The sequence below is a fragment of the Pseudomonas sp. REST10 genome (assembly GCF_029542605.1).
Taxonomy (GTDB): Bacteria; Pseudomonadota; Gammaproteobacteria; order Pseudomonadales; family Pseudomonadaceae; genus Aquipseudomonas; species Aquipseudomonas khazarica.
This window is the reverse complement of record NZ_CP035677.1, coordinates 1412339-1469328: the sequence shown is the minus strand read 5'-3', so window position 1 is coordinate 1469328 and position 56990 is coordinate 1412339. Positions and strand designations below refer to the sequence as shown.

Sequence of the window (56990 nt, the reverse complement as noted above, 5' to 3'; positions counted from 1 at the left end):
AGAAGGCGTCGTCGCTGGCCACGATCAGGTCACAGACCCAGGCCAGCATCAGCCCACCGGCGACGCAGGCGCCCTGGACCATGGCGATGGTCGGCTTGGGCAGCTCCCGCCAGCGCCGGCACATGCCCAGGTAGACCTCCTGCTCGCGCACGTAGAGGAACTCGCCACCGGGCTTGTTGCTGTGGTCCCAGAGCAGCTGGGTGCGCTCGAACACCTTGTTGATGTCGCGCCCCGGCGTGCCGATATCGTGCCCGGCGGAGAAGTGCTTGCCCTCGCCGCGCAGGACGATGACCTTGACCGCGTCGTCATTGACCGCGCGCTTGAAGGCCTCGTCCAGGGCGTAGGTCATCTGCGAGTTCTGCGCATTGCCGAAGGTGCTGCGGTTCATGCTCACGCTGGCGATACCATCGGCCACGGCATAGCTCACCGGGCTGTCGGTCTCGTAGACGCTGCCATCCACCCGCTCGATAAATTCACTCATCTGCTGCTCCCGATCGGGCCTGGCGAATGCCCGGCGGATTGCCCTTGAGCTGCTTGCTGCGCAAGTCGTGCGGGTCGAGGCGACGGATCAGCGCCAGCTGCTCTTCCGTCGGGTGCGGGGTCTCGCCCATGTTCGGCGCCTCGCGCAACGGGAAGCCGGTGTTTTCCTGGACCTGCTCGAAGCTCACGCCCGGATGCAGGCTCAAGACCTGCGCGGCGTTGTCCGGGCCGTTGAAATCCATCACGCACAGGTCGCTGAGGACGATACCGAGCGCCATCAGCGTGCGATTCATGCCCGGCTGCCAGCGCGCGGGGTCGAGGCCGACGCCGGAGACCATGTCCACCTCGTGCACCAGGGCACGCAGCGAGTGGCTGGGCAGGAAGAAGGAGTTGCGGTGGTTGATGCTGTTGCCCGGCAGGCCGCGCACACCGAGCATGGCGATCTTCGGCTGGTGATAGTCGGGGCCGACGACGGACAGGTTGCTCTGGCCGAAGCGGTCGACCTGGGTCGGGCCGATCATGGCGTGACGCCGCCCACCCCAGACACACTCGAAGACCCGCTCGAAGCCCATGTAACCGGAGTACTTCGGCACATGGTCGCCACGCGGGCCGAGCGGAATCGGCTCTTCGACCAGAAAGCACTCGCTGTCCGTCATCAGCAATTCCGGGCTGTGGGTCAGCTTGGCCAGACTGGCGCCCAGGCGCGGCAGCACGCCCAGCCCCGAGGCCAGCACCTCGCCATTGCCGCGCCAAGCTTCGCTGGCCGCGACGATCAGCAGTTCAGCGAGAGAAAACTCCTTGGCAACACTCATGGCGCTCTCCTCAGAACTGCGGTTGGGCAAGGCTGGACAGGCGCTCGGCGCCACCGTTCCTGGCCTGGTAATCGGCCTCGCTGACGTGCACGAACTCGTCCATGTAGGCGGCCCAGCCGTTGTCGCCCTCGGCCGACTCGGCGTAGCGCTTCATGTGCACCAGGTCCCAGCCGTAGTCCGGGGCGCAGGTGGTCGGGTGCGCACCGAAGGGGGCATGCACCACACCAGTGACCAGGTAGCGCTCGAACAGGTTGAAGCGCGCCTGCTCGGCGGTCAGCTCTAAGCGATCGCGGAGGCGCTCGCAGGACACCACGCAGTGCGCCGAGGCACGGGCCATCAGGTGGTCGAAGTAGGCGTCGTTGCCAGTGGTCAGGGTGTTGCCCAGGCGATCGGCTTCGTTGACATGCAGGAAGCTGATGTCCAGGTTCAGCGCCGGCATCGCCAGCAGCACCTCGCCGTCGGCGTAGGGCGAGGTGATGGTCCTGATCTCCGGGTTCAAGCGGGTGACATCGGTGGCCAGCCCGCAACGGGTCGGCAGGAACGGCAGGCGCATGCCGGCAGCACGCAAGCCCCACTGGAACATGCCCTCGTCCAGTTCCATCAGTTCCCTGAGCTGACCGCTCTGGCGGCATTTGCGAAACCAGGGTTCGAGCGGAATGGCATCCAGGGTGGCGAAGCCGAAGACCAGCTTTCTCACCTTGCCGGCGGCGCACAGCATGCCCATCTCCGGGCCGCCGTAGCCGACCACGGTGAGGTCCTTGACGTCAGAGCGCAGGATCTCGCGGACGATGCTCATTGGCTTGCGCCGCGGCCCCCAGCCACCAAAACCGACCGTCATGCCATCGCGCAGCAGCGCCACGGCCTGCCGGGTTGTCAGCTGTTTGTTCATGTCGATTCCTTACTGCTGGCGCCCGACCGAGAAGTCGTGCCCCCAGATGCTGACGCGGGTGAACTCGAGGACGCTGTGCGCCGTCCAGTCCAGTTGCAGGCCACCGAAGCCGTACTCCAGATCGAAGCCGGACGGGGTCTGCATGTAGAAACTGGTCATGCGATCGTTGAGGTGCTGGCCCAGCGTCGCCGACAGCGGGGTGCCCTGAGCCAGCATGCGGTCATGGGCACGACCGACCTCGGTCATCGAGTCCACTTCGACCATCGCGTGCACGCAACCGCTGGCCACCGGGTACTCGGCGAACGCCAGGCTGTGATGGCGCGCATTGGCGCAATGCAGGAAGTGGATGCGCACCGCCGGGGCATCGGGGGACGGACGGAAGTTGAAGATGTCGGAGAGCCGGAAGCCCAGCACATCGCGGGCGAACGCCAGGGTTTCGTCGAAGTTCGGCGCGGGCAACACGGTGTGGCCCAGGCCCATGTCGCCGGTGACGAAGCGCGGCACCCCCTGCGGCGAAACGAACGGCTGGCAGTCGGAGCGATGTCCCCAGCACAGCTCATGGCGATTGCCGGACGGGTCGATGACCACGGCCAGTGCCTGCACACCGCGCTGCTCGATCTCCTCTGCACTGCCCAGCACATAGGTCACCGCGCGCGCCTCCAGCACCTGCAGGGCATGGCCGAAGGCAGCGGCGCTGGCCAGCTCCCATCCCGAGGCCAGGTAGCGGCGCTCGTCGCCCTCGACGATGAGCATGCGAAACGGACGCTCGTCCATCTTCACATACAGGCCACCTTGCGGCGCTGAGCTCACCGGCATGCCGAGCACATCCTCGGCGTAGCGCCGCCAGTCGCTCAAGTTGCCGACCTGAGCCACGAAGTAACTCAGCCCGAGGATCTCGATCATGTCCCTGCTCCTGAAGTGGTCGTTGCATGACAGGGGCCATTGTGCGAAGCGCCCCGCGCCACTTCATCGTCCGTTGAGACTAAGGCCGATGCCTTGCCTGCTAGTCCTTTTTGGGGATTCGCCGGCGCGGACGCCCGGGCAGACTCATGAGCGATAGAGGTCGACTCCAGGAGCCTGCAATGGACTTCGCGTTCAGCGACGAGCAATTGATGATTCAGCAAAGCGCCGCCAGCTTTCTCGCCAAGGCGTCCGCCTCAGCAGCCGTGCGCCAGGCCATGCTCAGCGCGGAGGGCTTCTGCCCCCTGGTCTGGCGCCAGATCGCCCAGGAGCTGTACTGGCCAGCGCTGATCGTCCCGGAGCAGTACGGCGGCCTGGGTCTGGGCTTTGTCGAACAGGCCATTCTGCTCGAACAGATGGGCCGTCACCTGCTCTGCGCGCCGTTCCTCTCCAGCGCCTGCCTGGCCACTCCGGCCCTGTTGCTGGGCAGCAACGAAGCGCTGCGCGAACAGCTGTTGCCGGAGCTGGCAGCGGGCAGCCTGCGCGCCTCCCTCGCCTACCAGCACGCACGCGGCGACTGGCGCCAGGCCCGGCAACCGCAGGCACGCGCGCAAAACGACGGCTGGCGGCTCAGCGGCCAGTACGACGCCGTGCTGGATGGCGCGCAGGCCGATCTGCTGCTGATCGCCTGCCAGCTGGACGATGAGCGCCTCAGCCTGTTCGCCGTTGCTGCCGACCAGGCCGGCATCAGCCGTGAGACGCTGCCGACGATGGACCAGACCCGCCGCCTGGCGCGCATCCAGCTCGACGACGTGCCGCTCAGGGCCGAGCAGTGCCTGAGCCCGGTGGGCCACGCCGCCGAACTGCTGGACAAGGTGCTGCAGATCGGCGCCATCGCCCTGGCCTGCGAGCAGGTCGGTGGCGCCCAGCAGAGCCTGGACCTGACCCTCGCCTACATCGCCGAGCGCAAGCAGTTCAACCGTTCCATCGCCAGTTTCCAGGCCATCAAGCATCGCTGTGCCGATCTCATGCTGGCCATCGAGAACGCCCGTTCAGCGGCCTACTACGCCGCCTGCGTGGCCCATGAGGCGCTGGCGGCGGAAGGCGACGCCGGGCTCGCCGGCGAGCTCGGCGAAGCGGCGGCCATCGCCAAGAGCGAAGCCAGCGAGGCCTTCATGCGCAGCGCCGGCGAGTCGATCCAGCTGCACGGCGGGGTCGGCTTCACCTGGGAGTATGACCCTCACCTGTATTTCAAACGCGCCCGCGCCAGCGAGCAGATGCTGGGCAACCCCAGCTGGCACCGCGAGCGCCTGGCCACCCTGATCCTGGAGTCACAGCCATGAAAATCGGATTCAGCCCCGAGGATGAAGCCTTCCGCGCGGAGGTTGCCAGCTGGCTCGACGAGCATCTGCAAGGCCCCTTTGCCATCCTGCGCTTCCGCGGTGGCCCGGGGGACGAGCACGCGTATCCCAAAGAGCGCAAGGCCTGGGAGCGGGAAATGGCCAAGGGCGGCTGGATCGGCCTGGGCTGGCCCAGGGCCCTGGGCGGACGCGAACTGTCGATCAGCCAGCAAGTGATCTTCCATGAGGAGTATGCCCGCGCCGGAGGCCCCGGCCGCATGGGCCACATCGGCGAAGGCCTGATCGGCCCGACGCTGATCGCCATGGGTAGCCCCGCGCAACAGCAGCGCTTCCTGCCCGGCATTCTCAAGGGCGAGGAATTCTGGTGCCAGGGCTACTCGGAGCCGAGCGCAGGCTCCGACCTGGCGAGCGTCAAGACCCGCGCCCAGCTCGACGCCGAGGGTCGCAACTGGCTGATCAACGGGCAGAAGGTGTGGACCTCGCTGGCCCATGAGTCGCAATGGTGCTTCGTGCTGGCGCGCACCGAACCCGGCAGCGTCGGCCACCACGGCCTGAGCTTCCTGCTGGTGCCGATGGATCAACCGGGCATCGAGGTCCAGCCGATCCAGCAACTCACCGGCACCAGCGAGTTCAACGAAGTGTTCTTCGCCGATGCCGTCAGCGCAGCGGAACACATCATCGGCCAGCCCGGCGACGGCTGGAAAGTGGCCATGGCCCTGCTCGGCTTCGAACGGGGCGTTTCCACCCTCGGCCAGCAGATGCTGTTCCGGAACGAACTGGACGAGGTGATCCGCCTGGCCAAGGCCAACGGCGCCGCCCGGGACGCGCTGATTCGTCAGCGCCTGGCCCAGGCCTGGGCAGGCCTCAAGGTGCTGCGCTACAACTCGCTACGCATGCTCTCCGGCCCCCGGGATGGCAGCCTGCGCCGCGAGGCGATGATCTACAAGCTGGCCTGGTCGACCTGGCACCTGGAACTGGGCAAGCTGGCCATGGACGTGCTCGGCGACCAGGCCGAACTGCTCGAGACGGCGCCTTACGGCCTGTCACGCCTGCAGTCGCTGTTTCTGTTCACCCGCTCCGACACGATCTATGGCGGCAGCAACGAGATCCAGCGCAACATCATCGCCGAGCGCGCCCTGGGCATGCCACGCGAGCCCCGCGTGCAGGCCTGAACCAAGCCCACCTTGGCGGTAATGCTGTTCACATGAGAAGTGGTCGGACGCGATCAGTCCCCTCGCCCCCTTGAAGGGGGACACCGGCAGTTTTGCGGCCTTTTCAGCCCTCTCCCCCAGCCCCTCTCCCATGAATGGGAGAGGGGAGCCAAACGGCTGCAACCTTGAATGGACAGCTCTACGCCTCGGCGGGCTCGACGGCGCGGCCTTGAGCAGCTCGGCGACCACTTCGTCGGGGATGCTGGCCAACATCGGGGGGGTTCTCCTGCCCGTTTCTGAGTTAAAGACACGGGCAGCGAAAGGCGCGACCCGCTGGCCTGCATGCTCGAATGGCCACACGCCGGTGGCATCGTCCGACGGGACTAAAGCGCTCGCGACTCAGGCGTTGGCGGCAGCCAGGAACGCAGGGCGCTCACCGCCGCCATGCAACAGCAGGTTGCAGCCACTGGCATAGCTGGCCAGCGGCGAGGCGATATAGACACAGGCCGCACCGATGTCCTCGGGGTTGGCCAGGCGCCCGGCCGGAATGGTGGCGCTGACGGCGGCGATGCCTGCCTCGTCGCCATAGTGCTGGTGCGACTGCTCGGTGCGTACCAGGCCCGGACTGACCGTGACCACGCGGACCTTCGGCGCCCACTCCACGGCCAGGGAACTCGCCAGCGACAGGATGCCGGCCTTGGCCGCACCGTAGACGGCAGTCAGCGGCGACGGGCGCAACGCACTGATGCTGCCGATGAACAGGATCACGCCGCCCTCGGCCTGCTCCTGCATGATCGCGTTGGCCTGCTGCGCCACATTCAGCGGGGCGATCAGGTTCAGGCGGATGATGCTTTCGCTGAAGCGTGGCGAAACGCTGGCCGCCTCGGCAGGCGGGCTGCCACCGGCATTGTTGACGACCACGTCGAGGCGCCCGAAGTCGCCAAGCACCTGGGCGAACAGACGCTGCAGCGACGCCACCTCGCGCACATCAGCGACCACGAAGTGAGCACTGCGGCCCTCGACCTGCGGCAGCTGCTCCGGCGCACTGCGGCCACACACCACCACCTGCGCACCGGCGGCGAGAAAGCTGCGACTGATGCCCGCACCGACCCCCTTGGCCCCGCCCGTGATCAGCACCACCTTGCCGTGATAATTCAGGCCCGTCCGGATATCCATGAGCAGCTCCCCTTGCGATCAGGCCTGACTCTAGGCGTTCGCCGGCACGGCTTCGTCGTCTGAACGGACGATGATCACCCCATCGCCACGGCGGCGCGCAGCCGGTTCTTGTCCACCTTGTTCGATGGATTGAGCGGTAGCGCGTCGAGAAAATGCACGAAGCGCGGCACCTTGTAGTTGGCCATGCGCTCGCGGCTCCAGGCGATCAGTTCCGCTTCGTCCAGCTGCGCCCCGACGCGCCGCACGACGCAGGCGCAGCCGACCTCGCCCATCCGGGAGTCCGGCACACCGATCACCGCCACCTGGGCGATCGCCGGGTGTTCCAGCAAGCCGGCCTCGATCTCCGCCGGGTAGCAGTTGAACCCACCCACGATGAACATGTCCTTGAGCCGATCGGTGATGCGCAGGTTGCCGGCTTCGTCCAGGCTGCCGACGTCGCCGGTATGCAGCCAGCCCTCGTCATCGATCGCTTCGCGGGTCGCCTCGGGGTTCTGGAAGTAGCCCGGCATGACATGGAAGCCACGCAGGCAGATCTCCCCACTGGCACCGGCCGCGACGGCACGGTTGCCGGCATCGCGAATGCTCACCTCGGTGCCGGCAATCGGCTGGCCGCTGGTGCCGGCGATGACCCGCGCATCGGCTTGCGGATCACAGATGGTGGCCAGGCCACCGCACTCGGTCAGGCCATAGGCGGTGGTCACCACGCGAAAGCCCAGCTCCTCGCGCATGCGCTGGATCAGCACCTCCGGGATGGCCGAGGCACCGGTCACCGCCACCCGCAGCGATGACAGGTCCGTCTGCGTCAGCTGCGGATGCGCCAGCATCGACAGGTACAGGGTCGGCGGGCCGGGTAGCACGCTGATGCGCTCCTCGGCGATGCGCCGGAACACCGCCTCGGCATCGAACACCGGGTGGGGCAGGATGGTCGCGCCGGCCAGCAGGCAGGTCATCCAGCCGGCCTTGTAGCCAAAGGCGTGGAAGAACGGATTGACGATCAGATAACGGTCGCCCGGCACCAGCCCCAGCACCTTGCCGAACTCGCGAAAGGCCCGGGTGACCTGGCCGTGGGCACTCATCACGCCCTTGGGCTTGCCGGTGGTGCCGGAGGTGAACAACAGGTCGCTGAGGTGCTCGGGAGTCAGCAATTCAGCCCGTTGCCGGGCGATGCTTTCCTCGACGTGGCGCCCGCTGGCGAGAAACGCGCTCCAGCTCAGCGTGTCAGGCAGCGCCTGGGGCTGGCCGCCGAAGACCACCTGGCACGCCAGCCCCAGCGGGCGACAGGGCGCCAGCAGCGCCGGGTAGTCGACACCGAGGAACTCCCCCTGAACGAACAGGATGCGCGCGCCGCTGCGTTCAAGCACATCGGCCGCCTCCGGGCCCTTCATGCGGGTGTTGACCGGCACCAGCACCGCCCCCGCGCACTGGATGCCCAACGCGGTGATGATCCACTGACGACCGTTCGGCGCCCACACGGCGACCCTGTCACCTGGCTCGATAGCGCAGGCGATCAGGGCCCGCGATACCTCCAGCACCTGGCCCGGCAGATCGGCGTAGTCGATGACCCCGCCCTCGTCCTCGATGGCGGGACGGCCGGCATGCACACGTGCAGCCTCGAACAGCATGGCCGGAATCGAGCTGGCAGACGCCACCTCAGGCGCCGGCATCGTGACGGTCTGGGTCATTGCAACAGGCTCGGCTGGCGAATCATTCAGGAAAGCGGATATGCAGCACATCGCTGGTCGGCACCGCCTGGCAGCAGAGGATCCAGCCCTCGGCCAGCTCGGTGGCGTCCAGCACATCGTTGACCAGCAACTGTGCACTGCCCTGTTCCAGGGTGCACATGCACGAGGCGCAGCCGCCGACACGACAGGAACTGGGCGGCTTGAGACCGGCACGCTCCATGGCCTGCAGCAGGGTTTCGCCGCGCTGGCAGTCCAGCTCGTGGTGCGCGCCGTCGAGCGCCACGCGCACCTGCGCGGCGACCACCGTGTCGATGCGGGCCAAGGGCTGGCTCTCTCCCTCGCCGGGCAAGGATACGAAGCGCTCGATGTGGATACGTCCCCTGGGCACGCGCAACCGCTGCAAGGCATGGCTGGCGGCGTCCATGAACGGCCCGGGGCCGCAGATGAACGCCTCGGCATGGGCCAGCGGACGGGCCAGTTCGGCGAGTTGCTCGACCTGCGGGATACCCTGCAGCGAGTCCAGCCAGTGCACCACCTGCAGACGCGACGGATAAGCGCTGGCCAGCGCCTTGAGCACATCCCGGAAGATCACCGAATCCTGATCGCGGTTGGCGTAGATCAGCAGAATGCGCCCCTGGCCGACCAGCAGCGCCGAGCGCAGGATCGACAGCAGGGGCGTGACGCCGCTGCCGCCGCCGAACAGCAGCAGATCGCCATTCAGGTCACGGGGCACGAAGACCCCACCCGGGGCCATCACCTGCAATTCGTCGCCGGCCTCGACCGCATCGCACAGCCAGTTCGAGGCCCGCCCGTCGACCACACGCTTGATGGTCACCCGTAACGGCTCGTCGGCCAGCGGCGTGCTCGAGAGCGAGTAGCAGCGCGGCAGCCAGCCCTCGTCATGCGGCACGCGCAGGGTCAGAAACTGTCCGGGCTGATAACGGAATTGCTCAGCCAGCTCGGCCGGCACATCGAATACCAGGGAACGGGCATCGGCCGTTTCCTCGACCACCTGCTTCACGCGCAGCACCCTGTAATTACTCATTCGATGCTCACTCATCTCGTGCCTTCGCTCAGACCCGCAGCCGCCACCCCCTGCCCCTGCTGCGCGGCCAGGTGGCGGGCGGCGATGTAGGCGAAGGTCATGGCCGGGCCCAGTGTGCCGCCAGCCCCCGGATAGGTGGTGCCCATCACCGATGCCGAGGCGTTGCCGATGGCATACAGACCGGCAATCGGCTGACCGCTTTCATGCAGCACCTGGGCATGCTCGTTGGTGAGCAGCCCGCCCTTGGTCCCGATGTCGCCGGCATCGATGCGCATGGCATAGAACGGCGCCTTGCGCAGCGGCGCCAGGCAGGGGTTGGGCTTGACGTTGACATCACCGTAATAGCGATCGAAGACATTGCCGCCACGGCCGAAGTCGCGGTCGTGGCCGTCCTGGGCGAAACCGTTGAGCCGCTCGACGCTGGCCTGCAGGACGCCCGCATCCATGCCGAGCCGGGCGGCCAGCTGCTCCAGCGTATCGGCCTTGTAGTAGAGGTTGTCGAGCCACTGCGCCGGGAGGCGGCTGTCCGGCATGATCTGCGCGGGCATCAACGGGCCCATGGCGTAGTGGAAGCGAAAATGTGCGTCGAAGATCACCCAGGCCGACAGCTGCTCGGGGCCCTTGCCTCGGTTGTTGCGGTACATGGCATCGACGAATTCCAGATAGGGCGCCGCCTCGTTGACGAAGCGCCGGCCCTGCTGGTTGACCACGATAGCGCCAGGAAACGCGCGCTCGACGAACAGCGGCCGCGCCTTCTCTTCGCCCGGCACGGAGATCGTCGGCGTCCACCAGCACCAGTCCATCAGGTCGGTCGCGGCCCCCTGCGCCTGCGCCGCCCGCAATGCGGAGCCGGTGTTGTTGCCCGGCGGCGTGGCGCTCCACTCGCGGCGGCTCGGCTTCGGCAGATAGCGATCACGCAGTGCCTGGTTCTGTTCGAAGCCGCCGCTGGCGAGGATCACCCCGAGACGGGCGCCGATCAACTGCTCCTGGCCGTCACGCATGAGCTTGACGCCGACGACGCGGCCGTCCTCGACGTGCAGGTCCTGAACGTCGCAGCCGAGCCACAGCGGCACGTCGCGATCCATCAGCGAGCGTCGCAGCGAGGCCACCAGCGAGCCGCCCAGCGCCGTACGCCGGTCCAGCTCGCTCTTGCGTCGCCACTTGAAGTCGAGCCTGTAGCGCAGCAGCAACCCCAGCACCATCAGGCGCCAGCCGAAGCTGCGCGACATGGCCCTGTGCGCTTGACGCGCGGTCCATGAGACCTTGCCCATCAGCAGGGTGGTGATCGAAGCCGGCCGCATGTCGTGGAATTCCTCTTCGAGCACGCTGGCATCGAAGATCTCCGGGTCCAGCGAGCGACCGCCGGGCAGCGAACCGGGTAGATGTGGGTAGTAATCGGGGTACTTCTCGGCCACGGCATAGCGCACGTGACTGCAGGCCTCCAGTTCACGCAGCATCTTCGGCGCCTGCTCCAGGTAGGTACGCAGACGCTTATCGGCGACGCGCTCGCCTACTGCGGCCTTGAGGTAGGTCCAGGCCTTGTCCGGGCTGTCGTTACCGCCCTTGGCAGTGAAATGATGGTTGTTGGGAATCCAGATGCCGCCACCGGAAATGGCCGAGGTGCCGCCGAACTGCTGGCTCTTCTCCAGGACCAGCACGGAGAGCCCCTGATCGGCGGCGAACACCGCTGCCGTCATGGCCCCCGCCCCGGAACCCACGATGATGACGTCATAGCTGGTCTGTGGCTGTTCGTGAATGGTCATTGTTGTGATGCCTTGGCCGAAGGGAAACACCGGCAACCACGGCTGCCGTCTTGCAGCGGGCCTGGCGATCCAGGCCCGCTGCTCACACGAAGGGGTCCGGATTGGGCAGCCCCAGCTGCACCGCACCGTAGCTACGGCCATAGGCCATGTAGTTGTTGGCGATATGCCCGCGCGCCTGGTGCAGGTCGCGGAAGATGCGCGCCACCGGATTGCTGTCGTAGAGCCCGGAGGCGGCCATGTTGCGCAGCAGCTCGCTGACCTTCTCGGCACAGATGTTGGTGACGTAGGAGGACTGATAGCGGTACTGCAGACGCATCTCGACATCCGGGTACTCGCCCGCCTCGGCCAGCGCCAGCAGTTGCGCGTAGTTGCGCATCAGCACCAGCTTGAGGCTGTCCACGGTGTTCAGCGCGTCGGCCACGGCGATCTGCGCCATCGGGTCCTCGGCGGTCCTGGCGCCATGCTTGCCGACATGCTGCGCGGCACTGGCGCAGTACTCGTTGATCGCCCCCTGCAACGCACCGATGGCCGCCGTGGACACCGCACGGGCGAAGACCTGGGCGAAGGGGATGGCGTAGATCGGGCTGGTGTTGAGGCGTCGCCCCGGCGTGGCCTCCAGGGTCGAGTTGTTGGTGCGCTGGACACGATGCGCCGGGACGAACACGTCCTCGACCACGATGTCATGGCTGCCCGTGCCACGCAGGCCCAGCACCTCCCAGTTGTGCTCGATGCGGTAGTCGCTTCTGGGCAGCAGGAACGTACCGTGCTCGGCCGGCATGTCAGCGTCCGCCGGCAGGATGCCCCCCAGAAAGCACCAGCTGCAGTGCTCGCTGCCACTGGAGAAGCCCCAGCGCCCGCTGATGCGATAGCCGCCCTCGACCGGCGTCACCTTCGCCACCGGCATGTAGGTCGAGGAAATCAGCGTGTCGCAACCCTGTTCCCACACGTCACGCTGCGCCTCCACCGGATAGCGGGCCAGCTGCCAGGGGTGCACGCCGATCACACCATAGATCCAGGCAGTGGACATGCAGCCTTCGGCAAGCGTCATCTGGATCTCGAAGAAGGTGCGCGGATCGACCTCGTGACCACCGAAGGCCTTCGGCTGCAGCACACGAAAGAGACCCAGCGCCTGCATCTCCATCACGGTCTCGACCGGCACCTTGAAGTCACGCTCGGCCTTGGCCGCACGCGCCTTGAGCCTGGGCACCAGGCTGCGTGCACGATCGATCAGTTCGAGTTCCACAGGCGTCTTGTCTCGCATGCCAGTCATCCGTCGGCTCTCTCTTGGTAGGGCGCAGTTGCGCGGGCCTGGACAGATGATCGGCCGCCGCCGGACGTTGCTCATCGTCAAAGTGGACTACGTCAGGCGTCGACTCGGGTCTTGGCGAAACTGCCACTAGTCCATTGAGACGATGTTGATCCCGCCAGCGCTCTCGATACTGCAATCATGAAACCCTGCTCAACGAGCCCGACATGACCGCACATCGATGCTTCGACCCCCAGGCCTTCCGCACGGCCCTGGGCACGTTCACGACCGGCGTGACCATCATCACCAGCTGTAGCGAAGAGGGAGAGGTGGTCGGCATCACCGCCAACAGCTTCAACTCGGTGTCCCTCAATCCACCGATGGTGCTGTGGAGCCTGGCCAAGAGCGCGCGCAGCCTGCAGACCTTCAGCAAGGCCAGGCACTGGAACGTGCATGTGCTTTCCACCGAGCAGGAGGAGCTGTCCGGACGCTTCGCCCGCCAGGGTGAAGACAAGTTCGCCGGTGTCCGCCTGGATAACGGCCTCAGCAACGCCCCCCTGCTGCAGGACTGCACCGCGCGCTTCCAGTGCCGCACCGCCTTCCAGTACGAAGGCGGCGACCATGTGATCTTCGTCGGCGAGGTGCTCGCCTTCGATCACAGCGAGCGTGCCCCGCTGGCCTTCCAGCGCGGCCAGTACGCCCTGACCACGCGCAAGCCACCTGAAGAGCTGCGCCTGGGCTGCGAGCCACCACCGGAGTGCAGCTACACCGAGGACCTGCTCGGCTACCTGCTCGGCCGCTCGCACTATCAGTTGCTGCACGCGCTGCGCCGTCAGCTGCCGTCACGACAGCTCGACGAGCATGCCTTCTTCGTGCTGTCGGTACTGTGCATCCGCGACGGCCTGAGCCTGGATGAGCTCAACGCCTTCGTCTCCTACACCGGCAAGCCTGTGCAGACCACGACGCTGCTGTTTCTCGAGCGCCAGGGGCTCATCGCGAGCGAACGCAAGGGCGCTGAGACGCTGTACGTGCTGACGGCCAAGGGCCGGGAGTGCTCGCTGGAGGAAATAGCCCTGGCCAAGGCGGTCGAGGAGGAGGTCTCCTCGCGCCTGGGCAGCAGCGATGTCGAGGCGCTGAAGGTACTGCTCAAGCGCCTGATCGCCAACACCGACTGTGGCGTACCCGATCTCTGGGGGCCTCGCTGAGGCCAGGGGCTTCACCGCCCATCGCGCATGCACCGCGCATCGAACCATCCGCTCGCCGATACAGACTTCCCCCGGAAAACCCGGATAATGGCGGCCATTTCGTTTCGCTTGCTGGTGCCGCCCCATGGAAATCAAGGTCAACTTTCTCGACAACCTTCGCCTCGAAGCCAAGTTCGATGACTTCACGGTGATCGCCGATCAGCCGATCCGCTACAAGGGCGACGGCTCGGCGCCGGGACCGTTCGACTACTTCCTCGCCTCCTCGGCGTTGTGCGCGGCCTATTTCGTCAAGCTGTACTGCCAGACGCGGGACATCCCCACCGAGCACATTCGCCTGTCGCAGAACAACATCGTCGACCCGGAGAACCGCTACGCGCAGATCTTCAAGATCCAGGTCGAGCTGCCGGCCGACATTTCCGAGAAGGACCGCCAGGGCATCCTGCGCTCCATCGACCGCTGCACGGTGAAGAAGGTGGTGCAGCAGGGCCCCGAGTTCATCATCGAGGAAGTCGACAACCTCGACGCGGACGCCCAGGCGCTGCTGATGCCGGTGTCCGACAGCACGACCTACATTCCGGGCAAGGACCTACCACTGGAACAGACCATCGCCAACATGTCGGGCATCCTCGCCGACCTGGGGATGAAGATCGAGATCGCCTCCTGGCGCAACATCGTGCCCAACGTCTGGTCGCTGCATATCCGTGATGCGCAGTCGAACCTGTGCTTCACCAACGGCAAGGGTGCGAGCAAGGAAAGCGCCCTGGCGTCGGCGCTGGGCGAGTTCATCGAACGGCTCAACTGCAACTTCTTCTACAACGACCAGTTCTGGGGCGAGGACATCGCCAATGCCGCGTTCGTCCACTACCCCGACGAGCGCTGGTTCAAGCCGGGGCCGAAGGATGCACTGCCGGCCGAGATCCTCGACGAGCACTGCCTGGCCATCTACAACCCGGATGGCGAGCTGCGCGGCTCGCACCTGTTCGACACCAACTCGGGCAACAGCGCACGCGGCATCTGCTCGCTGCCCTTCGTGCGCCAGAGCGACGGTGAGACGGTGTACTTCCCGTCCAACCTGATCGAGAACCTGTACCTGTCCAACGGCATGAGCGCCGGCAACACCCTGGCCGAAGCGCAGGTGCAGTGCCTGTCGGAAATCTTCGAGCGCGCGGTCAAGCGCGAGATCCTGGAGAACGAACTGGCCCTGCCGGACGTGCCGCAGGAGGTGCTGGCCAAGTACCCGGGCATCGTCGCCGGCATCCAGGGTCTGGAAGAACAAGGCTTCCCGGTGCTGGTCAAGGACGCCTCCCTGGGCGGCGAGTTCCCGGTGATGTGCGTGACCCTGATGAACCCGCGCACCGGTGGCGTGTTCGCCTCCTTCGGCGCCCACCCGAGCCTGGAAGTGGCGCTGGAGCGCAGCCTCACCGAGCTGCTGCAGGGGCGCAGCTTCGAGGGGCTGAACGACCTGCCGCAGCCGACCTTCGACAGCCTGGCACTGACCGAACCGAACAACTTCGTCGAGCACTTCATCGACTCCAGCGGCGTGGTGTCCTGGCGCTTCTTCAGCGCCAGGAGCGACTTCGAGTTCGTCGAGTGGGACTTCTCCGGCGAAGGCGCGGAGTCCAACGAACAGGAAGCCGCCACCCTGTTCGGCATCCTCGAAGACCTGGGCAAGGAGGTCTACATGGCCACCTACGACGACCTCGGCGCCAACGCCTGTCGCATCCTGGTGCCGGGCTATTCGGAAATCTACCCAGTGGAAGACCTGATCTGGGACAACACCAACAAGGCGCTGCTGTTCCGCAAGGACATCCTCAACCTGCATGCCCTGAGCGACCGTGAACTCAAGTCGCTGCTGCGCAACCTCAACAACAGCGAGGTCGACGACTACACCGACATCAGCACGCTGATCGGCATCGAGTTCGACGACAACACGGTCTGGGGCCAGCTGACCATTCTCGAACTGAAGCTGCTGATCAACCTGGCGCTGAACAAGTACGACGATGCCAAGGAACTGGTGGAGATGTTCCTGCAATACAACGACAACACCGTCGAACGCGGGTTGTTCTACCAGGCCGTCAATGCCGTGCTGGAGATCCAGCTGGACGACGAACTGGAGCTGGCCGACTACGAGCACAACCTGCGCCGCATGTTCGGCAGCGAACGCATGGATGCGGTGATCGGCTCGGTGCAGGGCAGCGTGCGTTTCCATGGCCTGACACCGACCAGCATGCAGCTCGAAGGGCTGGACAAGCACCTGCGCCTGATCGACAGCTACAAGAAGCTGCACGCCGCCCGCGCCAGGGCGGCCGGGCTGGCCGGCTGAGCATGCGCGCCGAACGCGTCGCGGCGCTGATGCTGGCGGCCGGTTACAGCCGCCGCTTCGGCAGCGACAAGCGTCGCCAGCTGCTCGCCGACGGCCGCTCGCTGCTCGCCGCCAGCCTCGCCCTGCCCTGCGCCCGGCTGGACGAGGTCTGGCTGGTGCTGCGCCCGGACGAAGCCGTGGTGCAGCTGGGCCTGTCCGACCGCGTCAGGCTGGTGCAGCACCCGAGCACGACCCAAGGCATGGGCCACAGCCTGGCGGCCGGCATCGCGCGACTGCAGGCCGAATCGTCCGCGCAGGCCGTGGCGATCTTTCTCGCCGACATGCCGCTGATCCGACGGGACAGCCTGGATGCCCTGCTGGCGCAGGCCAGCGCGAGCAGCATCGTGCAACCCAGCCATCGCGGCAGCCGCGGCCACCCGGTACTGATCGGCCGCGACTTCTGGCCACAGCTTGCCGCGCTGAGCGGCGATGCCGGCGCACGCAGGGTGCTGCAGCGCAACGCCGAGGCCGTGCAGATCGTCGAACTGGACGACCCCGGCGTGCTGCAGGACGTCGATACCCCAGCGGACCTCCCTCAGCTCTAGCGCCGGCTCACGCCCCGCTCTGACGCAGCAGCACCTCGCTCAACGCCTGCGCCGCGCTGGACAGCTGATGCCCGGCCAGGTGCAGCAGACCCACGCGGCGCGAGACCTGCGGCTCGCTGAGCGGCAGGCAGCGGGCGCCCAGGTCCTCCATCTGCTGGCGACACAGCTGCGGCACCGCGCTGACGCCCAGGCCTTCGGCGACCATGCGTCCGACCGTCACCAGCTGGTGGCTCTCGAACGCCACCGGCAGCTTGCCATGCCGGGCGATCACGCTGTCTTCCAGCAGCAGGCGGACTGCCGAGGGCCGCTGCAGGGTGATGAAGGGCTGCTCCAGCAACTGCGCCCAGGTCAGCGCGGACTGCCCGGCCAGTTCGCTGCCGGCCGGCACCACGGCGACGAAACGGTCGTCGTACAGCGCGGTGAACTGCAGGCCGTCGAGGGTCGCCGGCTCGAAGGCGATACCCAGTTCGACACGGCCATCGCGCACCATCTCCATCACCTGCTCGTTGATCACGTCATGCACCGCCACGTTGACCCGCGGATAGGCATCGCGGAACGCGCGCAACGCAGCCGGCAGGCGGTTGCCGGCGAACGACGGCATGGCCGCCACCGCCACCTTGCCCATCTGCAGGGTGAAGTGCTGGCGCAGCAGATCCTCGGCGTTGTCCCAGTCGGCCAGCAGGCGCACGGCGATCGGCAGCAAGGTCTCACCTTCGGGGGTCAGCGCCACGCTGCGGGTGGTGCGTACCAGCAACTGGCCGCCCAGGGACTGCTCCAGGTTCTTGATCGCCAGGCTCAGCGCCGGCTGCGACAGGTGCAGGCGCTCGCAGGCCTGGGCGAAGCTCAGGCTCTGCGCCACGGCGAGAAAGGCGCGTAGCTGCTTGACGGTCATTGATTTATTTACCTGATCAATCAAGAGGAAAAACAAACTTAACAAATAAGCCCGCAGCGATGAAGCTTGGACACAGCCTGGCAGTGCTCCTGCCCCACAACAACAAGAGGCAGCCTCGAATGAGCGGACTCGATAAACGCGTCGGCAGCTATGAAGAAGCCCTGCACGGCCTGCAGGACGGCATGACCGTACTGGCCGGCGGCTTCGGCCTGTGCGGCATCCCCGAGAACCTGATCGCGGAGATCCGTCGCCGTGGTGTGCGCGACCTCACCGTGGTCTCCAACAACTGCGGTGTCGACGGCTTCGGTCTCGGCGTGCTGCTGGAAGACCGGCAGATCCGCAAGATGATCGCCTCCTACGTCGGCGAGAACGCCCTGTTCGAACAGCAGCTGCTCAGCGGCGAGCTGGAAGTCGAACTCACCCCGCAAGGCACCCTGGCCGAGAAGCTGCGCGCCGGTGGCGCCGGCATTCCTGCCTTCTTCACCGCCACGGGTTACGGCACGCCGGTCGCCGAGGGCAAGGAAGCGCGCGAGATCGACGGCCGTCACTACATCCTCGAACCGGCCATCACCGGCGACTTCGCCATCGTCAAGGGCTGGAAGGCCGACCATTTCGGCAACGTGGTCTACCGCCACACCGCGCAGAACTTCAACCCGGTGGTCGCCAGTGCCGGACGCATCACAGTGGTCGAGGTGGAAGAGATCGTGGAACCCGGCGAACTCGACCCGACGCAGATTCACACCCCCGGCATCTACGTCGACCGGCTGATCTGCGGCACCTTCGAGAAACGTATCGAAAAACGCACCCTGCGCAGCTAGCAGGTTGCTGAACGACGTCAGCGAGGCAGTCGATACAAGCTAGGAACAGGCGGACAAGCGCAGTTCACGCGCAGTGAATCAGCACCTTGAGCCCGTTTTCAACGCCGTCGGCCACGCAGGCAGTTCTTCAGCAGCCGCCAAGAGGATAAGAGCATGGCACTAACCCGTGAACAAATGGCCCAGCGCGTCGCCCGCGAGCTGCAGGATGGTTTCTACGTCAACCTGGGCATCGGCATTCCCACCCTGGTGGCCAACTACGTGCCCGAGGGCATGCAAGTGATGCTGCAATCGGAAAACGGTCTGCTCGGCATGGGCGCCTTTCCGAGCGAGGACGAAGTCGACGCCGACATGATCAATGCCGGCAAGCAGACGGTCACCGCCGTCAAGGGCGCGGCGATCTTCGACTCGGCGCAATCCTTCGCCATGATCCGTGGCGGCCATGTCGACCTCACCGTGCTCGGTGCCTTCGAGGTGGACGTGCGCGGCAACATCGCCTCGTGGATGATCCCCGGCAAGCTGGTCAAGGGCATGGGCGGCGCCATGGACCTGGTGGCCGGTGCCGACAACATCATCGTCACCATGACCCACGCCTCCAAGGACGGCGAGTCCAAGCTGCTGGAACACTGCAGCCTGCCGCTGACCGGTTGCGGCTGTATCCGCAAGGTGCTGACCGACCTGGCCTACCTGGAGATCGAGGACAACGCGTTCGTCCTGCGCGAGCGAGCCCCTGGGGTCAGCGTCGAGGAAATCGTCGCCAAGACCGCCGGCAAGCTGATCGTCCCCGAACACGTGCCGGAAATGAGCTTCTAAGTTGTCTACCGTTCCGTAGGCGCCACCACGCACGGCGTCTACGGAACGTTTTTCTACATGGCGGGAGGCACTTCAGCGGCGAGCCTGTCTCGTCGCGGCTCAGCCCCTCCCACGCTACGCGGCCCATCAGCCGAGAGGAGTCATCCCATGCAAGACGTCGTCATCGTCGCCGCCACCCGTACCGCCATCGGCAGTTTCCAGGGCAGCCTGGCCGAGGTCCCCGCCCCCGAGCTCGGCGCCATCGTCATCAGGCGCCTGCTGGAGCAGACCGGCCTCGACGCCGCCCAGGTCGATGAGGTGATCCTCGGCCAGGTGCTCACCGCAGGTTCCGGGCAGAACCCCGCACGCCAGGCCGCCATCCGCGCCGGCCTGCCGCACGCCGTGCCGGCGATGACCCTGAACAAGGTCTGCGGCTCGGGCCTGAAAGCCCTGCACCTGGCGACCCAGGCCATCCGCTGCGGCGACGCCGAGGTGGTGATCGCCGGCGGCATGGAGAACATGAGCCTGTCGCCCTACGTATTGCCCAAGGCCCGTACCGGCCTGCGCATGGGCCATGCGCAGATGCTCGACAGCATGATCGTCGACGGCCTGTGGGACGCCTTCAACGACTACCACATGGGCATCACTGCCGAGAACCTGGTGGAAAAGTACGCTATCAGCCGTGAAGCCCAGGATGTCTTCGCCGCCGCCTCGCAACAGAAAGCCGTGGCCGCCATCGAAGCCGGTCGTTTCGATGCCGAGATCACCCCGGTGCTGATCCCGCAGCGCAAGGGCGACCCGCTCGCCTTCGCCCGTGACGAGCAGCCACGCGCCGGGACCACCGCCGACAGCCTGGCCAAGCTCAAGCCCGCCTTCAAGAAGGACGGCAGCGTCACCGCCGGCAATGCCTCCAGCCTCAACGACGGTGCCGCTGCAGTGCTGCTGATGAGCGCCGCCAAGGCGCAGACACTGGGGCTGCCGGTGCTGGCGAAGATCGCCGGCTACGCCAACGCTGGCGTCGATCCGGCGATCATGGGTATCGCCCCGGTGTCCGCCACTCGCCGCTGCCTGGACAAGGCCGGCTGGAGCCTGGCCGACCTGGACCTGATCGAAGCCAACGAAGCGTTCGCTGCACAGGCGCTGGCGGTGGGCCAGGAGCTGGGCTGGGATGCCGACAAGGTCAACGTCAATGGCGGCGCCATCGCCCTTGGCCACCCCATCGGTGCTTCGGGTTGCCGCGTGCTGGTCAGCCTGCTGCACGAGATGATCCGCCGCGACGCCAGGAAAGGCCTGGCCACCCTGTGCATCGGTGGCGGTCAGGGCGTGGCGCTGGCCATCGAGCGCTGACCCGCAGGGTGGATCACACCCTGCAGACTGCAACAGCGTGGCCCGGATACGATCCGGGGAGGACCTCCCGGCCTGCATCCGGGCTACGTCAAACAGCTCGGCCTCGTGCCGGGCTTTGTCATATCCACTGCAACGCCCAGGCGAAGCCAACCCCAGAGTGCCTGGTCAAAGCCCCAGAACATGTTCGAAGCCTCGCGAGCGGGAGGCATGCAAGGCAAAACAGGCGCAGAAGCGGAGTTTACGAGCAGTAGATGAGCATTCTGAGCAGGTTCTAACCCCGCAGGCCCGACGCGCAGCAGGTTTTCAACAGGCTCTTACACAACCATAAGAAAGAGGCGTCCCCCCATGTTCAACACCCTCACTCGCATGAGCGTGAGCCTGGTACAGAAGTACCTGCCCTCACCTTTCGTGTTCTCCGCATTGCTCACCCTGGGCGTGCTGCTGGCCGGCATCTTCTCTACCGGCCAGTCGCTGCCGGCCATGGTGCAACACTGGAGCGGCGGCTTCTGGACCCTGCTCGGCTTCGCCATGCAGATGGCCCTGATCTTCGTCACCGGCCACGCCCTGGCCAGCGCCCCGATCATCAACCGCCAGCTCGACCGCCTGGCTGGCGTCGCCCGCACACCAGGACAGGCAATCGTCATGGTCACCCTGGTGGCGCTGCTCGGCTGCTGGGTCAACTGGGGCTTCGGCCTGGTGATAGGCGCCGTGTTCGCCCGCGCCCTGGCGCGCAAAGTGGATGGCGTCGACTACCCGCTGCTGGTGGCCTCGGCCTACTCGGGCTTCCTGGTCTGGCACGGCGGTCTGGCCGGTTCGATCCCGCTGTCGATGGCCACGGGCGGACCGGACCTGGCGCGGATCACCGCCGGCATCCTGACCGAGCCGGTGAGCATCGCCGAGACCCTGTTCAGCCCGCTGAACCTGACCATCGTCGCCCTGCTGGTGATCGGCCTGCCGCTGCTCAACCGCGCCATGCACCCGCGCCAGGGGGCCAAGGTGGCCGACCCGGCCAAGCTGGTGGAATCCCGTGCCGAACTGCCGGCGCGTGAAACCCCGGCACAGCGCCTGGACGACAGCCGCATTCTCGGCCTGGCCCTGGTGGCCATGGCAGGCATCTACCTGTTCAACCACTTCGCCAACAAGGGCTTCGTCCTCGGCCTGGACGTGGTGATCGCGATCTTCCTGTTCTGCGGCCTGCTGATGCACGGCACCCCGGAGCGCTACATGCGCGCCGTGGATGAGAGCGTGCGCGGCATCGGCGGCATCGTCCTGCTGTTCCCCTTCTACGCCGGGATCATGGGCATGATGATGGGCGCCAATGCCGACGGTATCTCCCTTGGCCGGCAGATCACCGAGACCTTCATCTCCTGGTCGTCGGCCGACACCTTCCCGCTGCTGGCCTTCCTCAGCGCGGGCGTGGTCAACGTGTTCGTGCCGTCCGGCGGTGGCCAGTGGGCCGTGCAGGGACCGATCATGCTGCCGGCCGCCCAGGCCCTGGGCGTATCCCCGACCGTGACCGCCATGGCGATCGCCTGGGGTGATGCCTGGACCAACATGATCCAGCCGTTCTGGGCCCTGCCGCTGCTCGGCATCGTCGGCCTCGGCGCCCGCGACATCATGGGCTACTGCCTGATCATGCTGCTGTACTCCGGCGTGGTGATCTGCGGCGCCTTCTACTTCATCGGCTGAGCCTTCAGCCTGGTTCCGGCTCGCGATCGGCGCTCCCCGACGCCTCGCGAGCTGGAGCATTGCGAGCCTGCTTCTAGCGCAGCAGGCTGTGCCGAACTCAATCGCCCATCAGCCCCTGCGCCTTGGCCATCGCCACGGCCTGCGTGCGTCGTTGCACGCCGAGCTTGACGTTGATCCGCCGAGCATGGGTCTTGACCGTGTGCAGCGAGATGAACAGGCGATCGGCGATCTCCTGGTTCGACAGTCCCTGGGCGATCAGCTGCAGCACCGCCAGCTCGCGCGAGCTGAGCAGCGCGGTTCCGGCACTGGCCGGCTCATCGACCGCAGGTGCCGGCTCGAACAGGCGCTGGTACAGGCTGCTGCCCGCCTCCCCCGGCAACACCCGCTCGAGCCACTGCGCCTGACGCTGCTGCAGTTCCTGCAACGGCCGTAGCAGACGCAGCTGCCGCGCCTCATCGATCGCGACCCGCAGCAGGGCCTCAGCCGCACTCTCCTGCTGCTGGTGCAGCAGGCACTCCACCAGGGCGATCCGGCACTCGCAGGCCAGGCTGCGGTGGCCGGACAGCTGGCATTCGTCGAGCAACAGGCGCAGCGCATGCTCGGCGGCGGCCCGATGGCCGAGCAACAGGTCGCTGACCGCCAGGTGTAGACGCAGGCGCGGCAGCAGATCGTAGAAACCCGAGGGCGCCAGCTGCTGGCGTTGCTGCAGCAGCTGCAAGGTCTGGGTGAACACCTCGCGCGCCCTGCCGACCTGGTCCTGGCGCAACAGCAGGCGGCCACTCTGTAACTGCAGCACGCCGCGATAGCGCACCTCGGGCACATGCGACCACTGCATGGCCCGCTCGGCCTTCTGTAACCACTGGTAGGCCTCTTCCAGGTCGCCGCGCGACTCGGCCAGTTCCAGCAAGCCCAGATAACCGGAAATGGTGTAGGCGTCCCCGCAATACTCGGCCTCCTGCAGCCCGTGGCGGTAGGCGAGCTGCGCGGCCTCCTCGAGGCCCTGGCGCGCCAGCAGGCTGGCCCGCAACAGCAGCAGACGCCCGACCACCGGGCTGTGACTGAAGCGGTCACGCAGCAGCGCCAGCGACTGCTCGGCCAGTTCGGCGGCGCGCCCGGCCTCGCCCTGCATTTCCAGCAGCAGGCAGTGATCGGTGTTGAGCAGGGCCTCGTAGATCAGGCTGCCATGCAGCCGCGCCAGGCGCAGCCCTTCGTCCAGCGCCTGCTGCGCCTGGGCCAGGGCATTCTCCGCGAGATACTGCTGGGCCAGCGCCTGGTAGCACAGGATGCGCTGCGACCAACCGCTCTCGTCCAGCGCCTGCAACGCCTCCAGGCAGTGCTGGCGGGCGTCGCGGCGGCCGCACTGGCGCGCCAGCACGCCACTGAGGGCCTGCCACTGGGCCAGCAGCTTGCGCTGGCGCCGGGCATCGGGCTGCGGCAGGAAATGCGCCAGCGCCTGGGTGCACTCAGCGGCCTCGTCGAAGCGTGCGCAGATGATCAACGCCCAGGCCTGCAGCACGATCAGCCGCGGCGAACTGGCGAACAACCAGGCAGGCAGCTCCTCGCGCCACTGCAGGAACTGCGCGACCGAGTGCCCCTGCAGCAGTTGCTCCTGGCTGAAGCGCTGCAGGTAATTGACCGCCACTTCGATCTGCCCGGCCTGCAGCGCGTGCTCGACCGCCTCGCGAATGTCGTCGTGCTGGGCGAACCACTGGCAGGCCCGCACGTGTACCGAGGCCGACGGCGGAGCGCCCGGCAACTGCCGCAGTACCTGCGCCAGCGGGTGCCAGAGGCGAAACCAGCTGCCGCTGCTGTCCAGGCTGCGCAGGAACAGCTGACGCCGCTGCAACCCGTGCAGCATGTCGCTGCCGCGCCCCTCCAGCAGGTGTTCGCAGAGCGAGGCGGAGAAGCGCGGCAACAGTGCCAGGGCGTGCAGATCACCGAGCAGCTCCTCGTCCAGCTCGGCGAGCACCTCGCGCTGCACGTAGTCGCGCAACAGCGGACACCCCGACTGCAGGCGCTGGCGGAGCGCCGCTTCATCGGCATCGAGCAGCAGCAGGCGAATCGCCGCCAGCCAGCCTTCGCTGAACTGCAGCAGGGCCTGGCGCAGGTCGTCGGGCAGTGGCAACTGCAGGGTCGCCAGCAGCTCGTCCAGGGCTTCGCCATCCAGCGCCAGATCCTCGCCCTGCAGCTCGAGCAGGTCACCCTGCAACAGCAGGCGCGGCAGGTTCCAGCCCGGGGTGCGGCGGCACGCAACCCACCAAGTCACCTGCGCGGGCGCGGCGGCGAACAGCCGGTCGAGGCAGGCGTCGAGTTCGCCATCCTCGGCGCGCGGGTAATCGTCGATGAATATCCACAGGCGGCCGCTGCGCTGGTGCAACAGCTCGAGCAACGCGGCTTCGCTGTGCTCGTCGGCCGCCAACGGCTGCTGCAGGGCCGCAGCCAGGCGCTTGCACAGTTGCGCGGCGCTCAGCGCACGGCCACCCAGGTCGAGCCAGAGCGGTTCGATCGTGGCGGGTGTCATGCGCGCGCACTGGCCGAGCAGCACGCTCTTGCCCGCACCAGCCGGGGCGCGCAACAGGCGCAGGCGCGATTCACTGGCCAGCAGGCGTTGCACCAGGGCGGGACGAGGCACCACGCAAGGTGGCAGCCGGGGCAGGTCGACAGGTCGCGCCTGCAACGCACCCTGACGGGCGATGGCGAGGGTAGGCATGGCAGCGGTTCTCTCTGTTGTCATTGTTGAACCACTCGCAGATGGTACCCCGCCCATCTGCCATGGCCACCCCATGACGCTTATGGGGCGAGATTCACGCAACCGCGGCCCGATGCAAAAAAGCCGGTGTCACGGGCAGTGACACCGGCTCGTTCAAGGCAGGCCCGCTCAGCGCACGCCGGCGTTACGCAGGGCCGCAGGTGTGAAGTCCTTGGCCGAGGCCTGGGTGCCGTACTGCACCGAGGTCTTCTCCTCGTTGGCCATGCCGATGGCGATGTAGCGTCCGGCGATGATGTCGTACAGCGCTTCGAACGCGTAGACCGGAACCTTCTGCGCATAGTGCTGCATGAGCATGGCCTCGCCGACGCGCCACAGCTGGCCACGCCCGTCGTAGTGCTCGGACAGGGCGATCTGCCAGGAGTCCTCGTCCACATAGAAGCGCCGCTTGGCGTAGATGTTGCGCTCGCCCGCCTTGAGCGTCGCCTCCACTTCCCAGACCCGGTGCAGCTCGTAGCGGATCAGGTCCTGATTGACGTGACCGGCCTTGAGGATGTCCTCGTACTTCACCTGGGGTATGGCCACGCGGTAGTTGTTGTAGGGGATCAGCATTTCGCGCTTGCCCACCAGTTTCCAGTCGTAACGATCCGGAGCACCGTTGAACATGTCGAAGTTGTCCGAGGTGCGCAGGCCGTCAGCGGCAGTACCCGGACCGTCGTACGCCACCTGCGGCGCCCGGCGCACGCGGCGCTGTCCGGCGTTGTACAGCCAGGCCATGCGTGGTTCCTTCACCTGATCCAGCGAGTCGTGCACCAGCAGCACGTTACCGGCCAGACGCGACGGCGCGGTGACCCGCTGCTTGAAGAACAGCAGCGCGTTCTCCGCCTTGTCCGGGTCGATGTCCGGGATGTTCTCGGGGAAGGCCACCTCGTCCTCGAAATGCACCAGGGTGTAGGCCCCGTTGGTCTGCGGCGACGCCTGCACGATGCTGCGCTTGAGGTTGCCGCCGCGGTAGCGGGTGATGTGGTTCCACACCACTTCCAGGCCGTTCTGCGGGATCGGGAAGGCGTAGTAGCGGCTGTCGGTGAAGTCGGTCAGGCCGTTGCCGCCATCGCGCAGGCCGGTCTTCAGCGCGCTGGTCCTGGCAGCGGCGTAGATGCTGTCGGGCAGCGCCGAGCTGCGATGGGTCGGATACACCGCCATGCGGTAGCTTTCCGGGTAGCGCTTGAACATCGCCAGTTGCCCGGCAGACAGCTGCTCGCGGTACTGCTCCAGGTTCTGCGCGGTGATGGTGAACAGCGGCTGCTCGCTGGCGTAGGGGTCACTGAGAAAACCACGCGCGTCGACCTGCCCGGCATCGCTGGCCAGGCCACCGCTCCAGGCGGGGATGCTGCCGGCGGCGTTGCCGGCCATCTCCGCGCCCAACGGCGTCAGGCTGCTGCCGAGCTTGGCCGCCTCGTCCGCGCTGACCGCCGCCAGCACGCTGCTGGCCAACAGGCTCAGGGAAAGTACGCCGAGCATCTTCAGGGTTGTATTCATCTGCATTCCTCAACTGATCCTGATGGCCTAGAAGCTCACGCCGAAGCTGAGCGCCAGGAAGTCGCGGTCCACCGCGACGTTGTAATCCCCGCCGAAGAAGTCGGTGTACGACAGGCTGGCGGTGTAGGTATTGCGGTAGTCGGCGTCGATACCGATGCTCACCGCCTTGGCACCCTCGTTGAACAGGCCGTTGGGGCCGTAGCCGTCGACGTCGTGCGACCAGGAGATGTTCGGCTTGAGGTTCACCCCGGCGATGGCGTTGCTGTATTCCCAGATGCCGCGCACGCGGTAGCCCCAGGAGGTACGGGTGACGAAGCCATGGGTGTCGCCACGGAAACCGTAGGCGCCGAACAGCGAGTCACGCCCGTAGCGCAGGTCTTCGCGGCTCTCCAGGCCACCGACGTGGGCCATGCCGACCTCGCCCACCAGGGTGAAGCGTCCGGCGCCCATCACCTGATCGAAGAAGTGGGTGAAGGTGGTCTGTAGCTGGGTGACCTCCTTGCGCCGGTAACCGATGTTGTCCTGCCCTGCCCCGGCCGAGACCGGCGCGGTGCCGGGCGCGATTGGGTTGAGCAGGCTCAGGGTCATGTCGGTGGTGTTGATCTGCAGCGGCATGTTCGGCCGGTAGCTGACCTCGCCGCTCCAGGCGGTGCCGGTCGGCAGGGTGGTGGCGAAGCTCAGGCCGTAGAGGCGAATGTCTTCCGGGTACTCCAGGAAGTACTTGCCGTTGCCCAGCATCACGCTCTGCGCGAGACCAGTCCCCGAACCGGGAGAGATGCCATTGGCGGTGGCGATGATGTTGGGCAGCGCGGCCAGCGTCGCCAGGCTGGCATTCTGCGTGCCGACGATGGGTGTGCGGCTGTGATAGTTCATGAAGTACGCGCCGTACTCGGTCTCGTCACCCAGCCAGCGCAGGGCCACGCCCCACTGACCGCTGTCACGCGCATCGCGATCCCCCGCACGCGGCAGGATCACCCCTTCGGAATCCACCTGGAAACCCTGGCCGAAGGCCGCTGCCACCGGTTGCAGCGGCGCGATGGCCGGCGAACCGATGTGATAACCGCTGTCGCAACCGTCGGCGGCGACGTCGGCGGTGGAGAAGAAGGTGCCGCAGTTGTCGATCACCGTCTGGTCCCACTCCAGCTGGTAGAACGCCTCCATGCTCAGCTGATCGCTCAGGCTCTGCGACAGGTAGAACATGTTGACCGGGATCAGGCCTTCCTTGAGCTCGGCCCCTGGCCGGCGGAAGGCGGCCACGTCGATGGGGTTGATCGAGTTGATGCTGTTGCCGATGAAGGTGCTCTCACCCCAGCTCACCACCTGCTTGCCGAGCCGCACGGTGCCTGGCAGGTCACCGATCGTGTAGTTGTGGTAGACGAAGGCGTCGAGAATCTCGGCGCCGGCGGACTTGGCGCCTTCCTTGCGATTGTGCTCGTCGATGTCCTTGAACAGACGGCTCTCGTCCTTGAGTTCGAAGTCGTACCAGTACTTGCCACGCACGAAGACGCCGGTGTCGCGATAGCGCAGCTCCAGGTCATGGGTGCCCTTGAAGATCTTCGAGAACGTCTCGCCCTTCTTGAAGTTCAGGCGACCGTCGTCGCCGGTCTGCGCCTGCCCCTGACCGCCGTTGTTCGGCCCGATCAGGTCGCGGTCCGGGCTGCGCATCGACCAGCTGGCGCCGATCGACAGCGAGCTGTCGAACTGCCCTTCGATCTCGCCGATGTTGAAGGTGACGGCCTGCGCCTGCGCGGCGAAACCGACGGCGACGGCCAAAGCCAAGGTGTGCGGCTGGAATAGTCCGGGCCCTGTTGTTCTTGTCATGCGGGTCTCCTGAAGTGGGGTACAGCTGCTAGGAACCCTACGCAGCGGCCGCGACCCGGTTAAGCGCACCAAGGAGGGATTTCATCTGTCGCTCGAAAGGATGAATGGCGCCCTGCAACGGGCCTGTGCGCGGTGACCCAAGCGCGATGAATGACGGACCATCAAAGGGACGGGGAACTTTCCCCCGGGCGACCGAGCAGGCATGCTGCGCACCTACGCATCACGGGAGCGACACGATTCATGGAGATACTGCTGAAACTCTGCGCCTCGCTGGCCCTCGCCATGGGCGCGATCTTCGCCTTCCTGCCCGGCGCGTTCGGCCTGCTCAACTTTCGCAACGAACAGCGCCAGGCCTGGCTCAAGCACCTGGCGACGCTGAGCTGGTGGCTGCTGCTGCTCGCCCATCCGCTCGCGCTCTACCAGCTGTGGCAGGCCGATACTCCCTATCGCTGGCTGTTGCTGCCGATGGGCCTGCACCTGCTGTTCTTCGGTGTGTTCGGGCGCAACGTCAGCACGCGCTGAAGTGCTTCAGCGCCAGCGGTCCAGCAGGTTCACCGCCAGCCGATCCAGCCAGCCCCACAGGCGTTGCTGGGCGCGACGCCACCAGGGCCGCTGCTGCCAGTCGTCGAGGGTGATCTCGCGGCTGACGGCGAAATCCTCGATGAAGCACGCCGCCACCGCCTGGGTGAAGCCCGGATCGAGTGCCTCGACGTTGGCGTCGAGGTTGAAGCGCAGGTTCCAGTGATCGAAATTGCACGATCCGACACTGACCCAGTCGTCCACCAGGACCATCTTCAGGTGCAGGAAACGGGGCTGGTATTCGAAGATGCGCACGCCTGACTTGAGCAGCTTGGGGTAGTAGCGCTGGCCGGCGAAGCGCACCGGCGGGTGATCGGTGTGGCGGCCGGCCAGCAGCAGGCGCACCTCGACACCGCGCGCCGCCGCCCGACGCAGCGCTCGGCGAATCTTCCAGGTGGGCAGGAAGTACGGTGTGGCCAACCAGACGCGCTGGCGGGCCCCTCGCAGCGCCCGTAGCAGGGACAGCAGGATGTCACGGTGCTGGGCGGCATCGGCGTAGGCCACGCGGCCCAGGCCAAGCCCTGCCGGCGGGCAGTCCGGCAGGCTCAGCGCCAGCGGCTGGTGCTGCGGACGCCAGGCGAAGCGCGCCCGCCACTGGTGCTCGAACAACTGCTGCCAGTCGCCCACCAGCGGCCCTTCGATCTCCACCATGACTTCGTGCCAGGGGCTGCGCGACTCGCTGGGCAACCAGAACTCGTCGGTGGCGCCCGTGCCGCCGACATAGGCCAGGCGGCCATCCACCAGCACCAGCTTGCGATGATCCCGATGAAAGTTGCGCACGCCACGACGCCAGCGCAGCGGGTTGTACCAGCGCAGTTCCACCCCAGCCGCCAGCAGGCGCTCACGCGCCGGCGCTGCCAGCCCCGCCGCACCGTAGGCATCGAACAGGCCGCGCACCCGCACGCCACGGGCAGCGGCCCGGCACAGCGCGTCGACCAGGCGCTCGCTGCACTGGCCATCCTCGATCAGGTACAGCTCCACCTCCACCTGCTGCGCGGCTGCGGCGATCGCGGCCAGCATGCGCGGGAAGAACACCGCACCATCGAGCAGCAGCTCGAAACGGTTGCCCGCCCGCCAGGGATAGATGGTGCCGCGCAACGCCACGCTCAGCGCCCCCGGCCGCAGGACAGGATGCTTGGCCCCTGTGGCAAGAGGAACGCCCGCAGCGCCCCGTTACAGGCGGTGACGACAGACAATGACGGGAACGGCGAATGGCGCATGAGGGCTCGGAAAACGGCATGACCGGTCGGCCACGATAGCCGCCATGGGCCGCCTTGCAAAGCCCGCGCGCCCGCGCCTCGCCGCCCGCTGGCGCAGTCCCTGGAGCGCGCCGTCAGGCCGCGTCAGGCGTCACTCGTTCGGCAGCAGCTGGCAGCCCTGGCGCGCGCCCAGCCACGCGGCGCTGTGGGTACGCCCCAGGCCGCTGGCGGTCACGCGCCTGGCGTCTTCGTCGTCGAGCAGGCTGCTGATCGGCACGTACTGCTGCACGTAGCCTTCGCAATAGGCCGCCGGGTTGCCGCTGACGTAACGGCAGGAGCAATACTCCTTGGCCGTGTAGGCGCCGATGATGTCGGGGAAGGCCGCCAGGTGCTGGCGATTCGCCCAGGCCCAGGCCAGCAGCACGAGGAGCAGCAGGACCAGCACGCTGAGCAGCGGATGACGACGGATCATGGCTGTACCTCCGCGGCGAAGGCCGCCTGCACGCGCTTGAGCAATTCGTTGTGCTGGAAGCTGCCGTCGCGGTCATCGGCATAGCGCACCACCACCAGGTTCTCCTTCGGCATCACGTACAGGCCCTGCCCCCAGTGCCCCAGCGCGGCGACCGTATCGCTCGGCGCGTCCGGCCACGGTCGCGGCCGGCCCGGCAGCTCGGGGTTGAGCCACCACTGACCGCCGGGTACGGCATCACCCGGAGCGACCCCCTGCGCCATGTAGGCGGCGAAGGGCGTGGAAACGAAATCGACCCAGGCCGACGGCAGCAGCTGCCGTTCGCCCCAGCGCCCGCCGCGCTGCATGAGCAGGCCGATGCGCGCCAGGTCACGGGCGGTCATGTAGGCGTAGGACGAGGCGATGAAGGTCCCGCTGGCATCGCGTTCCCATGCCGCGCTGGTGATGCCCAGCGGCTCGAACAGCGCGGTCCAGGGATAGTCGGCGTAGGCCTGCTGCCCGAGCATGCCGCGCAGGGTGGCGGCCAGGACATTGCTGTCGCCGCTGGAATAGCGGAAGCGCGTACCGGGCGCGGCGTCGGCCGCATGCGCAGCGGCGAACGCGGCCATGTCGCCACGCCCCCGGGTGTAGAGCATGGCCACCACCGACGACTTCAGCGGCGCGTATTCGTAGTCCTCCTGCCAGTCCAGACCCGAGGCCCAGTTGAGCAGGTGTCCCATCTTGATCTGCGGGTGCTCGGCCATCGCCGGGTAGTACTGCGCGGCCGCTGCATCGAGCCTGAAGCGTCCCTCGCCATAGGCCACGCCGAGCACGGTGGCGAAGACGCTCTTGGCCATCGACCAGCTCAGGTGCGCGGTCTGCGCCGTGGTCGGTTCGGCGTAGCGCTCGTAGACGATGCGGCCATCGCGCACCACCAGCAATGCGTCGGTACGAATGCCCGTGCGCTGGGCATCGTCACGTTCTGGGAAGGCATAGCGCTCCAGCTCGGCGAGGGCTGGCGTCTGCGCCGCAGCCTGCACCTGCCAGTCGGGCTGCGGCCAGTTTTCCGCGTGGGCGGCGCCGGCAAGCAGGCTGAAGCCGAGCGTCAGGCTCAGGCGGCGAAGAGAACGGATCGACATGGCGGGCCTCGGTTTAATGACCGAGGCGCACCCTAGCATGCCGGCCACGACAGCTTGAAGCGCCTATTGCGCCATCTGCCGGACTCATCGGGGCAGGCAGTAATCCTCGGGTCCCATCAGGTCGAGGCCACACTCGAGGTTCTCGATCCAGTAGAGGAAGGCGCTGATCATCTCCGCCCCCACGAAAGGCCGGCCGTGCTGCGGCACGATCATCGCCACATCCATCTCGCGCACCATCGCCGCCCACAAGCGACATGCCTTGTTGCCGGCCATGTAGCGACGGTGGAAGCCCTCCATGTTCGGCACATGGTTGACGAAGTCACGCACCGGCGTGGCGTCGTCGACCATCGACGCGCCCATGTCGCCGGAGAAGAGGATCTTGCTCACCGGGTCATACAGCTGGAAGTTGCCCACCGAGTGGAGGAAGTGCGCGGGCACCGCCTTGAGCTTGCACTTGCCCAGCGGGATGCTCTGGCCACGGTCCGGCAACGCGATGATGCGGTCGTAGGTATTGATGCCACGGCTCAGGGCCAGGTAGTTGGCTGTCAGGTGCGGCAGGAAGCGGGCCCACAGTTTGGAGCAGATGACCCGTGCGCTGGTGTGCAGCAGCCACTTGTCCAGGGACGCGATGATGTCCGGGTCCTGGTGCGAGGCGAAGATGTAGGTCAGGTCCTGCACGCTGATGTGCTTGGACAGCTCCAGCGACAAGGGGGTGTACGTCAGGTCACCGCCCGGATCGAGCAGCAGGTACTGCTCGTTGTCGGTGATCAGGAACTGGTTGGATTGCACGCCCTCGCCGCTGACCAGGTCATCGAACATCAGGCATTGGTGGCTGCCGTTATCGAACAGCACGATGGGCTCGCGGCGCATGGAAACCTCTCGGAAAAAACGCGAGGCCACATTAATCCCATGCCCAGGGGCCGGCACTGATATGGATCAACAGCCGGCGACAATCCGTCGCGCTTTCTCCAGGCGCTTGCTGCGCGCCGCCTCGGCAATGCGCAGCAGGCCCTGGTCGCGCTGCCACAACCCGGCCCAGTGCGCCGGGCCGGCGGCCAGCGCCGCATCCAGTTCGCCGGCCAATGCCTGCTGCTCGGCGAACAGGCCAGCCAGCAACAGGTGCGTAGTGGCCGCACTGGGCGCCTGCCGCGCCACCTCGGCGCAACCGGCCAGCAAGGCCTGCAGGCGCAGCAGCAGGGGGTCGGGCCAGGCGCACTCACGCCCCACGCCGGACAGCCACGCGGTCACGGCGGTCAGCACGTGCAGATCCTCCAGGGTGCGGAAGGGTTTGACGTAGTCGTCCCAGCCATCGCCGGCCAGACGCTCGCCCTGCGCCTGATCCAGGTGCAGGCGGGCATGGCCGATGTCGGGCATCAGCGGCAGCGCCGGCAAGGGTTCGATGCGCACACCCGGTGCACCCTGGCGAACCACGCCGAGGGCCAGGCGCGGCGACTCGTCCGCCGCCTCCTCGCGAGCGGCCACCAGCAGCCAGTCGGCGCACTCGGCGGCGGTGACGAAGTCCTTGCGGCCACTGACGTAGAGGCCGTAGATGCGCGTGTTCATGTCCGCCGGGCGGGTGCTGCGGTTCTCCGTCACGCACAGGGCGCCGGCCGTCCACGGCGCCGCGGGCCAGAGCACCCGCAGCGCCGCCTGGTAGCCGGCAAGAAAGGCCAGGCCCGGCGTGGCCGCGCGCAGGCCGCCGACCAGCGCCAGCTCGAACGGTGCCGGCGTCCCCCCCAGGCTGGCCAGCAAGCGGCCATACCAGTCCTCCAGGCCCTGCTCCGCAGACAGACGCTCGACAGGCTGAAACAGGCTCGACCAGGGCATCGCAGATCTCCTTCGGCAGCGCCTCGGGCGCCGTCACATAAGCATCAAAAAAGCGTCACGGTGATGACACCACACCGACCTAGCCTGAGCTTGCCCAACAAGATCGACCGGCTGCAAGTAGCCAGCCGGCACACGGAGGATCAGGCATGACTCAAACCGCTCGCCGTCTGCAGGCCGAACGCCTGCAAGGCCCCGCCGCCCTGCGTGAAGCTCAGGCCTTGCGCTACCGCGTGTTCAGCGCGGAATTCGACGCCAAGCTCAACGGTGCCGAACTGGGTCTGGACATGGACGACTACGACATTCACTGCCGCCATATCGGTGTGCGCGACATGCAGAGCGGTGAGCTGGTGGCCACCACCCGCCTGCTCGATCACCAGGCCGCTGCCGGCCTGGGCCGCTATTACAGCGAGGAAGAATTCGCCCTGCACGGCCTGACCAGGCTGGAAGGTCCGGTACTGGAGATCGGCCGTACCTGCGTCGACAGCGCCTACCGCAACGGCGCCACCATCGCCGTGCTCTGGGGCGAGCTGGCCGAGGTCCTCAACGAGGGCGGCTATCGCTACCTGATGGGCTGCGCCAGCATTCCCATGCAGGACGGTGGCATCCAGGCGCAGGCGATCATGCAACGCCTACGCGAGCGCTACCTGTGCACCGAGCACCTGCGCGCCGAACCCAAGCACCCGCTGCCGCAGCTGGACCTGCCGGGCAACGTCATCGCCGAGATGCCACCGCTGCTCAAGGCCTACATGCGCCTGGGCGCGAAGATCTGCGGCGAGCCCTGCTGGGACCGCGACTTCCAGGTGGCCGACGTGTTCATCCTGCTCAAGCGCGACGAGCTGTGCCCGCGCTACGCCCGCCACTTCAAGGCCGCGGTCTGAAACGCGCTGGCGGCGGCGCGCCCTGCCCGCCGTCGCCGGCAGACAATCCGGCCGGCCATCGCCAAACGCTGTCATCCGTGGATAATGCCGGCACTCGTTTTCAAGCGGAGGCCTCGATGGCCAAACTGCGTCTTTCCCTGCGCCTCTTTCATCTGGCCCTGGTGATCGCCTTCGGTGCACTGCTGGCCGGCGTCGTCAGCCTGTGCGAGCGCGTCGCCCGGCATGACCTGATGCCCTTGCGGCAACGCCTGACCCGCTGGTTCCTCGCGCGCCTGGGCGGCGCCCTGCCCTTTCGCGTGACGGTCGCCGGCGAGCTGCCTGCGCAGCCGATGCTGTGGGTGGCCAACCACGTGTCCTGGACCGACATCCCGCTACTCGGCGCCCTGCAGCCGATTTCCTTCCTGTCCAAGGCGGAAGTGCGTGCCTGGCCGGTGGCCGGCTGGCTGGCGCACAAGGCCGGCACCCTGTTCATCCGCCGAGGCTCGGGCGACAGCAACCTGATCGGCCAGCAGATCGGTCGTCACCTGCAGCAGGGTCACAACCTGCTGATATTCCCCGAGGGCACCACCACCGACGGCCTGGCCGTGCGCACCTTCCATGGCCGCCTGCTGAGCAGCGCCATCGACAGCGGCGTCGCCCTGCAGCCCGTGGCGATCCGCTACCTGCGCGCCGGCCAGCCCTGCCCGGTGGCGCCGTTCATCGGCGACGACGACATGCTTTCGCACCTGCTGCGCCTGCTGTCCAGCCCGGCGGGCGAAGTCGAGATCCGTCTCCTCGAGCCGATCCCCAGTGCCGCGCGCAGCCGCAACGAACTGGCGCGCCACAGCCAGGCGATCATCGCCAGCGCCCTGCAGGCGGACCTGCCGCTGGGTCAGGCCGAAGCGGCCTGACCCGACACCCTCAGGCGGCTGGCGGAACGATCAGCGCGTCGCTGTCGATCGTCGCCAGCAGGCGGTTGGCCACGCTGCCCAGGAAGAAACGCGAAACGCCCTCGCGCGCATGCGTGCCGAGCACCAGCAGATCGCCGCCGGACTGGCGCAGGGCCTCGCCGACCACACCCTCGGGCGAACCTATCTGTACCAGCAGGCGTTCGTGATCGAGGTTCACCCCGACTTCGGCCAGCCGCTCGCTCACCTGCTGACGCTGCACGTCCCGCTGGTCCTCCAGCACCTCGGCGCTGATCCCGACCTCCATCACCGCACCGGCGGCCACCGGCTCGACCGCGCTGGCGACATGCAGCTGCTCCGGCACCAGCAGGCCCAGCTCACGCGCGCGCACCAGGGCCTGTTGCGCGGTCCGCGAGTGGTCCATCGCCAGCACCGCATGGCGGTATGCATGCGTCACCGGACCGTTGACCCGCAGCACCGGCAGATGGCTGCTGCGCACCACCCGCTCGAGCGTGGTGCCGGAGAAGAAATCACGCAGCGGTGATTTGCGGTGCGCACCCACCACCAGCAGGTCGGCGCCCATGCCCTGGGCACTCTCGACGATGACCACGTCCGGCTCGCCGGTGCCGACCAGTACCTGCGGACGGCAACCCGCCTGCTCGGCCAGTCGCTGCGCCTGGCTCTGCAACAGAGTCTCGGCTTGCTGCACCTGGCGCTGGACGATCTCGACCGGCGCGTCGTCATCGATCACATGCAGCAGGCACCACTCGCCACCGCCCTGCTGACGGATCAGTTGCACGGCGCGCTGCACCGCATGCGCCGAGCGCTCGGACAGGTCGGTCGCTACCAGAATCTTGATCATCTCGTTTCCTCCATGCGTTTAACACCGAGTTACATTCAAGCCTCTCCTGACCCGCCACTCGTTGATGCAAGTCAGGTCGGGGGCGGTAAAGCCAACTAGGGTATCCCTGACGATTCGCTCGGCCGACGGATGCGGCCCACCGCAGGAGACACGCCCCATGGGCAACCGCCCCTCTGAACATAGTGACCGCGCCTGGCACGAATTGACTGCACAGCAGGCCCTCGATGCGCTGCACAGCACGCCGGGCGGGCTCGACAGCGAGCAGGCCCGGGTGCGCCTGCAGCAGCACGGCGCCAACCGCCTGCCGCCCCCGCAGAAGCGCGGCCCGCTGCTGCGCCTGCTCTACCAGTTCCACAACGTGCTGCTGTACCTGATGCTGGGCGCCGCGCTGATTGCCGCCCTGCTCGGCCACTGGGTCGACACGGCGGTGATCCTGGCGGCGGTGCTGATCAACGTGGTCATCGGCTTCATCCAGGAGGGCAAGGCCGAGAATGCCCTGAACGCCATCCGCGACATGCTCTCGCCGCACGCCATGGTGCGCCGGGACGGCGAGCGCCACGAGATCGATGCCGAGCAGCTGGTTCCCGGCGACGTGGTGCTGCTGGTCTCCGGCGACAAGGTGCCGGCCGACCTGCGCCTGCTCAGCGTGAAGAACCTGCTGGTGGAAGAAGCGGCGCTGACCGGCGAATCGGTACCGGTGGAAAAGTCCGTGGCGCACTGCCGCCAGGACGCCGCCCTGGGCGATCGCCGCTGCATGGCCTACTCCGGCACCCTGGTCAGCAGCGGCCAGGCCAGCGGGCTGGTGGTCGCCACCGGCGCGGACACCGAGCTGGGCCGCATCGGCGCCATGCTGCAGCAGGTACAGGCGCTGTCCACCCCGCTACTGCGGCAGATCGAGCAGTTCAGCCGCTGGCTGGCGGTGATCATCCTGATCCTCGCCCTGGCCACCTTCATCCTCGGCACGTTCTGGCACGGGCAGAACCCCGGTGACATGTTCATGATGGTGGTGGCGCTGACCGCCTCGGCGATCCCCGAGGGCCTGCCGGCCATCATGACGGTGATCCTCGCGCTCGGCGTCCAGCGCATGGCCGGGCAGAACGCCATCGTGCGGCGCCTGCCGGCCGTGGAGACCCTGGGCTCGGTGACGGTGATCTGCTCGGACAAGACCGGCACCCTGACCCGCAACGAGATGACCGTGCAGCGCGTGGTCAGTGCCGAGCGCGTCCTCGACGTCAGCGGCGTCGGCTATGCGCCGGAGGGCGCCTTCCATCTGGACGGCCAGCTGCAGGAACCCGACCACGCCCTGCTGGAAACGGCGCGTGCGGCGCAGTTGTGCAACGACGCCCGTCTGCAGCAGGACGCGCATGGCCACTGGCGGCTGCACGGCGACCCTACCGAAGGCGCGCTGCTGACCCTGGCGCTCAAAAGCGGCCTCGACATCCAGGCGCTGCAGGCGCAACTGCCGCGCAGCGATGCGATTCCGTTCGAATCCGAGCATCGCTTCATGGCCACCCTGCATCACGACCACGCCGGCCAGGGCCTGGTCTACCTCAAGGGCGCCCCCGAGCGTCTGCTGGACATGTGCGCCAGCCAGCGCCTGGCCGATGGCAGCGATGCCCCGCTGGACGCCGACTACTGGCGACGCCAGGCCACCGACCTGGCCGCCCGTGGCCTGCGCCTGCTGGCCCTGGCCAGCAAACCGGCGGCGGCCAGCCAGCGCACCCTGAACTTCAGCGACGTGGAGACGGGCCTGACCCTGCTGGCACTGGTCGGCATCATCGACCCGCCGCGAGAGGAAGCCATCGCCGCCGTCGCCGAATGCCAGCAGGCCGGCATCCGGGTGAAGATGATCACCGGCGACCACGCCGAAACCGCGCGCGCCATCGGCGCCCAGCTGGGCATCGGCATCGGCCTGCCGGCGATGACCGGCGCCGAGCTGGAGCTGCTCGACGACCGCCGCCTGCGCGAGGTGCTGCCTGGCGTGGAAGTCTTCGCCCGGGCCAGCCCCGAGCACAAGCTGCGCCTGGTACAGGCCATGCAGGACAGCGGTGAGGTGGTGGCGATGACCGGTGACGGCGTCAACGATGCCCCGGCGCTGAAACGCGCCGACGTCGGCGTCGCCATGGGCCACAAGGGTACGGAGGCGGCCAAGGAGGCCGCCGAGGTGGTGCTCGCCGACGACAACTTCGCCACCATCGCCGGCGCCGTGCGCGAAGGCCGGGCGATCTACGACAACCTGAAGAAATTCATCCTCTTCGCCCTGCCGACCAACGGCGGCCAGGCGCTGATCGTGATCTTCGCCATCCTCTTCCAGGCCGTGCTGCCGCTGACCCCGGCCCAGGTGCTGTGGATCAACATGGTCACCTCCTGCACCCTGGGGCTGGCCCTGGCCTTCGAGCCCAGCGAGCGCGGGCTGATGCAGCGCGCCCCGCGCGCCCCCGACGAGCCGCTGCTGTCGGCCTTCTTCGTCTGGCGCGTGCTGATGGTCTCGGTGCTCATCGCCAGCGCCGGCATCGGCCTGTTCCTCTGGGAGCTGGAACTCGGCAACAGCGTGGAAAGTGCCCGCACCATCGCGGTCAACGCCGTGGTGATGTGCGAAATCTTCTACCTGTTCAACAGCCGCAGCCTGCTTGGCCCGGTGCTCAGCCGCGAGGGGCTGCTGGGCAACCCGGCCGTGCCGCTGACCATCGCCCTCTGCCTGGTGCTGCAACTGCTGTTCACCTACGCGCCGCCGCTGCAGGGCGTGTTCGGCTCCGAGAGCATGAGTGCCGACGAATGGCTGCGGGTGCTGCTCGCCGGGGTGACGCTGTTCATCGTCGCGGAACTGGAGAAATGCCTGGTGCGGCGCTGCGGCCTGCATGCCCGGGCGACCTGAGCAGGCGGATGCATCGCCAGGCGCTGCGCCTGGCCGCCTGGGAGGCACTTGCACGGCGACGCTAGCGCACAGCGTTCAGCTCGGCCTCGGCAAAGGCCATCAGCTCGGGGTAGAAGGCACGAAAGTCGTCGCTGAGCGGCACGTACAGCCGCTCCAGCTCGACCAGGCTGCCGTCGAGCAACTGCGGTCGTGAAAGACGCCGCTGCATGCCGGCAATCACCTGCTCGAGCACGGCGAACTCGCGATAGCTGCCGAGCCAGTCCTGCGCCGCCATGCGCGGCGCCATCAGCGCCAGACGCCCCGGCAGCGCCGGCTCGGCGGCCAGTACCCGGTACACCTGCCCGGTGAACTGCTGCAGCGGCTGTTCGGCGTAGTCCTGCCAGTCGCGCGCCAGGCAGTGGTCGAAGAACAGATCCAGCAGCATGCCCGCCATGCGTCGTCGCTCGAGCGGGAAGCGCGCCCGTGCGCGCGCCTGCAGCGGATGGCTGTCGGTGAACGCATCGATACGCCGATGCAGGCGGATGGCGGCCTCGATATCGGCGGGCCACTGGCCGTTCAGCGGCCCTTTGACGAAGTCGCCATACAGGCTGCCGAGCAGTTGCGCTCGCGTGTCGCCACCCAGGTGCAGATGAGCCAGATAGTTCATGCCACGAGCTTAGCGCCAGACGCCGGACAATCGAAGCCGTCGATGGCGACTATCGGGACAATCGATCTGTATATCGACTCGAAGCGATATAAGGTTCGCCACATGACGATACACACCGACAGCACGATGGACATCGACCTCGACGCCATCATCAAGGCCCTCGCCCACCCCGTACGCCGCGACATTCTCGACTGGCTGAAGGAGCCCGAGCGCCACTTCCCCGAGCAGGAGCACCCGCTGGAAATCGGCGTGTGCGCCGGCAAGATCTTCCTGCGCACGGGGCTGTCGCAATCCACCGTCTCCGCCCATCTGACCACCCTGCAACGCGCCGGTCTGGTGACCAGCCGCAAGGTCGGCCAGTGGCACTTCTTCAAACGCAACGACGAGCTGATCCAGGCCTTCGTCGAGCGTCTCGGCCAACAACTCTGAACCCGGAGGTAACACCATGCCCACTCTGTTCGACCCTATCCAGATCGGTGATCTGCAACTGGCCAACCGCATCATCATGGCCCCCCTGACCCGCTGCCGCGCCGACGAAGGCCGCGTCCCCAACGCGCTGATGGCCGAGTACTACGTGCAGCGTGCCTCGGCCGGCCTGATCATCAGCGAAGCCACCGCCGTCACGCCGATGGGCGTCGGCTACCCGAACACCCCCGGCATCTGGTCCGACGAGCAGATCCGTGGCTGGAGCAACATCACCCACGCCGTGCACGCCAATGGCGGCAAGATCGTGCTGCAGCTGTGGCACGTGGGTCGTATCTCCGACCCGATCTACCTCGACGGCGAGCTGCCGGTAGCGCCGAGCGCCATCCAGCCGGCGGGCCACGTCAGCCTGGTGCGTCCGCTGAAGAACTTCGTCACCCCGCGTGCCCTGGAAACCGAAGAGATCGCCGATATCGTCGAGGCCTACCGTCAGGGTGCCGAGAACGCCATGGCCGCCGGCTTCGACGGCGTGGAAATCCACGGCGCCAACGGTTACCTGCTCGACCAGTTCCTGCAGAGCAGCACCAACCAGCGTACCGACCGCTACGGCGGCAGCCTGGAAAACCGTGCCCGTCTGCTGCTGGAAGTGACCGACGCCGCCATCTCCGTCTGGGGCGCAGGCCGCGTCGGCGTGCACCTGGCGCCGCGTGCCGACGCCCACGACATGGGCGACGCGAACCGCGCCGAGACCTTCGGTTATGTCGCCCGTGAGCTGGGCAAGCGCGGCATCGCCTTCATCTGCGCCCGCGAGAAGGAAGACGACGACAGCCTGACGCCGCAGCTGAAGCAGGCATTCGGCGGCGTGTTCATCGCCAACGAGCGCTTCACCAAGGACCAGGCCAACGCCTGGTTGGCCGACGGCAAGGCCGACGCGGTGGCCTTCGGTGTGCCGTTCATCGCCAACCCGGACCTGCCGGCGCGCCTGGAACAGGATGCCGCCCTCAACGAGCCGCACCCGGACACCTTCTACGGTTCCGGCCCGGTCGGCTACATCGACTACCCGCGCCTGTAATCGCCAGCCAGGCCCCTCCCACGGCGTGACGCCTGTGGCAGGGGCCTGGCCCGCGACCAAGAAAAACGCCCCGCAATGCGGGGCGTTCGTTCATCCGGCGTAGCCTCAGCGCCGATCGATCTGCTGCTGCAGGTTGACCATCTGGCTCTGCAGCGTATTGATGTTGCGCGTCATCTGCGCGCGGAAGGCATCGAACTCGGCGGTGTTCGGGCCGGCGCTGGCAGCCGGACGATTGTCCAGCTCGCTGCGCAGTACCAGCAGGTCCTGCTCCAGGCTGCGAATGGCCTGGCTCGGGTCGCCCTGCTTCTGCAGCGTCTGGACATCGCCAGCGAGGCTCTTGATACGGCTGTCGAGCTTGTCCAGCGCCGCCTGCGTCGCCTTGGCATCGCCCTGCGCCGCCTTCAGTGCCGCCTGCTCGCTGGTCAGCGCCTGCACCCGCTTGTCGAGCTCGGTACTGGCGCCGACGCCGCTCTTCAACTCGCTGCCCAGCTGCTCGACGCGCTTGTCCAGCGCGGCCTGTGCGGTCGCGCCCTGCTGTTGTTGCTTGGCCAGTTCGGCCAGGCGGTTTTCCAGTTGCTTGACCTGCAACTTGAGCGCCTCGCTGCCGCTGGTGACGCTGGACTCGGTGGCCACCACCTTGCCGGAAATGTCCTGGATGCGTCCGGCAGCTTCCTCGCTGATGCGCGCGAAGCTTTCCTGAGTAGCCACCAGGCGCTGCTCCATCAGGCCGATCTGCTGCAGGCTCCACCAGCCCAGCCCGGCCAGGGCGAAGCTCAGCGCACCGACCAGTGCCCACAGCGGCCCGGTGCTGGTGCCCTTCACCACCGGCGCCTTGGCGCTGCTGGCGCGGGTGCTGCGCGGCGCGGGTTCGTCATGCAGGTCGGCGTAATCCTCGCGGCGCTCGGGGGTCAGGCTGGGCAGGTTGTCGAGCTCGTCGTTGGCGTCGTTGCGCATGGTCAAACCTATGGGGGAAAGGGGTGAACGAAACTGCCGCGCAGTATACCGATTCGCCACTGGCGCATCAGCGCCGCGCCAGGGAGGTGCGCGGCGCACCGACGAAGGGCGCGACAGGGCCATCGACCCGCCTCCGGCCCAGCAGTTCCGCGAAATTTGAACTGGTACGCACTTTGCTTTTCCAGTTGTCGTGGGCACGCCGACCCGGTGTCGCTCACAAGCCAGCAGGCGGCCTGAAAGTTCTGCAAAGCACGAAAAGGAGTCGGTTCCAGGTTCTGGCGAGCCAGAGCGATGCAAGGCGCAGACAGATGAGCTGGCGCCGTTCACCAGCAGTGACGGCAGCCTGACGTTCCAGCCTGTTTGCAACGCGGCAACGCCCACGCTCGATCGACCGCGAACGGACTCGACGCAGTGTCCCAGCCAGAGGACGAGGGCTGGCGCGATCACGGATGGCGACGGACGCCGCAGACCGTGATCCTTCAACCAACCGGGGGAAGTGGCAATGGAACTGAACAAAGAAGTACTGGACTGCATGAAGACACTGCGTCGCCGTCTGCGCGACGAGCTGGCGGTCGACATCCGCCTGAGCCAGAGCGATGTCATCAGCGCCATGCTCGACGGCAGCCTGCAGTCCAACGACGAGGAAACCCGCCGCCTGGGCCAGCGCCTGGCCGAGCTGTCCGATCAGCCACGGCGGGCCACCGTCACCCCGCTGGCCACCGTCGAAGTGCCGGTCGGCGAAGCGACCGGCTCCGTGCGCATCTACCGCGGCCAGCGCATCTACGCCTGATCGCCACACTGCACCTGCCACCAGGTGCAGAACTCATCCAGCGCATCCCACAGGCTCGCCGTCGGCTGGTAGTCGAGGAACTCACGTGCGCGATCGATGTTCAGCGAGAAGTCCCTGGCCATCACCGCCACGCCGAGACGAAACAGGCCCGGCTCGGGCCGGCCCGGCAGTATCCGGCAGATGCCCTCGTTGAGCGAGGCGGCGGCATGGGCCAGGGCGAACGGCATGTGCCGCGTGACCGGCGGCAGCTCCAGCCGGCGCAGCACGTAGTTGACCACGTCCCACAGCGGCACCGGCGTACCGTTGCTGATGTTGTAGACCTGCCCCAGCGCCGGGCCGCCGACCTGCAGCGCGCTGAGCAAGGCCGCGTTGACGTTGTGCACGTTGGTGAAGTCGACCTTGTTCAAGCCATTGCCGATGATCGCCAGACGGCCCTTGCGCTGCATGCCGATCAGTCGCGGGAAGATGCTGGTGTCACCGGCGCCGGTGACGAAGCGCGGGCGCAGGGCGATCACCTCCAGGCCGAATTCCTGGGCGCCGAACACCTGCTGCTCGGCCAGGTACTTGGTCTTGCCGTAATGATCGGAAAAACGCTTGGGTACCTGCTCTTCGCGGATATCGACGTGGGCGCGACCATCGAAGTAGATCGACGGTGAGGACAGGTGCACCAGGCGCCGTACCTTCTGCTTGAGGCAGGCCTCGATGACGTTCTCGGTCACCGTCACGTTGGCCTGGTGAAAGTGCGCATAGTCGCCCCAGACGCCCACCGCGCCCGCACAGTGCACCACCGCCTCGACATCCCGACACAACGTCCGCGCCAGCTCGGCATCGCCCAGGTCGCCCTGGACGAACTCGGCGCCACGCTTGATCAGGTGCTGCACGCCATCCGCACGCCGGCCGTTGACCCGCACCGTCAGGCCCTGTTCGAGCGCGAAACGAGCGAAACGCCCACCGATGAAACCGCTCGCGCCGGTGACCAGAATCCTCATCGCATCCCCCTGTCGTTCTTGTGTTTGCCGCACTCTAGCAGCGCCAACCCGGCGTCGCCCTGTCGCAGGCGGCCAGAACAGCGACCTGCCAGGCCGCGCACGGCGTCAACGCCCGGCCGGCGTCACCAGCACGGTGGCCGCCGCACGCTGCAGCTGTTGCGTCAGCCCGGACAGGAGCTCGCCACCGTTGCGCCAGTGATGCCAGTACAGCGGCACATCGATGCAGCGCTCGGGCAACAGGTCCACCAGCCTGCCGCTGGCCAGTTCCTCACGTACCTGCAACTGCGGCACCAGGCCCCAGCCCAGGCCGGCCTCGGCCATGCGCACGAACCCCTCCGAGGACGGACACAGGTGATAGGCGAACGCACCGCTGAGGCCCAGCTCGGCCAGGTAGCGATGCTGCAACTGGTCGTCCGGCCCATAGACGATAGCCGGTGCGCGGGCCAGCGCAGCGGGGCTGACGCCCGAGGAGAAATGCCGGGCGATGAACGCCGGGCTGGCCAGGGCGCGGTAGCGCATCGCCCCGAGAGCCAGGCTGCGCGCCCCGGCCACGGGACGTTCGGCGGCGCACACGCAACCGGCCACCTCGCCGGCACGCATGCGCTTGAGGCCGACGTCCTGGTCCTCCACCACCAGGTCCATCAGCACCCGCTGGCTGGCGCAGAACTCGGTGGTGGCCGCCGCCCACCAGGTGGCCAGGCTATCGGCGTTGATGGCGATCCGCAGGCGCTCGGGAGCGCTCTGCTCGTCCAGCCCGGGGACCTGGCCCTGCAGGTCGCGTTCGAGCAGGCGCACCTGCTGCACGTGGTTGAGCAGACGGCGGCCGATCTCGGTGGGCGCAGGCGGCAGCGCGCGCACCAGCACCGGCTGACCGACCCGCGCTTCGAGCAGCTTGATGCGCTGCGACACGGCCGACTGCGACAGCCCCAGCACCTGCGCGGCGCGCTCGAAACCGGCCTGTTCCACCACCGCGGCCAGGGCCGCCAGAAGTTTGTAGTCGAACAATCGATTTTCCTAATGAGTGATCAGCAATATTTGTTTCTCTTATACATCCAGGCTCAGCAGAATCGCCAGCATTCACTCGATCAGGAGCCCGCCATGTCCGGCGAAACCAACCTCGCGCGACTGCTGCAGAGCATGACGCCGCACCTCAACCCCGGTCAGTACGTATTCTGCTGCGTCGCCGCCGATCACGACTGCAGCGCCCTGCGCCCGCTGGCCAGCGTGCAGGAAGCCGAAGGCCTGACCCTGGTGCTGCCACGGGAAAGCGCCGATGCCCACGGTCTGAGCTACGACTACGTCGCGGCCTGGATCACCCTGCAAGTGCATTCGTCGCTGGCGGCGGTGGGCCTGACCGCATCCTTCTCCGCCGCCCTGGCGCAGGCCGGCATCAGTTGCAACGTGGTCGCCGGCTTTCACCACGACCACCTCTTCGTGCCCAGCGAACGCGCCGAACGGGCACTGTCCACCCTGCGCGCCCTGGCGGCGTCCTCCCTGCCGGAATCCGCCTGATGTGGCAGAGCTACAGCAACGGCCTGCTGGTCGCCATCGGCCTGATCATGGCCATCGGCGCGCAGAACGCCTTCGTCCTGGCGCAGAGCCTGCGCCGCGAGCATCACCTGCCGGTGGCGGCCCTGTGCATCCTCTGCGATGCGTTGCTGGTCGCGGCCGGGGTCTTCGGCCTGGCCACCCTGCTGGCACAGAGCCCGACGCTGCTGGCCATCGCCCGCTGGGGCGGTGCGGCCTTCCTGATCTGGTACGCCAGCCAGGCGCTGCTGCGCGCCGTACGCCCCCAGGCGCTGCAGGCCAGCGGCAGCGAGCCGCGCTCGTTGCGCGCGGTGATGCTCGCGGCGCTGGCGGTCACCCTGCTCAACCCGCACGTCTACCTCGACACGGTGCTGCTGATCGGTTCGCTGGGCGCCCAGCAGCCCCAGCCTGGCGCCTATGCAGCCGGCGCCGCCAGTGCCTCGCTGCTGTGGTTCAGCGCGCTGGCGCTCGGCGCGGCGTGGCTCGCCCCCTGGCTGGCCCGCCCGCTGACCTGGCGCCTGATCGACCTGGGGGTCGCGGCGATGATGTTCGCGGTGGCGGCACAACTGATCCTCGGCGCGCTGTAATCGCGCATAATGCCCCTGGCTCATTACGCCAGGAGCAACAATGGATACCTTGCATGGCATGCGCGTGTTCGTTCAGGTGGTCGAGCGCGGCAGCTTCACCGCCGCGGCGCAGGCACTCGACCTGTCCACGGCACAGGTGTCACGGCTGATCGCCGACCTGGAGCAGCACCTGCAGGCGCGCCTGTTGCAGCGCACCACGCGGCGCCTGGCCCTGACCGAAACCGGCGAACGCTACCTGGAGCGCTGCCGGCAGATCCTCGAGCAGGTCGACGAGGCCGACGCCGAAGCCCGCGGCGCTCACCAGACCCCCAGCGGTCGCCTGCGCGTGCACACCATGACCGGTCTCGGCCTGCAGCACGTCACCCCGCTGATCGCCCGCTACGCCGAACACCACCCCCAGGTCGTGGTGGAGCTGACCCTGGCCCAGCGCACCCCCGACCTGCTCGAAGACGGCCACGACGTGACCATCGCCTTCGCCCGTGACCTGCCGGACTCGCAACTGGTCGCGCAGCACCTCGGGGCGATCCACAGCGTGATCTGCGCAGCCCCCAGCTACCTGGCCCAGTACGGCATCCCCGAGCAGCCGCAGGACCTGCAACGGCACCGTCACCTGCGCCTGACCGACCCGCTGTATCGCGGTCAGTGGGATTTCGGTGACGAACAACTGGAGGCCCTGCCGAGCGAATGCTTTCAGGTCAACGTCGCCGAGGCACTGGTCAAGGCCGCCCAGGCCGGCATGGGTTTCTGCCTGTTGCCGTCCTTCGTGGCCAGCCAGCCGCTGCGCGAGGGACGCCTGCTGCGCATCCTCCCGCAACACCGCCTGCGCGCGCTGAACATCTACGCGATCTATCCGTCGCGGCGCTTCCTGGATGCCAAGACCCGCACCTGGGTCGAATTCCTCAAGGCCGAACTGCCGCCTCTGCTGCAGGGCGACGAGGCCATACTGGACGACCCGCAGCACTGGGCGACGGCGGAGAAATTGTTGCGCAAGAGGTAAGGGTCATTCACCCGGAACGCGCTTTTTCGCCTGTGCACGCCTCATTAGGATGGCTTCGAACCCACGAAGAATCCCATGAGGATCACCCCATGAAAAACCTTATGACTGCCGCCGCCCTCTCCCTCAGCACCCTGCTCGCCGCTCAGGCCTGCCTGGCCGAAGAGTCGCCCGCCTTCATCGCTCACCAACAGGCGCAGCTGCAACAGCAGCACGAGGCGAATGCCGAGCGCCACGCGCAATCGACCCACGCGCAGCAGGCCGACCAGCAGGGCTGAAGCCCCCGCTCCACCCGGCGCTGGCCTCCTCCCCTGCTCCTGGCCAGCGCCCCTCGGGCCGGCACGCCGGCCCTCTTTAGCACCACCTTCAGTACCCTATCGAGGTCATCATGAAAGCGATCGCCTGCCTGCTGGCGCTGGGTTGCAGCATCGACCTGGCCCAGGCCGAAACGGCCGAGCACTATCACTACGGCATGCAACTGGATATCGCCCGGATCGTCAGCCAGACCCTGCCCCAGGGTTGCGACGTCGGCGAAGCCCGCCTGGTCTACCTGGACTCCCAGGGCGAGCGACACACGCTGATCTATCAGCGCATCGGTGAAAACTGCAACGGCTGACCCTCCCTCCCGCAACGGGCACGCGCAGCCCGTCACCCCGCCCCGGCAAACTCATCAGCGCGGTCTACCCTGAAAGAACGGCAGCCCTGCCGAACGGGTACAACCTTGGTTGCACCTGAAGCAGGCCGACCCTCGCTCGCCCGGCTGCCAGGCCGCGACCCAGGCCGCGCCGCTGCGTGCACCCTTGAGGTGCAAGAGCAGCGGGCCCTGACGTTCGTCGCCCCGGAGCATTTATTGGTTGCACCTGGTTGCACCTTGCATATTCTCAGGTTTAATCTCCCGCAGCTTTTCTGTTGCCCGCCATCCCTGGCAGCAACCCTTCGGGCCGTCGCAGGCGACGTCAAAGATTGCCCAGGCAATTTTTCTACCGTGCATAACCTGATAACAAGTAGGACTCCTCATGGCTACCACCACCCTTGGCGTAAAACTCGACGATGCCACCCGCGAGCGCTTGAAGAAGGCCGCCCAGCAGATCGACCGCACTCCGCACTGGATGATCAAGCAGGCAATCTTCAACTACTTGGAGCAGGTCGAGAGTGGTCTGACGCCCGCCGAGCATGCCGGCCTGGCCGCAGCCGCCGGTGAGGAAGCCCTGGAGTCGCTGACCGAACAAGGCCTGCAGGTGTTCCTCGACTTCGCCGAGAGCATCCTGCCGCAGTCGGTGCTGCGCGCCGCCATCACCAGCGCCTATCGCCGCCCGGAAACCGAAGTGGTGCCCATGCTGCTGGAGCAGGCGCGCCTGACCAGGGAGCAGGCCGAGGCCTCGCAGAAGCTGGCCCTCGGCATCGCCGAGAAGCTGCGCAAGCAGAAGAACGCCAGCGGCCGCCAGGGCCTGGTGCAGGGCCTGCTGCAGGAGTTCTCGCTGTCGTCGCAGGAAGGCGTGGCGCTGATGTGCCTGGCCGAAGCGCTGCTGCGCATCCCGGACAAGGCCACCCGTGACGCCCTGATCCGCGACAAGATCGCCAACGGCAACTGGAGCCAGCACCTGGGCCAGAGCCCGTCGATGTTCGTCAACGCGGCGAGCTGGGGCCTGCTGATCACCGGCAAGCTGGTCTCCACCCATAACGAAGCGGGCATGACCTCGGCACTCAACCGCATCATCGGCAAGAGCGGCGAGCCGGTGATCCGCAAGGGCGTGGACATGGCCATGCGCCTGATGGGCGAGCAGTTCGTCACCGGCGAGACCATCGCCGAAGCCCTGGCCAACGCCGCCACCCTGGAAAGCAAGGGCTTCCGCTACTCCTACGACATGCTCGGCGAAGCCGCGCTGACCGAAGAAGACGCCAAGCGCTACCTGGCCTCCTACGAGCAGGCCATCCATGCCATCGGCAAGGCCTCGCATGGCCGCGGCATCTACGAAGGCCCGGGCATCTCGATCAAACTCTCGGCCCTGCACCCGCGCTACAGCCGCGCCCAGTACGAGCGCGTGATGGAGGAGCTGTACCCGACTCTGCTGAGCCTGACCCAGCTGGCCAAGCAGTACGACATCGGCATCAACATCGACGCCGAGGAAGCCGACCGCCTGGAGCTGTCGCTGGACCTGCTCGAGCGCCTGTGCTTCGAGCCGAGCCTCGCCGGCTGGAACGGCATCGGTTTCGTCATCCAGGCCTACCAGAAGCGCTGCCCGTACGTGATCGACTACGTCGTCGACCTGGCCAAGCGCAGCCGCCACCGCCTGATGATCCGCCTGGTCAAGGGCGCCTACTGGGACAGCGAGATCAAGCTGGCCCAGGTCAACGGCCTGGAAGGCTACCCGGTGTACACCCGCAAGCCGTACACCGACGTGTCCTACATCGCCTGCGCACGCAAGCTGCTGGCCGCGCCGGAAGCCATCTACCCGCAGTTCGCCACGCACAACGCCCACTCGCTGTCGGCCATCTACAACCTGGCCGGGCAGAACTACTACCCGGGCCAGTACGAGTTCCAGTGCCTGCACGGCATGGGCGAGCCGCTGTACGAGCAGGTGGTCGGCAAGATTGCCGATGGCAAGCTGAACCGCCCGTGCCGCATCTATGCGCCGGTGGGCAGCCACGAGACCCTGCTCGCCTACCTAGTACGCCGCCTGCTGGAAAACGGCGCCAACACCAGCTTCGTCAACCGCATCGCCGACCACAGCATCTCGCTGAAAGACCTGGTGCTGGACCCGGTGGTCCAGGTCGAGCAGATGGCCGCCCAGGAAGGCACCATCGGCCTGCCGCACCCGCGCATCCCCATGCCGCGTGACCTGTACGGCCAGCAGCGCCTCAACTCCGCCGGCCTCGACCTGGCCAACGAACACCGCCTCGGCTCGCTGTCCTCGGCACTGCTGTCGACCGCCAACCACAGCTACCTGGCCGAGCCGATGCTGGGTTGCGATGGTGCAACCCCGGGCGAGCCGGAGCCGGTACGCAACCCGGCCGACCACCGCGACCTGGTCGGCCACGTGCGCGAAGCCAGCATCGCCGACGTCGACAGCGCCATCCTCTGCGCCATGGCCAGCGGACAGATCTGGCAGTCCACCCTGCCGGCCGAGCGCGCCGCCGTGCTGGAACGCGCCGCCGACCTGATGGAAGCCGAGCTGCAGCAACTGATGGGCCTACTGGTGCGCGAGTCCGGCAAGACCTTCGCCAACGCCATCGCCGAAGTGCGCGAGGCCGTGGATTTCCTGCGCTACTACGCGATCCAGGCGCGCAGCTTCGGCAACGACAGCCACCGCCCGCTGGGCCCGGTGGTGTGCATCAGCCCGTGGAACTTCCCCCTGGCCATCTTCAGCGGCCAGGTCGCTGCGGCGCTGGCCGCCGGCAACACCGTGCTGGCCAAGCCCGCCGAGCAGACCCCGCTGGTCGCCGCCCAGGCCGTGCGCATCCTCCTCGAGGCCGGCGTGCCTGCAGGTGCCGTGCAGCTGCTGCCGGGCCGTGGCGAAACCGTCGGTGCGCGCCTGGTGGGTGACGAGCGCGTGCGTGGCGTGATGTTCACCGGTTCCACCGAAGTCGCCGGCATCCTCCAGCGCAACATCGCCGGCCGCCTGGATGCCCAGGGCCGTACCATTCCGCTGATCGCCGAGACCGGCGGCCTCAACGCCATGATCGTCGACTCCTCGGCACTGACCGAGCAGGTGGTGATGGACGTGGTGGCTTCTGCCTTCGACAGCGCCGGCCAGCGCTGCTCGGCCCTGCGCGTGCTGTGCGTGCAGGATGACGTCGCCGACCGCGTGCTGACCATGCTCAAGGGCGCCATGGCCGAGTACAGCCTGGGCAACCCGGAGCGCCTGAACACCGACATCGGCCCGGTGATCGACGCCGAAGCCAAGGCGGGCATCGAGACCCACATCCAGAAGCTGCGCGAGAAAGGCCGCAAGGTCACCCAGCTGGCGCGCGCCAACGGCGAAGAAATCAAGCGCGGTACCTTCGTCGTGCCGACCCTGATCGAGCTGGACAGCTTCGATGAAATGAAGCGCGAGATCTTCGGCCCGGTGCTGCACGTGGTGCGCTACCAGCGCGCCGACCTCGGCAAGCTGCTGCAGCAGATCAACGACAGCGGCTACGGCCTGACCCTCGGCGTGCACACGCGCATCGACGAGACCATCGCCCAGGTGGTGGGCACAGCCAAGGTCGGCAACCTGTACGTCAACCGCAACATGGTCGGCGCCGTGGTCGGTGTGCAGCCGTTCGGCGGCGAAGGCCTGTCCGGCACCGGCCCGAAAGCCGGCGGCCCGCTGTACCTGTACCGCCTGCTGTCGACCCGTCCGCAGGAAGCCGTTGCCCAGTACCTGCGACAGGCCGACGTGCAGACCCTGCCCGCGCCGAGCGAGCTGGACAAGCTGCGCGCCGCCTTCGCCGAGTGGGCAGGCCAGCAGGAGCCGGCCATCGCCACCCTGTTCGAGCAGTACCGCAGCCTGTCGCAGAGCTACAGCAGCCACCTGCTGACCGGCCCGACCGGCGAGCGCAACAGCTACACCCTGCTGCCGCGCGAGCACGTACTCAACCTCGCCGACGAGCGCGGCGACCTGCTGGCCCAGCTGGCCGCCACCCTGGCGGTCGGCAGCCGGGCGATCTGGCTGGAAAGCCAGCGCGCGCTGTACAGCGAACTGCCGAAGGAGGTGCAGAAGCACATCCAGCTGGTGGCCGACTGGAACAGCATCGACGTGGAGCTGGATGCCATCCTGCACCATGGCGATTCCGACCAGCTGCGCGCGGTGAGCGAGCAGGCTGCGCAGCGCAAGGGCGCCATCATCGGCGTGCACGGCCTGAACAAGGGCGAGACCGACATCGCGCTGGAGCGCCTGCTGGTCGAACACGCCCTGAGCGTCAACACCGCGGCGGCGGGTGGCAACGCCAGCCTGATGACCATCGGCTGATCGCCGGCGTCATCACCGAGTCGCACCGTGGAAAGCCTGCTGAAAGCTTTCCACGGCATGCTGCAACCACGGCGCGACTGCCTGCAGGGGCTACCCGCCCGGCGCCGTGTTCCTTCCCGATAGGCCTCCGGGCCCGCGTACGCCTACCCGGCAAACGCACCAGGCGGGGTCACCCACCCCGCCTGCCCCTCCCCACGCATGCGAAAAGTTTTCATTTCGCCATCATTGCGTTGTCAAGAAAACTGACTAGTGTCTGATCAGGCTGACGCCTGCAAAGCGTCGGACCGAGCTGCAGTCCTGCCTCGTCGCACGTGCTCGACAACGCCTGAAACAGGGATGTGCGTTGACGAACCTGGTCCATTGATTCAAGTCAGGATGCTGTGCTCGTCAAACGCGCTCAATACCAATGTCCCCACGTGACATGGAGGTAATTGAGATGTCTGATTCGACGCAAAAACTCCGCCTCGGCGCCCTGATCGCGCTGGTGGTCGGCTCCATGGTCGGTGGCGGTATCTTTTCCCTGCCGCAGAACATCGCCGCCAGCGCCAGCGCCGGTGCCACCCTGATCGGCTGGCTGATCACCGGGGTCGGCATGCTCACCCTGGCATTCGTCTTCCAGACCCTGGCCAACCGCAAGCCCGAACTCGATGGCGGGGTGTACGCCTACGCCAAGGCCGGTTTCGGCGACTACATGGGTTTTTCCTCGGCCTGGGGCTACTGGATCAGTGCCTGGATCGGCAACGTCAGCTACATGGTGCTGCTGTTCTCCACCCTCGGCTACTTCTTCCCGGTGTTCGGCGAGGGCAACACCCTGCCGGCGGTGATCTGCGCCTCGATCCTGCTGTGGCTGCTGCACTTCCTGGTGCTGCGTGGCATCAAGGAGGCGGCCTTCATCAATACCGTCACCACCATCGCCAAGATGCTGCCGCTGGCGCTGTTCATCATCATCGCCGCCATCGCCTTCAAGCTCGACGTGTTCACCAGTGACTTCTGGGGACGCGGCAACAGCGACCTGGGCAGCGTGATGGACCAGGTGCGCAACATGATGCTGGTCACCGTCTGGGTGTTCATCGGCATCGAGGGGGCGAGCATCTTCTCGGCCCGCGCCGAGAAGCGCAGCGACGTCGGCAAGGCCACGGTGATCGGCTTCGTCGGCGTGCTCCTGCTGCTGGTCCTGGTCAACATCCTGTCGCAGGGCATCATGGCCCAGGCCGAGCTGGCCGGGCTGAAGAACCCGTCGATGGCCGGCGTGCTGGAGCAGGTGGTCGGCCCCTGGGGCGCGCAGCTGATTTCCATCGGCCTGATCGTCTCCCTGGCCGGAGCGCTGCTGTCGTGGACGCTGCTGTGCGCCGAGATCCTCTTCGCCAGCGCCCGCGACCACACCATGCCGGAGTTCCTGCGCAAGGAGAACGCCAACCACGTTCCGGCCAACGCGCTGTGGCTGTCCAACGGGCTGATCCAGCTGTTCCTGATCATCACCCTGTTCAACGCGTCCACCTACCTCAGCCTGCTGTACCTGGCCACCTCGATGATCCTGGTGCCCTACTTCTGGTCCAGCGCCTACGCGGTACTGCTGGCCGTGCGTGGCGAGACCTACGAGAACGCCGCCGGCGAGCGCAACAAGGACCTGCTGATCGCCCTGGTTTCCACCCTGTACGCGGTCTGGCTGCTGTACGCCGCCGGCGTGCAGTACCTGCTGCTCTCGGCCCTGCTCTACGCCCCAGGCGCGATTCTCTTCGCCAAGGCCAAGCACGAACTGGGACAGCCCATTTTCACCGGCGTCGAGAAGCTGATCCTCGTCGCCGTACTGATCGGTGCCGCCATTGCAGCCTACGGGCTCTACGACGGTTTCCTGAGTCTCTAGGAGAAGGAGTTCTTTCATGAGCAAGAAACCCCTCGGCGTTCATTCCGAAGCCGGCAAACTGCACAAGGTAATGGTCTGCTCGCCGGGCCTGGCGCACCTGCGCCTGACCCCGGCCAACTGCGACGAACTGCTGTTCGACGACGTGATCTGGGTATCGCAGGCCAAGCGCGACCACTTCGATTTCATGACCAAGATGCGCGAACGGGGCGTCGACGTCGTGGAAATGCACAACCTGCTGGAAGAGACCATCAGCAACCCCGAAGCGCTGAAGTGGATTCTCGACCGCAAGATCACCGCCAACAGCGTCGGCCTCGGCCTGCTCAGCGAAGTGCGCGATTTCGTCGAAGGACTGGAGCATCGGCGCATCGCCGAGTTCCTCATCGGTGGCGTCTCCGGCGCCGACCTGGCCAGGCACAAGAACTCCGAGGCGGCGAAGATGTTCAACGCCTACCTCGGCGAGTCCAGCTTCATCTTCCCGCCGCTGCCCAACACCCAGTTCACCCGCGACACCACCTGCTGGATCTACGGCGGCGTCACGCTCAACCCCATGCACTGGCCGGCACGCCGCCAGGAAACCCTGCTGGCCAGCGCCATCTACAAGTTCCACCCGGACTTCGCCGGCGAACAGTTCGACATCTGGTATGGCGACCCGGACAAGGACCATGGCTCGGCCACCCTGGAAGGCGGCGACGTCATGCCCATCGGCAACGGCACCGTGCTGATCGGCATGGGTGAGCGCACCTCGCACCAGGCCATCGGTCAGGTCGCCCGCGCGCTGTTCGCCAAGGGCGCGGCGAACAAGGTGGTGGTAGCCGGGCTCGGCAAGTCCCGCGCCGCCATGCACCTGGACACCGTGTTCAGCTTCTGCGACCGCGACCTGGTGACCATCTTCCCGGAAGTGGCCAACTCGATCGTGCCCTTCACCCTGCGTCCGGACGAGAGCCGCCCCGGCGGAGTCGACGTGCGCCGCGAGGAAAAATCCTTCCTCGACGTGGTCGCCGAATCGCTCGGCCTCAAGCAACTGCGCGTGGTGGAGACCGGTGGCGACGCCTATGAAGCCGAACGCGAGCAATGGGACGACGGCAACAACGTGGTCTGCCTGGAGCCCGGCGTGGTCATCGGCTACGACCGCAACACCTACACCAACACCCTGCTGCGCAAGGCCGGGGTCGAGGTCATCACCATCAGCGCCAGCGAACTCGGGCGCGGCCGTGGCGGTGGCCACTGCATGACCTGCCCGATCATCCGCGACCCTATCGATTACTGATCGAGCCGGCCCCGGCGGCCATCCGCCACCGGGGCGTTCGACCGCCCACAAGGAGAGAGAACCATGGCTTTCAACATGCACAACCGCAACCTGCTCAGCCTGATGCACCACAGCACCCGGGAGCTGCGCTACCTGCTCGACCTCTCGCGCGATCTCAAGCGCGCCAAGTACACCGGCACCGAGCAGCGACACCTGCAACGCAAGAACATCGCGCTGATCTTCGAGAAAACCTCCACCCGCACCCGTTGCGCCTTCGAGGTGGCCGCCTACGACCAGGGCGCCAACGTCACCTACATCGACCCCAACTCCTCGCAGATCGGTCACAAGGAAAGCATGAAGGACACCGCCCGCGTGCTCGGGCGCATGTACGACGCCATCGAGTACCGCGGCTTCCACCAGGAGATCGTCGAGGAGCTGGCGCAGCATGCCGGCGTGCCGGTGTTCAACGGCCTCACCGACGAATACCACCCGACGCAGATGCTCGCCGACGTGCTGACCATGCGCGAGCACAGCGACAAGCCGCTGCATGACATCGCCTACGCCTACCTGGGCGATGCACGCAACAACATGGGCAACTCGCTGCTGCTGATCGGCGCCAAGCTCGGCATGGACGTGCGCATCGCCGCTCCCAAGGCCCTGTGGCCGAGCGACGAGCACGTCGCCGCCTGCAAGCGCTTCGCGGAAGAGAGCGGCGCGCGCCTGCTACTCACCGAAGACCCGAAGGAAGCGGTCAAGGGCGTGGACTTCGTGCATACCGACGTGTGGGTGTCCATGGGTGAACCGGTGGAGGCCTGGGGCGAGCGCATCGAGGAACTGCTGCCCTATCAGGTCAACGCCGAGATCATGAAGGCCGCTGGCAATCCACGGGTCAAGTTCATGCATTGCCTGCCGGCCTTCCACAACAGCGAGACCAAGGTCGGCAAGCAGATCGCCGAGCAGTACCCGCACCTGAAGAACGGCATCGAGGTCACCGAAGAGGTCTTCGAGTCGCCGTGGAACATCGCCTTCGAGCAGGCGGAAAACCGCATGCACACGATCAAGGCGATCCTGGTCGCGACCCTGGCGGATATCTGACAAATGGCACCTGCAGGATAGGGCTTGCCAGCAAGCCCTATCCTGCGCAAAGCCGGGCGCTCAGGCGCCTGGACCAAGGAGAACAGTATGCGACTCGTCATCGCTCTGGGCGGTAACGCCCTGCTTCGTCGCGGCGAAGCCATGACTGCGCAAAACCAGCGTGACAACGTGCGCGTTGCCTGCCTGCAGATCGCCAAGGTCGCTCCCGGCGTCGAGCTGGTGATCGCCCACGGCAACGGTCCGCAGGTTGGCCTGCTGGCCTTGCAAGGCAACGCCTTCGACGCAGCCAACCCTTACCCGCTGGACGTGCTCGGCGCCGAAACCGAGGGCATGATCGGCTACATGATCGAACAGGAGCTGGGCAACCTGCTGCCCTTCGAGGTGCCCTTCGCCACCATCCTCACCCAGGTCGAGGTGGACAGCGCCGACCCGGCGTTCAAGCACCCGACCAAGCCCATCGGCCCGGTCTATGCCCGGGAGGAAGCCGAGCGCCTGGCCGCCGAGAAAGGCTGGAGCATTGCCCCGGATGGCGACAAGTTCCGCCGCGTGGTGGCCAGCCCGCGGCCACAGCGCATCTTCGAGATCCGCCCGATCAAGTGGCTGCTGGAAAAAGGCAGCGTGGTGATCTGCGCCGGTGGCGGCGGCATCCCGACCATGTACGACGGCGACCAGCTGCGCGGCGTCGAGGCGGTGATCGACAAGGACCTGTGCTCGGCGCTGCTGGCCGAACAGCTGAATGCCGACCTGCTGGTGATCGCCACCGACGTGGACGGCGCTTACGTCGACTGGGGCAAGCCGACCCAGAAGGCCATCGCCGAAGCCCATCCCGATGCGCTCGAGGACCTCGGTTTCGCCGCCGGCTCCATGGGGCCGAAGGTACAGGCCGCCTGCGAGTTCGCCCGCAACACCGGCTGCGTCGCGGTGATCGGCTCGCTGGA

Annotated in this window: 49 protein-coding genes (2 of these 49 running past the window's edge); 26 read left to right on the top strand and 23 right to left on the bottom strand. The window is 67.0% G+C overall.

The features are described 5' to 3' along the window. The 4 genes in view from EWH21_RS06795 to EWH21_RS06780 are tightly spaced (at most 10 nt apart) and all read right to left on the bottom strand, a layout consistent with a single transcriptional unit that may run on beyond the window. Nucleotides 1-481, bottom strand: the 5' portion of a protein-coding gene (locus EWH21_RS06795) for an enoyl-CoA hydratase (protein WP_277700115.1). It extends 416 nt beyond the left edge of the window; the window shows 481 of its 897 coding nt (coding positions 1-481); its start codon is at nt 479-481; the stop codon falls past the left edge of the window. Beyond that, complete coding sequence (locus EWH21_RS06790) at nt 474-1292, bottom strand: ketoacid CoA transferase (protein WP_277700114.1); 819 nt, start codon at nt 1290-1292, stop codon at nt 474-476. Before EWH21_RS06790 ends, EWH21_RS06795 begins: the two co-directional genes overlap by 8 nt. A gap of 10 nt (nt 1293-1302) precedes the next feature. Then, entirely contained in the window at nt 1303-2181 is an 879-nt protein-coding gene (locus EWH21_RS06785) for a CoA-transferase (RefSeq protein ID WP_277700113.1), read from the bottom strand. A 9-nt stretch (nt 2182-2190) separates the two neighbouring features. Then, nucleotides 2191-3084 carry a VOC family protein gene (locus EWH21_RS06780; RefSeq protein ID WP_277700112.1) on the bottom strand — a complete coding sequence of 298 codons (894 nt, stop codon included), beginning with the start codon at nt 3082-3084 and terminating at the stop codon, nt 2191-2193. 179 nt (nt 3085-3263) lie between these two features. Here EWH21_RS06780 and EWH21_RS06775 point away from each other — a divergent pair, with 179 nt between their 5' ends. Beyond that, a complete protein-coding gene (locus tag EWH21_RS06775) occupies nt 3264-4424 on the top strand; it encodes an acyl-CoA dehydrogenase family protein (protein ID WP_277700111.1) in 1161 nt (386 codons plus the stop codon). Next, a complete protein-coding gene (locus EWH21_RS06770) occupies nt 4421-5614 on the top strand; it encodes an acyl-CoA dehydrogenase family protein (protein ID WP_277700110.1) in 1194 nt (397 codons plus the stop codon). Before EWH21_RS06775 ends, EWH21_RS06770 begins: the two co-directional genes overlap by 4 nt. Nucleotides 5615-5992: 378 nt before the next feature. Here EWH21_RS06770 and EWH21_RS06765 read toward each other — a convergent pair whose 3' ends face one another. The 5 genes from EWH21_RS06765 to EWH21_RS06745 all read right to left on the bottom strand — a co-directional run bounded on the left by EWH21_RS06765 (nt 5993) and on the right by EWH21_RS06745 (nt 12529). After that, a complete protein-coding gene (locus EWH21_RS06765) occupies nt 5993-6769 on the bottom strand; it encodes an SDR family oxidoreductase (RefSeq protein ID WP_277700109.1) in 777 nt (258 codons plus the stop codon). A 74-nt stretch (nt 6770-6843) separates the two neighbouring features. Further along, nucleotides 6844-8451 carry a FadD3 family acyl-CoA ligase gene (locus tag EWH21_RS06760; RefSeq protein WP_277700108.1) on the bottom strand — a complete coding sequence of 536 codons (1608 nt, stop codon included), beginning with the start codon at nt 8449-8451 and terminating at the stop codon, nt 6844-6846. A gap of 22 nt (nt 8452-8473) precedes the next feature. Next, nucleotides 8474-9496: a ferredoxin--NADP reductase gene (locus EWH21_RS06755; RefSeq protein WP_277700107.1), complete on the bottom strand. Its 1023-nt coding sequence runs from the start codon at nt 9494-9496 to the stop codon at nt 8474-8476. 11 nt (nt 9497-9507) lie between these two features. After that, nucleotides 9508-11259, bottom strand: a complete 1752-nt coding sequence (locus EWH21_RS06750; RefSeq protein ID WP_277700106.1) for an FAD-dependent oxidoreductase — start codon at nt 11257-11259, stop codon at nt 9508-9510. 82 nt (nt 11260-11341) lie between these two features. Beyond that, nucleotides 11342-12529: an acyl-CoA dehydrogenase family protein gene (locus EWH21_RS06745; RefSeq protein ID WP_277700105.1), complete on the bottom strand. Its 1188-nt coding sequence runs from the start codon at nt 12527-12529 to the stop codon at nt 11342-11344. Between the two features lie 203 nt (nt 12530-12732). Here EWH21_RS06745 and EWH21_RS06740 point away from each other — a divergent pair, with 203 nt between their 5' ends. The 3 genes from EWH21_RS06740 (at nt 12733) to EWH21_RS06730 (ending at nt 16617) form a co-directional block, all read left to right on the top strand. Continuing rightward, nucleotides 12733-13710: a flavin reductase gene (locus tag EWH21_RS06740; protein WP_277700104.1), complete on the top strand. Its 978-nt coding sequence runs from the start codon at nt 12733-12735 to the stop codon at nt 13708-13710. Nucleotides 13711-13834: 124 nt separating this feature from the next. Then, nucleotides 13835-16033, top strand: a complete 2199-nt coding sequence (locus EWH21_RS06735) for an OsmC domain/YcaO domain-containing protein (protein WP_277700103.1) — start codon at nt 13835-13837, stop codon at nt 16031-16033. Nucleotides 16034-16035: 2 nt separating this feature from the next. Then, nucleotides 16036-16617 (top strand): nucleotidyltransferase family protein, encoded by a 582-nt coding sequence (locus EWH21_RS06730; protein ID WP_152488056.1) that lies wholly within the window; start codon nt 16036-16038, stop codon nt 16615-16617. A 7-nt stretch (nt 16618-16624) separates the two neighbouring features. Here EWH21_RS06730 and EWH21_RS06725 read toward each other — a convergent pair whose 3' ends face one another. Next, entirely contained in the window at nt 16625-17509 is an 885-nt protein-coding gene (locus EWH21_RS06725) for a LysR family transcriptional regulator (protein ID WP_277700102.1), read from the bottom strand. A 119-nt stretch (nt 17510-17628) separates the two neighbouring features. Here EWH21_RS06725 and EWH21_RS06720 point away from each other — a divergent pair, with 119 nt between their 5' ends. The 4 genes from EWH21_RS06720 (at nt 17629) to EWH21_RS06705 (ending at nt 22152) form a co-directional block, all read left to right on the top strand. Next, entirely contained in the window at nt 17629-18327 is a 699-nt protein-coding gene (locus tag EWH21_RS06720; protein WP_037047024.1) for a CoA transferase subunit A, read from the top strand. Nucleotides 18328-18480: 153 nt separating this feature from the next. After that, nucleotides 18481-19137 (top strand): CoA transferase subunit B, encoded by a 657-nt coding sequence (locus EWH21_RS06715; RefSeq protein ID WP_037047022.1) that lies wholly within the window; start codon nt 18481-18483, stop codon nt 19135-19137. Between the two features lie 147 nt (nt 19138-19284). Further along, nucleotides 19285-20463 (top strand): acetyl-CoA C-acetyltransferase, encoded by a 1179-nt coding sequence (locus EWH21_RS06710; protein ID WP_277700101.1) that lies wholly within the window; start codon nt 19285-19287, stop codon nt 20461-20463. Nucleotides 20464-20808: 345 nt separating this feature from the next. Beyond that, nucleotides 20809-22152, top strand: coding sequence for a short-chain fatty acid transporter (locus EWH21_RS06705; protein WP_037047010.1), 1344 nt, complete (start codon nt 20809-20811; stop codon nt 22150-22152). Nucleotides 22153-22249: 97 nt separating this feature from the next. Here the strand turns inward: EWH21_RS06705 and EWH21_RS06700 are convergent, their stop codons facing one another. From EWH21_RS06700 to EWH21_RS06690, 3 genes are all read right to left on the bottom strand, one after another. Further along, nucleotides 22250-24862 carry a LuxR C-terminal-related transcriptional regulator gene (locus EWH21_RS06700; RefSeq protein WP_277700100.1) on the bottom strand — a complete coding sequence of 871 codons (2613 nt, stop codon included), beginning with the start codon at nt 24860-24862 and terminating at the stop codon, nt 22250-22252. Between the two features lie 168 nt (nt 24863-25030). Then, nucleotides 25031-26398 (bottom strand): DUF1329 domain-containing protein, encoded by a 1368-nt coding sequence (locus EWH21_RS06695; RefSeq protein WP_277700099.1) that lies wholly within the window; start codon nt 26396-26398, stop codon nt 25031-25033. Between the two features lie 27 nt (nt 26399-26425). Next, on the bottom strand, nt 26426-28219 hold the full coding sequence (locus tag EWH21_RS06690; RefSeq protein WP_277700098.1) for a DUF1302 domain-containing protein: 1794 nt from the start codon (nt 28217-28219) through the stop codon (nt 26426-26428). Between the two features lie 240 nt (nt 28220-28459). On the opposite strand from EWH21_RS06690, the gene EWH21_RS06685 reads away from it, so the two are divergent. Next, nucleotides 28460-28741 (top strand): hypothetical protein, encoded by a 282-nt coding sequence (locus EWH21_RS06685; RefSeq protein ID WP_277700097.1) that lies wholly within the window; start codon nt 28460-28462, stop codon nt 28739-28741. A 6-nt stretch (nt 28742-28747) separates the two neighbouring features. Here EWH21_RS06685 and EWH21_RS06680 read toward each other — a convergent pair whose 3' ends face one another. The 5 genes from EWH21_RS06680 to EWH21_RS06660 all read right to left on the bottom strand — a co-directional run bounded on the left by EWH21_RS06680 (nt 28748) and on the right by EWH21_RS06660 (nt 33411). Continuing rightward, the gene (locus EWH21_RS06680) at nt 28748-29896 is read right to left on the bottom strand and encodes a phosphatidylserine/phosphatidylglycerophosphate/cardiolipin synthase family protein (protein WP_277700595.1); all 1149 of its coding nucleotides are present in this window, start codon (nt 29894-29896) and stop codon (nt 28748-28750) included. Nucleotides 29897-30148: 252 nt separating this feature from the next. Beyond that, entirely contained in the window at nt 30149-30469 is a 321-nt protein-coding gene (locus tag EWH21_RS06675) for a hypothetical protein (RefSeq protein WP_037046999.1), read from the bottom strand. After that, the gene (locus EWH21_RS06670) at nt 30466-31584 is read right to left on the bottom strand and encodes a serine hydrolase (protein ID WP_277700096.1); all 1119 of its coding nucleotides are present in this window, start codon (nt 31582-31584) and stop codon (nt 30466-30468) included. The genes EWH21_RS06675 and EWH21_RS06670 overlap by 4 nt, the downstream gene beginning before the upstream one ends. 84 nt (nt 31585-31668) lie before the next feature. After that, complete coding sequence (locus EWH21_RS06665; protein ID WP_037046995.1) at nt 31669-32454, bottom strand: MBL fold metallo-hydrolase; 786 nt, start codon at nt 32452-32454, stop codon at nt 31669-31671. A gap of 66 nt (nt 32455-32520) precedes the next feature. Further along, nucleotides 32521-33411: an acyl-CoA dehydrogenase family protein gene (locus EWH21_RS06660; protein WP_277700095.1), complete on the bottom strand. Its 891-nt coding sequence runs from the start codon at nt 33409-33411 to the stop codon at nt 32521-32523. Between the two features lie 146 nt (nt 33412-33557). Here EWH21_RS06660 and olsB point away from each other — a divergent pair, with 146 nt between their 5' ends. Together olsB and EWH21_RS06650 are read left to right on the top strand one after the other, a co-directional pair. Then, complete coding sequence (gene olsB / locus EWH21_RS06655) at nt 33558-34289, top strand: L-ornithine N(alpha)-acyltransferase (RefSeq protein WP_037046991.1); 732 nt, start codon at nt 33558-33560, stop codon at nt 34287-34289. Between the two features lie 116 nt (nt 34290-34405). After that, on the top strand, nt 34406-35179 hold the full coding sequence (locus EWH21_RS06650) for a lysophospholipid acyltransferase family protein (RefSeq protein WP_134677725.1): 774 nt from the start codon (nt 34406-34408) through the stop codon (nt 35177-35179). Nucleotides 35180-35189: 10 nt separating this feature from the next. On the opposite strand, the gene EWH21_RS06645 is transcribed toward EWH21_RS06650, so the two are convergent. After that, on the bottom strand, nt 35190-36038 hold the full coding sequence (locus EWH21_RS06645; protein ID WP_047592037.1) for a universal stress protein: 849 nt from the start codon (nt 36036-36038) through the stop codon (nt 35190-35192). Nucleotides 36039-36195: 157 nt separating this feature from the next. Between EWH21_RS06645 and EWH21_RS06640 the strand changes: the two genes are divergently transcribed. Then, complete coding sequence (locus tag EWH21_RS06640) at nt 36196-38913, top strand: cation-transporting P-type ATPase (RefSeq protein ID WP_277700094.1); 2718 nt, start codon at nt 36196-36198, stop codon at nt 38911-38913. A 61-nt stretch (nt 38914-38974) separates the two neighbouring features. Here EWH21_RS06640 and EWH21_RS06635 read toward each other — a convergent pair whose 3' ends face one another. Then, nucleotides 38975-39559: an ACP phosphodiesterase gene (locus tag EWH21_RS06635; RefSeq protein ID WP_037046980.1), complete on the bottom strand. Its 585-nt coding sequence runs from the start codon at nt 39557-39559 to the stop codon at nt 38975-38977. Nucleotides 39560-39685: 126 nt separating this feature from the next. Between EWH21_RS06635 and EWH21_RS06630 the strand changes: the two genes are divergently transcribed. Both EWH21_RS06630 and EWH21_RS06625 read left to right on the top strand, forming a co-directional pair. Further along, nucleotides 39686-39988: a metalloregulator ArsR/SmtB family transcription factor gene (locus EWH21_RS06630; protein ID WP_037047412.1), complete on the top strand. Its 303-nt coding sequence runs from the start codon at nt 39686-39688 to the stop codon at nt 39986-39988. A gap of 16 nt (nt 39989-40004) precedes the next feature. Continuing rightward, a complete protein-coding gene (locus EWH21_RS06625; RefSeq protein WP_037046977.1) occupies nt 40005-41054 on the top strand; it encodes an alkene reductase in 1050 nt (349 codons plus the stop codon). Between the two features lie 105 nt (nt 41055-41159). Here the strand turns inward: EWH21_RS06625 and EWH21_RS06620 are convergent, their stop codons facing one another. Beyond that, nucleotides 41160-42008, bottom strand: a complete 849-nt coding sequence (locus EWH21_RS06620; protein ID WP_277700093.1) for an ATPase — start codon at nt 42006-42008, stop codon at nt 41160-41162. Nucleotides 42009-42510: 502 nt separating this feature from the next. Here EWH21_RS06620 and EWH21_RS06615 point away from each other — a divergent pair. Further along, the gene (locus tag EWH21_RS06615) at nt 42511-42798 is read left to right on the top strand and encodes a hypothetical protein (protein ID WP_037046969.1); all 288 of its coding nucleotides are present in this window, start codon (nt 42511-42513) and stop codon (nt 42796-42798) included. Here the strand turns inward: EWH21_RS06615 and EWH21_RS06610 are convergent. Both EWH21_RS06610 and EWH21_RS06605 read right to left on the bottom strand, forming a co-directional pair. Further along, nucleotides 42789-43787 (bottom strand): NAD(P)-dependent oxidoreductase, encoded by a 999-nt coding sequence (locus tag EWH21_RS06610; RefSeq protein ID WP_277700092.1) that lies wholly within the window; start codon nt 43785-43787, stop codon nt 42789-42791. The genes EWH21_RS06615 and EWH21_RS06610 overlap by 10 nt on opposite strands. Before the next feature lie 105 nt (nt 43788-43892). Next, nucleotides 43893-44792, bottom strand: coding sequence for a LysR family transcriptional regulator ArgP (locus tag EWH21_RS06605; protein ID WP_277700091.1), 900 nt, complete (start codon nt 44790-44792; stop codon nt 43893-43895). Between the two features lie 93 nt (nt 44793-44885). Here EWH21_RS06605 and EWH21_RS06600 point away from each other — a divergent pair, with 93 nt between their 5' ends. The 10 genes from EWH21_RS06600 to arcC form a co-directional block, all read left to right on the top strand. Beyond that, the gene (locus EWH21_RS06600) at nt 44886-45299 is read left to right on the top strand and encodes an ACT domain-containing protein (RefSeq protein WP_047587431.1); all 414 of its coding nucleotides are present in this window, start codon (nt 44886-44888) and stop codon (nt 45297-45299) included. Beyond that, nucleotides 45299-45901 (top strand): LysE/ArgO family amino acid transporter, encoded by a 603-nt coding sequence (locus EWH21_RS06595; RefSeq protein ID WP_134677732.1) that lies wholly within the window; start codon nt 45299-45301, stop codon nt 45899-45901. The genes EWH21_RS06600 and EWH21_RS06595 overlap by 1 nt, the downstream gene beginning before the upstream one ends. A 40-nt stretch (nt 45902-45941) precedes the next feature. After that, nucleotides 45942-46898 carry a LysR family transcriptional regulator gene (locus tag EWH21_RS06590; RefSeq protein ID WP_277700090.1) on the top strand — a complete coding sequence of 319 codons (957 nt, stop codon included), beginning with the start codon at nt 45942-45944 and terminating at the stop codon, nt 46896-46898. Nucleotides 46899-46987: 89 nt separating this feature from the next. Then, nucleotides 46988-47173, top strand: a complete 186-nt coding sequence (locus EWH21_RS06585; protein ID WP_152488040.1) for a hypothetical protein — start codon at nt 46988-46990, stop codon at nt 47171-47173. A 110-nt stretch (nt 47174-47283) separates the two neighbouring features. Next, nucleotides 47284-47511 (top strand): DUF2790 domain-containing protein, encoded by a 228-nt coding sequence (locus EWH21_RS06580; protein ID WP_047588005.1) that lies wholly within the window; start codon nt 47284-47286, stop codon nt 47509-47511. A 400-nt stretch (nt 47512-47911) separates the two neighbouring features. Then, nucleotides 47912-51847, top strand: coding sequence for a trifunctional transcriptional regulator/proline dehydrogenase/L-glutamate gamma-semialdehyde dehydrogenase (putA, locus tag EWH21_RS06575; RefSeq protein WP_277700089.1), 3936 nt, complete (start codon nt 47912-47914; stop codon nt 51845-51847). A 436-nt stretch (nt 51848-52283) separates the two neighbouring features. Further along, nucleotides 52284-53711, top strand: coding sequence for an arginine-ornithine antiporter (gene arcD, locus EWH21_RS06570; protein WP_134677736.1), 1428 nt, complete (start codon nt 52284-52286; stop codon nt 53709-53711). Between the two features lie 16 nt (nt 53712-53727). After that, nucleotides 53728-54978 carry an arginine deiminase gene (gene arcA, locus EWH21_RS06565; RefSeq protein ID WP_152488037.1) on the top strand — a complete coding sequence of 417 codons (1251 nt, stop codon included), beginning with the start codon at nt 53728-53730 and terminating at the stop codon, nt 54976-54978. A 63-nt stretch (nt 54979-55041) separates the two neighbouring features. Further along, nucleotides 55042-56052 carry an ornithine carbamoyltransferase gene (locus tag EWH21_RS06560; RefSeq protein ID WP_037046943.1) on the top strand — a complete coding sequence of 337 codons (1011 nt, stop codon included), beginning with the start codon at nt 55042-55044 and terminating at the stop codon, nt 56050-56052. A gap of 87 nt (nt 56053-56139) precedes the next feature. After that, nucleotides 56140-56990, top strand: the 5' portion of a protein-coding gene (arcC, locus tag EWH21_RS06555) for a carbamate kinase (protein ID WP_277700088.1). Its footprint extends 76 nt past the window's final position; only the first 851 of its 927 coding nucleotides appear in the window; the start codon lies at nt 56140-56142; its stop codon lies off the right edge, out of view.

Excerpts from the sequence above, each read along its gene's own strand:
- EWH21_RS06790 (WP_277700114.1), bottom strand. The coding sequence starts at position 1,292 with ATGAGTGTTGCCAAGGAGTTTTCTCTCGCTGAACTGCTGATCGTCGCG.
- EWH21_RS06785 (WP_277700113.1), bottom strand. The coding sequence starts at position 2,181 with ATGAACAAACAGCTGACAACCCGGCAGGCCGTGGCGCTGCTGCGCGAT.
- EWH21_RS06780 (WP_277700112.1), bottom strand. The coding sequence starts at position 3,084 with ATGATCGAGATCCTCGGGCTGAGTTACTTCGTGGCTCAGGTCGGCAAC.
- EWH21_RS06775 (WP_277700111.1), top strand. The coding sequence starts at position 3,264 with ATGGACTTCGCGTTCAGCGACGAGCAATTGATGATTCAGCAAAGCGCC.
- EWH21_RS06770 (WP_277700110.1), top strand. The coding sequence starts at position 4,421 with ATGAAAATCGGATTCAGCCCCGAGGATGAAGCCTTCCGCGCGGAGGTT.
- EWH21_RS06765 (WP_277700109.1), bottom strand. The coding sequence starts at position 6,769 with ATGGATATCCGGACGGGCCTGAATTATCACGGCAAGGTGGTGCTGATC.
- EWH21_RS06760 (WP_277700108.1), bottom strand. The coding sequence starts at position 8,451 with ATGACCCAGACCGTCACGATGCCGGCGCCTGAGGTGGCGTCTGCCAGC.
- EWH21_RS06755 (WP_277700107.1), bottom strand. The coding sequence starts at position 9,496 with ATGAGTAATTACAGGGTGCTGCGCGTGAAGCAGGTGGTCGAGGAAACG.
- EWH21_RS06750 (WP_277700106.1), bottom strand. The coding sequence starts at position 11,259 with ATGACCATTCACGAACAGCCACAGACCAGCTATGACGTCATCATCGTG.
- EWH21_RS06745 (WP_277700105.1), bottom strand. The coding sequence starts at position 12,529 with ATGACTGGCATGCGAGACAAGACGCCTGTGGAACTCGAACTGATCGAT.
- EWH21_RS06740 (WP_277700104.1), top strand. The coding sequence starts at position 12,733 with ATGACCGCACATCGATGCTTCGACCCCCAGGCCTTCCGCACGGCCCTG.
- EWH21_RS06735 (WP_277700103.1), top strand. The coding sequence starts at position 13,835 with ATGGAAATCAAGGTCAACTTTCTCGACAACCTTCGCCTCGAAGCCAAG.
- EWH21_RS06730 (WP_152488056.1), top strand. The coding sequence starts at position 16,036 with ATGCGCGCCGAACGCGTCGCGGCGCTGATGCTGGCGGCCGGTTACAGC.
- EWH21_RS06725 (WP_277700102.1), bottom strand. The coding sequence starts at position 17,509 with ATGACCGTCAAGCAGCTACGCGCCTTTCTCGCCGTGGCGCAGAGCCTG.
- EWH21_RS06720 (WP_037047024.1), top strand. The coding sequence starts at position 17,629 with ATGAGCGGACTCGATAAACGCGTCGGCAGCTATGAAGAAGCCCTGCAC.
- EWH21_RS06715 (WP_037047022.1), top strand. The coding sequence starts at position 18,481 with ATGGCACTAACCCGTGAACAAATGGCCCAGCGCGTCGCCCGCGAGCTG.
- EWH21_RS06710 (WP_277700101.1), top strand. The coding sequence starts at position 19,285 with ATGCAAGACGTCGTCATCGTCGCCGCCACCCGTACCGCCATCGGCAGT.
- EWH21_RS06705 (WP_037047010.1), top strand. The coding sequence starts at position 20,809 with ATGTTCAACACCCTCACTCGCATGAGCGTGAGCCTGGTACAGAAGTAC.
- EWH21_RS06700 (WP_277700100.1), bottom strand. The coding sequence starts at position 24,862 with ATGCCTACCCTCGCCATCGCCCGTCAGGGTGCGTTGCAGGCGCGACCT.
- EWH21_RS06695 (WP_277700099.1), bottom strand. The coding sequence starts at position 26,398 with ATGAATACAACCCTGAAGATGCTCGGCGTACTTTCCCTGAGCCTGTTG.
- EWH21_RS06690 (WP_277700098.1), bottom strand. The coding sequence starts at position 28,219 with ATGACAAGAACAACAGGGCCCGGACTATTCCAGCCGCACACCTTGGCT.
- EWH21_RS06685 (WP_277700097.1), top strand. The coding sequence starts at position 28,460 with ATGGAGATACTGCTGAAACTCTGCGCCTCGCTGGCCCTCGCCATGGGC.
- EWH21_RS06675 (WP_037046999.1), bottom strand. The coding sequence starts at position 30,469 with ATGATCCGTCGTCATCCGCTGCTCAGCGTGCTGGTCCTGCTGCTCCTC.
- EWH21_RS06670 (WP_277700096.1), bottom strand. The coding sequence starts at position 31,584 with ATGTCGATCCGTTCTCTTCGCCGCCTGAGCCTGACGCTCGGCTTCAGC.
- EWH21_RS06665 (WP_037046995.1), bottom strand. The coding sequence starts at position 32,454 with ATGCGCCGCGAGCCCATCGTGCTGTTCGATAACGGCAGCCACCAATGC.
- EWH21_RS06660 (WP_277700095.1), bottom strand. The coding sequence starts at position 33,411 with ATGCCCTGGTCGAGCCTGTTTCAGCCTGTCGAGCGTCTGTCTGCGGAG.
- olsB (WP_037046991.1), top strand. The coding sequence starts at position 33,558 with ATGACTCAAACCGCTCGCCGTCTGCAGGCCGAACGCCTGCAAGGCCCC.
- EWH21_RS06650 (WP_134677725.1), top strand. The coding sequence starts at position 34,406 with ATGGCCAAACTGCGTCTTTCCCTGCGCCTCTTTCATCTGGCCCTGGTG.
- EWH21_RS06645 (WP_047592037.1), bottom strand. The coding sequence starts at position 36,038 with ATGATCAAGATTCTGGTAGCGACCGACCTGTCCGAGCGCTCGGCGCAT.
- EWH21_RS06640 (WP_277700094.1), top strand. The coding sequence starts at position 36,196 with ATGGGCAACCGCCCCTCTGAACATAGTGACCGCGCCTGGCACGAATTG.
- EWH21_RS06635 (WP_037046980.1), bottom strand. The coding sequence starts at position 39,559 with ATGAACTATCTGGCTCATCTGCACCTGGGTGGCGACACGCGAGCGCAA.
- EWH21_RS06630 (WP_037047412.1), top strand. The coding sequence starts at position 39,686 with ATGGACATCGACCTCGACGCCATCATCAAGGCCCTCGCCCACCCCGTA.
- EWH21_RS06625 (WP_037046977.1), top strand. The coding sequence starts at position 40,005 with ATGCCCACTCTGTTCGACCCTATCCAGATCGGTGATCTGCAACTGGCC.
- EWH21_RS06620 (WP_277700093.1), bottom strand. The coding sequence starts at position 42,008 with ATGCGCAACGACGCCAACGACGAGCTCGACAACCTGCCCAGCCTGACC.
- EWH21_RS06615 (WP_037046969.1), top strand. The coding sequence starts at position 42,511 with ATGGAACTGAACAAAGAAGTACTGGACTGCATGAAGACACTGCGTCGC.
- EWH21_RS06610 (WP_277700092.1), bottom strand. The coding sequence starts at position 43,787 with ATGAGGATTCTGGTCACCGGCGCGAGCGGTTTCATCGGTGGGCGTTTC.
- EWH21_RS06600 (WP_047587431.1), top strand. The coding sequence starts at position 44,886 with ATGTCCGGCGAAACCAACCTCGCGCGACTGCTGCAGAGCATGACGCCG.
- EWH21_RS06595 (WP_134677732.1), top strand. The coding sequence starts at position 45,299 with ATGTGGCAGAGCTACAGCAACGGCCTGCTGGTCGCCATCGGCCTGATC.
- EWH21_RS06590 (WP_277700090.1), top strand. The coding sequence starts at position 45,942 with ATGGATACCTTGCATGGCATGCGCGTGTTCGTTCAGGTGGTCGAGCGC.
- EWH21_RS06585 (WP_152488040.1), top strand. The coding sequence starts at position 46,988 with ATGAAAAACCTTATGACTGCCGCCGCCCTCTCCCTCAGCACCCTGCTC.
- EWH21_RS06580 (WP_047588005.1), top strand. The coding sequence starts at position 47,284 with ATGAAAGCGATCGCCTGCCTGCTGGCGCTGGGTTGCAGCATCGACCTG.
- putA (WP_277700089.1), top strand. The coding sequence starts at position 47,912 with ATGGCTACCACCACCCTTGGCGTAAAACTCGACGATGCCACCCGCGAG.
- arcD (WP_134677736.1), top strand. The coding sequence starts at position 52,284 with ATGTCTGATTCGACGCAAAAACTCCGCCTCGGCGCCCTGATCGCGCTG.
- arcA (WP_152488037.1), top strand. The coding sequence starts at position 53,728 with ATGAGCAAGAAACCCCTCGGCGTTCATTCCGAAGCCGGCAAACTGCAC.
- EWH21_RS06560 (WP_037046943.1), top strand. The coding sequence starts at position 55,042 with ATGGCTTTCAACATGCACAACCGCAACCTGCTCAGCCTGATGCACCAC.